At 64.1% G+C, this 57,671-nt stretch carries 48 protein-coding genes (1 of these 48 running past the window's edge); 30 read left to right on the top strand and 18 right to left on the bottom strand.

What is annotated here, in order from left to right:
- Positions 1 to 101, bottom strand: the beginning of a protein-coding gene (locus tag BM019_RS29350) for an acetyl-CoA C-acetyltransferase (protein ID WP_009042011.1). 1,177 nt of this gene lie to the left of the window's left edge; only the first 101 of its 1,278 coding nucleotides appear in the window; its start codon is at positions 99 to 101; the stop codon falls past the left edge of the window.
- 119 nt (positions 102 to 220) lie between these two features.
- Between BM019_RS29350 and BM019_RS29345 the strand changes: the two genes are divergently transcribed.
- Together BM019_RS29345 and BM019_RS29340 are read left to right on the top strand one after the other, a co-directional pair.
- A complete protein-coding gene (locus BM019_RS29345) occupies positions 221 to 1,573 on the top strand; it encodes a 3-oxoacyl-ACP reductase (RefSeq protein ID WP_092422447.1) in 1,353 nt (450 codons plus the stop codon).
- Between the two features lie 2 nt (positions 1,574 to 1,575).
- A complete protein-coding gene (locus tag BM019_RS29340) occupies positions 1,576 to 2,430 on the top strand; it encodes a MaoC family dehydratase (RefSeq protein WP_092422444.1) in 855 nt (284 codons plus the stop codon).
- Positions 2,431 to 2,437: 7 nt separating this feature from the next.
- Here BM019_RS29340 and BM019_RS29335 read toward each other — a convergent pair whose 3' ends face one another.
- Positions 2,438 to 2,887: a DMT family transporter gene (locus BM019_RS29335; protein WP_007928728.1), complete on the bottom strand. Its 450-nt coding sequence runs from the start codon at positions 2,885 to 2,887 to the stop codon at positions 2,438 to 2,440.
- A 373-nt stretch (positions 2,888 to 3,260) separates the two neighbouring features.
- Here BM019_RS29335 and BM019_RS29330 point away from each other — a divergent pair, with 373 nt between their 5' ends.
- The 4 genes from BM019_RS29330 to BM019_RS29315 all read left to right on the top strand — a co-directional run bounded on the left by BM019_RS29330 (position 3,261) and on the right by BM019_RS29315 (position 8,097).
- A complete protein-coding gene (locus BM019_RS29330; RefSeq protein ID WP_092422441.1) occupies positions 3,261 to 4,913 on the top strand; it encodes a collagen-like triple helix repeat-containing protein in 1,653 nt (550 codons plus the stop codon).
- Between the two features lie 198 nt (positions 4,914 to 5,111).
- A complete protein-coding gene (locus BM019_RS29325; protein ID WP_092422438.1) occupies positions 5,112 to 6,782 on the top strand; it encodes a ShlB/FhaC/HecB family hemolysin secretion/activation protein in 1,671 nt (556 codons plus the stop codon).
- Positions 6,783 to 7,031: 249 nt separating this feature from the next.
- On the top strand, positions 7,032 to 7,517 hold the full coding sequence (locus tag BM019_RS29320; protein ID WP_092422435.1) for an Hcp family type VI secretion system effector: 486 nt from the start codon (positions 7,032 to 7,034) through the stop codon (positions 7,515 to 7,517).
- Positions 7,518 to 7,602: 85 nt separating this feature from the next.
- Positions 7,603 to 8,097: a DUF4225 domain-containing protein gene (locus BM019_RS29315; protein ID WP_092422432.1), complete on the top strand. Its 495-nt coding sequence runs from the start codon at positions 7,603 to 7,605 to the stop codon at positions 8,095 to 8,097.
- Between the two features lie 110 nt (positions 8,098 to 8,207).
- Here the strand turns inward: BM019_RS29315 and BM019_RS29310 are convergent, their stop codons facing one another.
- On the bottom strand, positions 8,208 to 8,621 hold the full coding sequence (locus BM019_RS29310; RefSeq protein ID WP_009042004.1) for a response regulator: 414 nt from the start codon (positions 8,619 to 8,621) through the stop codon (positions 8,208 to 8,210).
- Between the two features lie 74 nt (positions 8,622 to 8,695).
- Positions 8,696 to 8,911, bottom strand: coding sequence for a Flp family type IVb pilin (locus tag BM019_RS29305; RefSeq protein WP_092422429.1), 216 nt, complete (start codon positions 8,909 to 8,911; stop codon positions 8,696 to 8,698).
- 322 nt (positions 8,912 to 9,233) lie between these two features.
- Here BM019_RS29305 and cpaB point away from each other — a divergent pair, with 322 nt between their 5' ends.
- The 6 genes from cpaB to BM019_RS29275 are packed head-to-tail and all read left to right on the top strand — an operon-like array spanning position 9,234 to position 14,610.
- Positions 9,234 to 10,169: a Flp pilus assembly protein CpaB gene (gene cpaB / locus BM019_RS29300; RefSeq protein WP_092422426.1), complete on the top strand. Its 936-nt coding sequence runs from the start codon at positions 9,234 to 9,236 to the stop codon at positions 10,167 to 10,169.
- A 20-nt stretch (positions 10,170 to 10,189) separates the two neighbouring features.
- Complete coding sequence (locus tag BM019_RS29295) at positions 10,190 to 10,357, top strand: hypothetical protein (protein ID WP_239691117.1); 168 nt, start codon at positions 10,190 to 10,192, stop codon at positions 10,355 to 10,357.
- Positions 10,354 to 11,544 carry a CpaE/TadZ family protein gene (locus BM019_RS29290; protein WP_092422420.1) on the top strand — a complete coding sequence of 397 codons (1,191 nt, stop codon included), beginning with the start codon at positions 10,354 to 10,356 and terminating at the stop codon, positions 11,542 to 11,544. Before BM019_RS29295 ends, BM019_RS29290 begins: the two co-directional genes overlap by 4 nt.
- Complete coding sequence (locus tag BM019_RS29285; protein ID WP_009041999.1) at positions 11,541 to 12,815, top strand: TadA family conjugal transfer-associated ATPase; 1,275 nt, start codon at positions 11,541 to 11,543, stop codon at positions 12,813 to 12,815. Before BM019_RS29290 ends, BM019_RS29285 begins: the two co-directional genes overlap by 4 nt.
- An 18-nt stretch (positions 12,816 to 12,833) precedes the next feature.
- Positions 12,834 to 13,718, top strand: a complete 885-nt coding sequence (locus BM019_RS29280) for a type II secretion system F family protein (RefSeq protein WP_092422417.1) — start codon at positions 12,834 to 12,836, stop codon at positions 13,716 to 13,718.
- Position 13,719: 1 nt separating this feature from the next.
- Positions 13,720 to 14,610, top strand: a complete 891-nt coding sequence (locus tag BM019_RS29275; RefSeq protein WP_092422414.1) for a type II secretion system F family protein — start codon at positions 13,720 to 13,722, stop codon at positions 14,608 to 14,610.
- A gap of 97 nt (positions 14,611 to 14,707) precedes the next feature.
- On the opposite strand, the gene BM019_RS29270 is transcribed toward BM019_RS29275, so the two are convergent.
- Both BM019_RS29270 and BM019_RS29265 read right to left on the bottom strand, forming a co-directional pair.
- Positions 14,708 to 15,499 carry a response regulator transcription factor gene (locus BM019_RS29270; RefSeq protein WP_062826219.1) on the bottom strand — a complete coding sequence of 264 codons (792 nt, stop codon included), beginning with the start codon at positions 15,497 to 15,499 and terminating at the stop codon, positions 14,708 to 14,710.
- Between the two features lie 94 nt (positions 15,500 to 15,593).
- Positions 15,594 to 16,091: a prepilin peptidase gene (locus tag BM019_RS29265; protein WP_092422411.1), complete on the bottom strand. Its 498-nt coding sequence runs from the start codon at positions 16,089 to 16,091 to the stop codon at positions 15,594 to 15,596.
- Between the two features lie 75 nt (positions 16,092 to 16,166).
- On the opposite strand from BM019_RS29265, the gene BM019_RS29260 reads away from it, so the two are divergent.
- A complete protein-coding gene (locus tag BM019_RS29260) occupies positions 16,167 to 16,613 on the top strand; it encodes a TadE/TadG family type IV pilus assembly protein (protein WP_009041994.1) in 447 nt (148 codons plus the stop codon).
- The gene (locus BM019_RS29255; protein ID WP_092422408.1) at positions 16,610 to 19,378 is read left to right on the top strand and encodes a PAS domain-containing sensor histidine kinase; all 2,769 of its coding nucleotides are present in this window, start codon (positions 16,610 to 16,612) and stop codon (positions 19,376 to 19,378) included. Before BM019_RS29260 ends, BM019_RS29255 begins: the two co-directional genes overlap by 4 nt.
- Here the strand turns inward: BM019_RS29255 and BM019_RS29250 are convergent.
- The 6 genes from BM019_RS29250 to pbpC form a co-directional block, all read right to left on the bottom strand.
- Positions 19,363 to 21,303 carry a TadG family pilus assembly protein gene (locus BM019_RS29250; RefSeq protein WP_092422405.1) on the bottom strand — a complete coding sequence of 647 codons (1,941 nt, stop codon included), beginning with the start codon at positions 21,301 to 21,303 and terminating at the stop codon, positions 19,363 to 19,365. The genes BM019_RS29255 and BM019_RS29250 overlap by 16 nt on opposite strands.
- A 167-nt stretch (positions 21,304 to 21,470) precedes the next feature.
- Positions 21,471 to 22,028: a DUF4136 domain-containing protein gene (locus BM019_RS29245; protein WP_092422401.1), complete on the bottom strand. Its 558-nt coding sequence runs from the start codon at positions 22,026 to 22,028 to the stop codon at positions 21,471 to 21,473.
- 122 nt (positions 22,029 to 22,150) lie between these two features.
- A complete protein-coding gene (locus tag BM019_RS29240; RefSeq protein ID WP_009041991.1) occupies positions 22,151 to 22,762 on the bottom strand; it encodes a DUF4136 domain-containing protein in 612 nt (203 codons plus the stop codon).
- A gap of 12 nt (positions 22,763 to 22,774) precedes the next feature.
- A complete protein-coding gene (locus BM019_RS29235) occupies positions 22,775 to 23,524 on the bottom strand; it encodes a methyltransferase (protein ID WP_007928683.1) in 750 nt (249 codons plus the stop codon).
- A complete protein-coding gene (locus tag BM019_RS29230) occupies positions 23,524 to 23,826 on the bottom strand; it encodes a MazG-like family protein (protein ID WP_092422399.1) in 303 nt (100 codons plus the stop codon). Before BM019_RS29230 ends, BM019_RS29235 begins: the two co-directional genes overlap by 1 nt.
- Positions 23,827 to 23,892: 66 nt before the next feature.
- Positions 23,893 to 26,205: a peptidoglycan glycosyltransferase PbpC gene (pbpC, locus tag BM019_RS29225; protein WP_259697122.1), complete on the bottom strand. Its 2,313-nt coding sequence runs from the start codon at positions 26,203 to 26,205 to the stop codon at positions 23,893 to 23,895.
- A gap of 217 nt (positions 26,206 to 26,422) precedes the next feature.
- On the opposite strand from pbpC, the gene BM019_RS29220 reads away from it, so the two are divergent.
- A complete protein-coding gene (locus BM019_RS29220; RefSeq protein ID WP_007921634.1) occupies positions 26,423 to 26,716 on the top strand; it encodes a hypothetical protein in 294 nt (97 codons plus the stop codon).
- An 80-nt stretch (positions 26,717 to 26,796) separates the two neighbouring features.
- On the opposite strand, the gene BM019_RS29215 is transcribed toward BM019_RS29220, so the two are convergent.
- Positions 26,797 to 31,701 (bottom strand): alpha-2-macroglobulin family protein, encoded by a 4,905-nt coding sequence (locus BM019_RS29215; protein WP_092422393.1) that lies wholly within the window; start codon positions 31,699 to 31,701, stop codon positions 26,797 to 26,799.
- 178 nt (positions 31,702 to 31,879) lie between these two features.
- Between BM019_RS29215 and BM019_RS29210 the strand changes: the two genes are divergently transcribed.
- Positions 31,880 to 33,226: an MATE family efflux transporter gene (locus tag BM019_RS29210; protein ID WP_092422390.1), complete on the top strand. Its 1,347-nt coding sequence runs from the start codon at positions 31,880 to 31,882 to the stop codon at positions 33,224 to 33,226.
- A gap of 62 nt (positions 33,227 to 33,288) precedes the next feature.
- Here BM019_RS29210 and speA read toward each other — a convergent pair whose 3' ends face one another.
- From speA to BM019_RS29190, 4 genes are all read right to left on the bottom strand, one after another.
- Entirely contained in the window at positions 33,289 to 35,202 is a 1,914-nt protein-coding gene (gene speA / locus BM019_RS29205; protein ID WP_092422387.1) for an arginine decarboxylase, read from the bottom strand.
- A gap of 223 nt (positions 35,203 to 35,425) precedes the next feature.
- Positions 35,426 to 35,797, bottom strand: coding sequence for a translation initiation factor Sui1 (locus tag BM019_RS29200; RefSeq protein ID WP_007921638.1), 372 nt, complete (start codon positions 35,795 to 35,797; stop codon positions 35,426 to 35,428).
- 299 nt (positions 35,798 to 36,096) lie between these two features.
- A complete protein-coding gene (locus BM019_RS29195) occupies positions 36,097 to 36,633 on the bottom strand; it encodes an NUDIX hydrolase (RefSeq protein WP_007921639.1) in 537 nt (178 codons plus the stop codon).
- Between the two features lie 3 nt (positions 36,634 to 36,636).
- Complete coding sequence (locus BM019_RS29190) at positions 36,637 to 37,704, bottom strand: DUF2333 family protein (protein WP_009041985.1); 1,068 nt, start codon at positions 37,702 to 37,704, stop codon at positions 36,637 to 36,639.
- A gap of 292 nt (positions 37,705 to 37,996) precedes the next feature.
- On the opposite strand from BM019_RS29190, the gene BM019_RS29185 reads away from it, so the two are divergent.
- The 14 genes from BM019_RS29185 to BM019_RS29120 all read left to right on the top strand — a co-directional run bounded on the left by BM019_RS29185 (position 37,997) and on the right by BM019_RS29120 (position 56,820).
- On the top strand, positions 37,997 to 39,661 hold the full coding sequence (locus BM019_RS29185) for a response regulator (RefSeq protein ID WP_092422383.1): 1,665 nt from the start codon (positions 37,997 to 37,999) through the stop codon (positions 39,659 to 39,661).
- A gap of 52 nt (positions 39,662 to 39,713) precedes the next feature.
- Complete coding sequence (locus BM019_RS29180) at positions 39,714 to 41,678, top strand: methyl-accepting chemotaxis protein (RefSeq protein ID WP_092422380.1); 1,965 nt, start codon at positions 39,714 to 39,716, stop codon at positions 41,676 to 41,678.
- Positions 41,679 to 41,903: 225 nt separating this feature from the next.
- Complete coding sequence (locus BM019_RS29175; protein WP_092422377.1) at positions 41,904 to 43,697, top strand: protein-disulfide reductase DsbD; 1,794 nt, start codon at positions 41,904 to 41,906, stop codon at positions 43,695 to 43,697.
- 144 nt (positions 43,698 to 43,841) lie between these two features.
- The gene (aroQ, locus tag BM019_RS29170; protein ID WP_007921644.1) at positions 43,842 to 44,297 is read left to right on the top strand and encodes a type II 3-dehydroquinate dehydratase; all 456 of its coding nucleotides are present in this window, start codon (positions 43,842 to 43,844) and stop codon (positions 44,295 to 44,297) included.
- A 24-nt stretch (positions 44,298 to 44,321) separates the two neighbouring features.
- Positions 44,322 to 44,783: an acetyl-CoA carboxylase biotin carboxyl carrier protein gene (gene accB / locus BM019_RS29165; RefSeq protein WP_009041981.1), complete on the top strand. Its 462-nt coding sequence runs from the start codon at positions 44,322 to 44,324 to the stop codon at positions 44,781 to 44,783.
- A gap of 17 nt (positions 44,784 to 44,800) precedes the next feature.
- Complete coding sequence (gene accC / locus BM019_RS29160) at positions 44,801 to 46,156, top strand: acetyl-CoA carboxylase biotin carboxylase subunit (protein WP_007921646.1); 1,356 nt, start codon at positions 44,801 to 44,803, stop codon at positions 46,154 to 46,156.
- A gap of 287 nt (positions 46,157 to 46,443) precedes the next feature.
- Positions 46,444 to 47,322: a 50S ribosomal protein L11 methyltransferase gene (gene prmA, locus BM019_RS29155; protein WP_092422374.1), complete on the top strand. Its 879-nt coding sequence runs from the start codon at positions 46,444 to 46,446 to the stop codon at positions 47,320 to 47,322.
- Between the two features lie 30 nt (positions 47,323 to 47,352).
- Complete coding sequence (locus BM019_RS29150) at positions 47,353 to 48,591, top strand: DUF3426 domain-containing protein (RefSeq protein ID WP_092422371.1); 1,239 nt, start codon at positions 47,353 to 47,355, stop codon at positions 48,589 to 48,591.
- Positions 48,592 to 48,787: 196 nt separating this feature from the next.
- The gene (gene dusB / locus BM019_RS29145; protein ID WP_007921649.1) at positions 48,788 to 49,801 is read left to right on the top strand and encodes a tRNA dihydrouridine synthase DusB; all 1,014 of its coding nucleotides are present in this window, start codon (positions 48,788 to 48,790) and stop codon (positions 49,799 to 49,801) included.
- Positions 49,798 to 50,118, top strand: a complete 321-nt coding sequence (gene fis / locus BM019_RS29140; RefSeq protein WP_007921650.1) for a DNA-binding transcriptional regulator Fis — start codon at positions 49,798 to 49,800, stop codon at positions 50,116 to 50,118. Before dusB ends, fis begins: the two co-directional genes overlap by 4 nt.
- 81 nt (positions 50,119 to 50,199) lie before the next feature.
- Positions 50,200 to 51,807 carry a bifunctional phosphoribosylaminoimidazolecarboxamide formyltransferase/IMP cyclohydrolase gene (purH, locus tag BM019_RS29135; protein ID WP_053259483.1) on the top strand — a complete coding sequence of 536 codons (1,608 nt, stop codon included), beginning with the start codon at positions 50,200 to 50,202 and terminating at the stop codon, positions 51,805 to 51,807.
- A 178-nt stretch (positions 51,808 to 51,985) separates the two neighbouring features.
- Complete coding sequence (purD, locus tag BM019_RS29130) at positions 51,986 to 53,281, top strand: phosphoribosylamine--glycine ligase (RefSeq protein ID WP_085533690.1); 1,296 nt, start codon at positions 51,986 to 51,988, stop codon at positions 53,279 to 53,281.
- 99 nt (positions 53,282 to 53,380) lie between these two features.
- Positions 53,381 to 56,164, top strand: a complete 2,784-nt coding sequence (locus tag BM019_RS29125; RefSeq protein WP_009041975.1) for a hybrid sensor histidine kinase/response regulator — start codon at positions 53,381 to 53,383, stop codon at positions 56,162 to 56,164.
- Between the two features lie 62 nt (positions 56,165 to 56,226).
- Positions 56,227 to 56,820: a MarC family protein gene (locus BM019_RS29120; RefSeq protein WP_007923493.1), complete on the top strand. Its 594-nt coding sequence runs from the start codon at positions 56,227 to 56,229 to the stop codon at positions 56,818 to 56,820.
- 89 nt (positions 56,821 to 56,909) lie between these two features.
- Here BM019_RS29120 and BM019_RS29115 read toward each other — a convergent pair whose 3' ends face one another.
- Positions 56,910 to 57,170 carry a hypothetical protein gene (locus tag BM019_RS29115; RefSeq protein ID WP_009041974.1) on the bottom strand — a complete coding sequence of 87 codons (261 nt, stop codon included), beginning with the start codon at positions 57,168 to 57,170 and terminating at the stop codon, positions 56,910 to 56,912.
- Positions 57,171 to 57,671: the final 501 nt, after the last annotated feature.

The following is a 57,671-nucleotide window of genomic DNA, read 5'->3' as shown; positions in this document are numbered from 1 at the left end:
GTCAGCATGGCCTGGTTGCTCGCCGTGGCGTAAGGCCCGTTGGAACGGGCAAAGGGGATGCGGTTGCCGCCGATAATCGCAACACGACGCAGCTGAGTCATGGAAAGCTCCCTATTCTGTAAGTGGCACAACCGACAAGCGTAGGTTGTATCTCATGGATCGAACGACCAAAGGCCCTTCGTGGTCCACACTTTGAACCCCGGTTCCTGGAGCGTGTTCCATGTCAGATCGTTACATCGACTTCGCCAACTCGTCCATCGGCCACCGCCTGGTCGGGGCCCTTGGCCTGCCGTCGCCGGTGCGTCTGGAGCGCTGGCAGGCCGGCCGCATGCGTCCGGTCGAGGGTGCGCTGCTGATCGGCGGCGGCCCGCTGACCCAGCAGGTCGGCGCCATCGCCCCGCGGCTGACCGAGAGCATCTACAGCTACGGCACCGATCCGACCCTCGCCACCGCCTGGATTCCCGGCCACGGCCCCAGGCTCAAGGCCGTGGTGTTCGACGCCAGCAACCTCCTGCAGACCGACCAGCTCAAGCAACTGCGCGAATTTTTCCAGCCGCTGATGAAGAACCTCGAACCCAGCGCGCACCTGGTGATTCTCGGCCGCGCCCCGGAAACCCTCGGCGATCCATTCGCCGCCAGCGCCCAACGCGCCCTGGAGGGCTTCAGCCGTTCGCTGGCCAAGGAGTTGCGCGGTGGCGCCACCCTGCAATTGCTCTATGTCGGCGAGGGTGCCGAAAGCCAGCTGGAAGGCGCGCTGCGCTTCTTCCTCTCGCCGAAAAGCGCTTACATCTCCGGCCAGGCGATCCGCCTGAACCCCTGCGCGACCCAGGTCCAGGACTGGACCCGGCCCCTGGCCGGCACGCGGGCACTGGTCACTGGCGCGGCGCGCGGCATCGGCGCCTCGATCGCCGAAACCCTGGCCCGGGATGGCGCCCAGGTGGTGCTGCTGGACGTGCCCGCCGCCAAGACCGACCTCGAAGCCCTGGCCGCGCGCCTCGGTGGCCACGCGATCACCCTGGATATCTGCGCCGAGGACGCCGCGACCCGGCTGGTGGAACAGTTGCCGGACGGCATCGACATCGTGGTGCACAACGCCGGCATCACCCGCGACAAGACCCTGGCCAACATGACCCCGGAATTCTGGGACGCGGTGCTGGCGGTCAACCTCAATGCCCCGCAGGTACTGACCAAGGCCCTGCTGGACAGTGGCACCCTGCACGACAATGGCCGGCTGATCCTGCTGGCGTCCATCAGCGGTATCGCCGGCAATCGCGGGCAGACCAACTATGCGGCGAGCAAGGCCGGGCTGATCGGCCTGGCCCAGTCCTGGGCCCCGCTGTTGCAAGAGCGCGGCATCAGCATCAACGCCGTGGCCCCGGGCTTTATCGAAACCCAGATGACCGCGCACATTCCGTTCGCCCTGCGCGAGGCCGGGCGGCGCATGAGTTCGCTGGGGCAAGGCGGCCTGCCGCAGGACGTCGCCGAAGCCGTGGCCTGGCTCGCCCAGCCGGGCAGTGGCGCGGTCAGCGGACAAGCGCTGCGAGTCTGTGGGCAAAGCGTATTGGGAGCGTGAACATGAGCCTGCAATGGCATGAGCTGGATACCCCACCGAACCTGCCCGAGCTGTACTGGAAGGCCGCGATCCGCCGCAAGATCACCGGCACCGAGCTGCCTGAGTATGGCCTGCGCCGCCAGGTGAGCGTGCAACCGGCGAAGCTTGCGGCCTATCGCCAGGTCTGCGGCTTTACCGAGAACGGCCTGCTGCCGCCGACCTATCCCCATGTGCTGGCGTTCGCCCTGCAGATGCAATTACTGACCGCCAGCGACTTCCCCTTTCCGCTGCTGGGGCTGATCCATCTGGCCAACCGCATTCGCGTGCTACGGCCCATGGGTGGGGTCGGCAACTTGAGCATCGGGGTGCGTGCGGACAACGTGCAGCCCCATGCCAAAGGCGCGGTTTTCGATCTGTTGACCTACGTCGACGACGCCCTGGGACCGCTGTGGGAAGCACAAAGCCGGATGCTCTGTCGGGGTGTGCAACTGCCGGGCGAAGCACCGGCCGAAGAGCCGTCGGCCGAGGCCAGCCTCAGCGAGCTGACGCGCTGGCAAGCCCCCGCCGACATCGGCCGGCGTTACGCCCGGGTATCCGGCGACTACAACCCGATTCACCTGAGCGCCATCAGCGCCCGAATGTTCGGTTTCCCCCAGGCCATCGCCCACGGCCTGTGGAACAAGGCGCGGACCCTGGCGGCATTGAGCGAACATTTGCCGGCGGCCCCTGTCGAGATTGCCGTGGACTTCAGAAAACCAGTGCGCCTGCCCAGCGAGGTGTGCCTGCTGGCAAGCGCCGCGGGCTCGAGCGGTGACCTGCGCCTGACCGGCGCGGGCGACCTGGAACACATGAGCGGGCACTGGCAGCCGCTGGCCTGAGCCCGCCTCAACCGCGACGAATCAGGAACACGCCCGCCAGGATCAGCACCAGCCCGGCAATCTTGCCGAGGCTGATGGGGGCCTCGCGAAACCCCGCCCAGCCGAAATGGTCCAGCGCCAGGGCCATGCCCAACTGCCCGGCGAGTACCAGGGCCATGAACAGCATTGCGCCGATCCGTGGCCCGGCGAAGGCCGCGGTGGCAATGAAAAACGCCCCCAGCAGACCGCCGCACCAGTGCCACCAGGTCAGGCTTTTCAAGGCCGTCAGGCCGGGCACTTCGCGCTGGGCCATGGCCAGGACCAGCAAGGCCACGGTGCCGACAAAAAACGAGATCAGCGCCGCCGCCAGCACGCTGGAAACCTGCTTGGCCAATTGGCCGTTGATTCCCGCTTGCAGGGGTAAAAAAGCACCGGCAATCACCGGCAGGCAAAGCAGCCACCAGACAGGGGCAGGCATAAAGTTTCTCCAGAAAAAAAGCCAGGCTGCGGATTATAAGGCAAGTTGACGCCAAATCCGTGGCGGTGCCGCCAGGCAATTAATTGTATATATATAACTTTCGTTTAAGCGCCCTAAGAGTTTTCACTTAAAAACACAACATACTGATTAATAACATCTTTTAAAAAACATATGCGCTTACCACACCTTTGGTATTAGTCCCTCCGCAGGAGCAAAAACAGCCGATATATAAGTTGTTAATACCAAGTTGAGAATGGTGAAAAAAAGCACTTGGACCTTTTATAGCGACTACGGACGAAAACATCTCCAGCAACAGAACTGGGGAGTTATCGAAGACAACAAAACGTTGTAACAGGTGCAAGGAATCTCACTCATGAAAACTCAAGTCTGGTTGAAAACAAGCACAGCGCTGGCCCTGATCCTGGCCCTCGGCCTGACCGGTTGCAGCAGCGGCGGTGGCGGCCACAAGAGCAGCTCCGGCAGCTCCTCGCCCGACAGCGCGGCAGGTACCGACAGTGGCTCTGGCGGCTCCGGCGATGGTTCGGGCGGTGCCGGCGGCACCGGTGGCGGCACCGCGGGCACAGTCGGGACCGGCGGAATCGATGGCGGCACTGATGGTACAGGCGGGATCGGCGGCGGGACCGGTGGAACCGGCGGCGGCACTGCAGGGACGGGTGGCACTGGCGGGACCGGAGGCACGGGTGGCGGTACCGGTGGAGGGGGCGGCACCGACCCGACCAACCCAACGGATCCGACCGACCCGACAACCCCCACCACTACCCCGTTGGTCACCTCGACCCTGGTGTCCGACCTCGGCACCACCATCAGCGGCGTCGGCGACGGTGTCAGCACCCTCAGCAGCGCGCTGGCTCCGCTTCCGGTAGTCGGTGGGGTCCTGCAAAGCGCGGTGAACACTTCCGGCAATGTGGTCGACACCGTAGGCGATGGCCTGACCAACGGCCTCGGCCAACTGGGCAGCGATCCACAGGCCTTGAGCAAGACCACGGCCATAGTCGGCAACGTAGTGTCGGACGTCGGCGATGGCGTCTCGGACATCAGCGGCAAGCTGGCCACCAGCACCAGCAGCATTCCCCTGGTGGGCGGCGTGGTCACCAAAGTGGCGCCGGTACTCGACGGCGTCGGCGACAAGGTCAGCATGCTCGGCGACACCCTCACCACCGTGACCAGTAGCGGCCCCCTGGGGACAGTGACAGACAAGGTCGGCAACAACCTGCTGGTGCCGGTCGTCACCCTGGCAGAAGGCCTGACCGGCAAGGTGGTCAGCACCACCGGCCTGAGCGCTCCGGTCGGCGGCCTGATCGACAAGGTGGCAACGACCGTCGACGGCCTGGGCGACAAAGTCACCGCCACGGGCAGTGGCAACACGCTGACCAATACCCTGGGCGGCACCCTGAACAATGTCGCCACCACTATCGGCAATACCAGCAGCCTGACGACCGCCCCGAGCACCGGCGGGGGAACCATTGGCGGCGCCGGCCTGCTGGAAACCGTCGGCGGTGCGGTGGTCAACCTGGGTACCGGCTTGAATGCCGGCAACACCAGCACCCTGGTCAGCGCCACAGGAGTAAGCACAGCCTCGGTCGGCAATGTCGTAGCCTCGGTGGGCGGAGCCCTGGGCGGCACGGGTGTGGCCAATGTCGGCGCCACTGCGCCACTGGCCGGTGTCGGCGCCACGGTCGGCGCAGCGTTGAACCCGGTCACCACGACCGTCACCGGCCTGACCCAGCAAGTAGGCGCCACGACCGGCACCGGCACCCCCATCGCCGGTCTGCTCACCCAGGTAGGCGGCGCCGTCAGCGGTGCGGGTACCACGATCACGGCAAGCGCCCCTAACCCTGTGGTGACTGCCGTGGGCCAGACCGTTAACACCCTGGGGGCCACGGTCACCTCGGTCGGGACCCTGGTCGACGGTGGCACTGCCAGCGGCAGCGGGACCACGGGCACCACCGGCGTGCTGGGCGGTGTACTCGGTGGCTTGACCGGAACCCTGGGCGGCACCCGATAAGCGTTTTGCACCTGGCCGATTCGACGGCCCTACCTACAGCGCCTACGCTTGGTTGGAGACGAGGGATTCGATTGAGTCTCTCGTCTTTTTCTTGCCTGGAGCATGACGGTTGCAGTCCTTGATCAAGGCCAAGACCCTGACAAGCGCCGCCGATTGAAGTACCTCTCGCGTTGCTGCGACTTGACCATGGAGTGTCCTATGCGCGCTTTGGCTCCCTTGCTGTTAGTCTCGCTTTGCTCATACGTCCACGCCGAAAACCTTCCCAGCTTTCTCAATAGCAACGAAACCATCCGCAACCTGCCGGTACCCAACCTGCCGGCCGACGCCTACCGACCCACGACCCCGGCGCCCAAACTGGCGCCCCCCACGGAACCCCAGGCCCAGCCCCTGATGATGGGCACCACAGTCAACGTCAGCACCGTGCAGATCGAGGGCGGCACCCTCTATCCGCTGAGCGAGCTGGCAGAGATCTACAAGCCGCTGATCGGCCATGAGAGCACCCTGGGGCAACTGATCGAAGCCACCCGGGAAATCACCCGCCGCTACCAGCAGGACGGCTACCTGTTGTCCTATGCGTTCCTGCCGCAACAGAGCTTCGACCAGGGCACCGTGCGCGTGGTCCTGGTGGAGGGCTACATCAAGGACTATCAACTGCAGGGCGATATCGGCCCGGTCTCGGCCTATCTCGACAAACTGGTGGCAAAACTCAAGGCCGAACGGCCGCTGACCCGCAAGACCTTCGAGCACTACACCACCCTGATGAGCCGCATTCCCGGGGTCACCCTGCAAGCCCAGGTGCCGCCACCGGGAACCACCGACGGCGCGGCCTACCTGATTGCCCAGGCCAGCCGCAAACCGTTCACCAGCAGCCTCAGCACCACCGACGACAACCGCAATGGCCTGCAAGCACTGCTGGCGGTCAGCAGCAACTCGCAGACCTCCATGGGCGAGCAGGTAACCCTCAGCGGCCTGTTCCCGCCGGGGGACGATCACGAGCGCTACTACCGCCTGGACTACAACCAGTTTCTCAATGACGAAGGCACCCAGCTGAGCCTGTACGGCACGCGCTACCGCGCCGCCCCGGGGACCAATGTGCGGCTCGACAACGGCCTCGAACTCAAACCCCACCGGGAGAACGACCGCTACTCCATAGGCTTGAGCCACCCGGTCATCGCCGCGCCCAACGAGCTGCTGATCCTGGGTTCGCGCCTGTATGCGGTCAACGACAAGACCCGCTATCAAGTGGTCGGTTATCCGCAGAGCGTCGAACTGAAAACCGACATTCGCGCCCTGGCCTTCGAGGGCGACTGGCGCAAGGCCAACGCACGCCAACTAAGGATTCTCAGTGCCGGGGTGTACCAGGGGCTGGACGCCCTGGGCGCGAAGACCAACGACAACCTGTACGACCTGGACTTCTTCCGCGTGCGCCTGTCCGGCGTGCAGAGCGACAAGTTCTTCGACAACTGGCAAGGGGTGCTGTCGGCGGCCCTGTACTGGAGCCGCGACAACCTGCCCGACAGCGAGCGCGCGGTGTTCGGCGGGCAGAACTTCGGCCGTGGCTACCCCGACGACCAGGCGTCCGGCGACAAGGGCTGGGGCGCGGCCTACGAGGTGAACTACAGCTTCAATCGCGAAGACCGCTGGCTGCGAATCCTCCAGCCGTACGTGGTGCTGGATCGCTCGCGGACCTGGTTCAACGAACTGCCGGTCAAGGGCAACGACCTGTCGTCGGCCGCCGTCGGCCTGCGCTTTGGCGACGCCAAGTACTACAACATCTCCCTCGAAGCGGCCAAGCCAATGTCCGATGAAGCACTGGACACCCACAACCGGCGTCCGCGCTACACCCTGAGTTTCAGCTACCAGCTGTAAGCCTCCCCACAAAACAGGCACAACAAAACGACCCGCTCGCAGGCGGGTCGTTTTGTCCGAGCAACAATCAGAATAAGCCCGGACGCTCTGGTTTCTCGACCTGCCCATAGACTTACCAGGCCAGATTCTTTACGGAGCCTCTGTCGGATTCAAGTTCGAATATTTCGCATAGATTTTCGGAAATGCCTTACAACACACCTGCTCCGCCCTGCAATAGGATTGTTCGGCTGACTAAAAGGAGTGTCACGTATGGCTAACCACGGTTACATGACCATCACCGGCAAGACGCAAGGACTCATTTCTGCAGGTTGTTCAACCCAAGACTCTATTGGTAATAAGTGTCAGGCAGGACATACCGACGAAATCATGGTGCTGTCTTACAGTCACAACATGGTTAATATCGGGAACATTAATAAACCAACACACAGCCCAATCATAGTAACCAAAAACATTGATAAGTCCTCCCCACTCATCGCTCAAGCCCTCTCAAGCAGAGAGGAAGTAAACTGCACTATCAGCTTTTACCGAGTATCGTCTTTTGGCATGCAGGAAAAATTCTACTCCGTTTCGATCAGTGGTGGAGTTATTGCCGACCTGACACTTGAAGTGCCCCACGCCCTATTGCAGAACGACGCTGAACCGCAAGAGCATGTCGCCATTCGTTATAGGGAAATCACCTGGACCCACCACTCTGCCGGGACCAGTGGACACAGTACTTGGGGAAACAACGAATGAGGCTAATAGATGACAATTGCACGCCCAGCAGTTGTGATTACTGGCTGGTCAGTGAGCGAATTTTGAAGCCGATGTGGCCTATGGAATGATTGACTTGAGTTCGTCAGCCTACGGTATAGGTAGAATGGTATTAAAACTCGATGCTTGGCGTTTGTTTAGGTACGTGAATACGGACTATGTTAGAGGGTATCAACAAGCTACGCGAGGAGGCTTTATCTTCGATAGATTGATGGACAGTGCGACTGCAAAAACCATGTATACGCGTGCCATCCTTCTAATGAGTAATTTTATTTTCTACCCCATCTTCGTGCTGATAACGGTGCTTCTGTACTGGCCTTCCTACTGGGCATACTTCGCGTTTTCAGGTCGAAATTTTTCCCCATTTAAGTTCTGGGGAGTTGGTATCTATAACGTACTGTTCGGCTCTATTCACGTTTTTTTTGTGCAAGACAGCACGCTACCATTTGTGGGGCGCGTAGATAACTCCGTAATGGGCTGGCTATCCCTTGTCATGATATTTGTCTATGCGTTTACCCTTCCAGCTAATTGGGAACGAAAACGTTGGTTTTCACGAAAGTGAACTCACGCCGAATCAATACCCGACCAAGAGGGTATTTCAAAGAGGCACCCTAGTTATCCGCCTACAGGTCATCTTCTGGATTACGCAGTGGCCCTGGAAGAAAGGGAAACTCAAGGACTGACCAGGTGAATGCGTGGCTGCGGGAACAGCGTGTTCAGGGTTTCCAGCAGGCGCACGTGGTAGATGGGTTTGCGGAACAGGTCCAGCACTTGCAGGCGCAGCAGGTCGCTGACGTCATCCATGTCGGCATGACCCGAGGTGACGATCACCGGCAGGTGCTGGCGGGAGGTGTGGTCGCGCAGGCGCCTGATCAGCGACAGGCCACTCTCCTCCGGCATGCGCAGGTCGGTGATGACCAGCGCGATGTCCGGGTGTTGAGTGAGATGGGCCAGGGCAAGCTTGACCGAGGTCGCGGTGAAGCAGCAAAAGCCTTCACCTTCCAGCAATTCGGCGAGCTCGAGCAGAGCGTCCTCTTCATCGTCCACGAGAAGAAGCTGCTGGCGTGGAAACGAAGAGGAGCTCATGGGCAATACCTGAAAGTGATCGCGTACAGAGGATATCGACGCTTCGATAAAGCCTTGAGGGCCCGCATTACGACTTATTCTTCTTCGGTTCCTTCTAACGCCGATTGCAGAGTCTCAAAGGTACCGGTGATAGCGGTCGATATATCAGGTACGAATGCCGCGATGGCCACGGCCACCATACCGGCGATAAGTGCGTATTCGATCCCCGATGCCCCTTCGTTATTCTTCAGCAAACGCATGAGCCGGGAGGCCTGGAGGGTGATCCATTGGGTAGCGAGAATGAAGAACATCTGGTTTCTCCTCAATGCACTGAGTGTTGCAGCGTTGCAACATGATTCCCCTGTGCCACCACAGCATTGTCAACAAACTTCCAGCCAACAACTGTAAGAACGAATTAATCATTAAGTATTAGCTCGTTCCTTTGGCGTCAAAAAAAACGCGACATCGGACAGGGCACGGATGAGCCAAGTTATTTTCTCGACAGTAATGGCGTTTTGTTGCAGCTGTTCTACCTTCAAATAGCGAAATAGTTGCTTGTTCATAGCTGCCTGATTGCGAAATTGACTCATTGGATGTGCGAGTCGGTAATGCAGCGGGAAAGGGAGAGCCATCATGAACAGTCGTATCACTATGGGGTTGGCTGGGGTGTTTCTGGTGGGGGCTCTCATTGCCGGTTACTGGGGCCTGGCATTGAGTCGCCGTCCCGCAGCGCAACCTGTAGCGCAGCCTTCCGCCGTCGTGCAAACCGTCGCTGCTTCCGCCGAAGATGCGACACGCCAGCCCGTCGCGGTGCTGGTACGCGATATACCTCCGTTCGTTCCCATCAAGGCCGGCGATGTCACCCTGGAGCGGCTGCGCACCGCGCCCGCCGGCAGCCTCAAAAGTCTCGATCAAGTCATCGGACGCACGCCATGGCGGGCACTGCCGGCGGGGACCTGGCTGAGCGAGGAAAGCTTCGAAGCCGGGGGCAGCGTGGCCCGCATGATCCGTGCCGATGAGCGCGCCCTGGCCGTCGCGGTAGACGAAGTCATCGGCGCCAGCGGGCAACTGAGCCCTGGCGACTACGTCGATGTGCTGCTGTTCCTGCGCCAGGACAGCAACAACCTGCTGCCCTCGGCCCAGGTCGTGGTGCCGGCCCTGCGGGTGCTGGGCATTGGCGAGCAACTGGGCCTGACCAACGATGGCAAGCCGGGCTCGCCGCCCGCCAGTGCCGAGGAAAAGCTCAAACAGGATCAGCGTCGCCTGAACGCGCGCAGCGTGTTGCTGGCCGTCCCGGAACCCTTGCTGAGCCGCTTGATGCTCGCGGCTCAAGCCGGCGTGCTGCGCCTGGCGGTACGCAGCGCCGACGAGAAACGCCTGGCGCATTACTGGGCCGGCGAAAAAAGCGCGTCGAAGCATCTGCAAAACGCCGACAGATCCTTGATCCAGTTCAACCAGCTGGCCCTGTCCACCTCCCCTCCCTCCACCGGCAGAACCTTCGACGCCGCAGCGCGTCGCGCCCAGATAGAAGTCATACGCGGCATCGAAGCGAGTCAACAAACACCCTGATCATGCAAGGACACCTGTTCATGTCCAATGATTCCCGGTCCCTGTTCAAAGGCCTGATCCGGCCCCTGATGTCGAATGGTGCGCCTGTCGAGAGCGACGTATCGCTGCGCAACCACGACCCGGACGGGTACGCCTCGTACTCCCTGGAAAACCGCAACTTCAACAAACGCAGTGGGCTATCGCAATGAGTCAGAACCTGAGCCAGACCTTCCTCGCGATCACCCGCAACGGCACCGACCTGGAGTGGTTGCAAGGTGCCCTGGCGCCACTCGGGCAGGTGGTCAGCGCTGGCAGCGGCAGCCTCGACGAATTGCTGGCGCTGGTGGATGTGACATTCGCCAGCCTGGTCTTCGTCGGTCTCGATCGCGAGCATGTGGTCACCCAGTCGGCGTTGATCGAGGGCGCGCTGGAGGCCAAGCCGATGCTGGCCATCGTCGCCCTGGGCGACGGTATGGACAACCAACTGGTACTCAACGCCATGCGCGCCGGGGCCCGCGACTTCGTGGCCTACGGCTCGCGCTCCAGCGAGGTCGCCGGCCTGGTACGGCGCCTGAGCAAACGCCTGCCCCAGGTCACGCCGAGTACCCAGCTCGGCGGCCTGACCGTGCTCTACGGCACCCAGAGCGATGCCGATGGCGCCCTGCTCGCCAGCCATCTGGCGCTGGTGGTACAGAAGAGCGGCCAGCAGACGCTGTTGCTCGACCTGGGCCTGCCGCGCGGCGACAGCCTGGCGCTGCTGGGGCTGGAAAGCTCGTTCCACTTCGGCGATGCCTTGCGCCATCTGCGGCGCCTGGATGCGACCCTGATCGACAGTGCCTTCACCAGCACCGAAGCCGGGCTGCGGATCCTGGCCTATGCCGGCCATGACGAGCCGCTGGAACGCACCAGCGCCGCCGAGTTGTACATGCTGCTCAGCGCCCTGCGCCAGCACTTCCAGCACATCGTGGTGGATCTCACCGGACAACCGGACAGCGAAGCCCTGCGCACCTTCGTCGGCCATTGCGACAAGTTGCTCTGGTACACCGACCAGAGCGTGCTCGACTGCCGCCGCAACCTGGCGGTGCTCAATCTCTGGCGCGAAAAAGGCATGAAGCTGGAACACGCCCGCCTGCTGGTCGACCGCTACCTGCGCGGGGTCGCTCCGGATGCGGAAACCCTGGGCAAGACCTTTGCCCTGGAAGTGATCGCGGTCCTGGCCTATAGCCCCGAGGTACGCCTCAATGCGAAAAACCAGGGCGTCACGCTGTTCGAACTGGCCCCCCGCGAAGGCCTGACCCAAGCCCTGAAGACCCTCGGCGAGCGCCTGGCCAGACGCTCCCAAGGGCTGCCCACGGCGAAGCCCGGCTGGTTCGAGCGCCTGAGGGGAAGTCGATGAGCAGAGAAAAACTTTTCGGCGCCCAGTCCCACAGCCCGGTCGGCAACACCGATCACGAGGGCCTGAAACTGGTGCTGCATCGCTACGTCATCGACGCCATCGAGGAATCGGGAAAAAACCTGCTGGAAGGTTCGCGCCAGGCACTGGCGCGCTTCATTACCGACAAGGTGGCCGAGTACATCTCGCGCCTGCACCTGGCGATTTCCCGCTATGAAATGGAGCGCCTGGCCGAAGAGCTGGTGGACGAACTCACCGGTTTCGGCCCGCTGGAAGTCTTGCTGCGCGATCCGGCGGTGACCGAGATCCTGGTCAACGGCCCGCACCGGGTGTTCGTCGAGCGCGATGGCGTGCTGCACCAGAGCGACCTGCGTTTCATCGACGCGCACCATGTGGAGCGGGTCATGCAACGCATCCTCGCGCCCCTGGGCCGACGCCTCGACGAGTCCTCGCCCATGGTCGATGCACGGCTGCCCGACGGCAGCCGGGTCAACGCGATCATCCCGCCGATCGCCCTCGACGGCCCTTGCCTGTCGATCCGCAAATTCCGCAAGGACATGCTCAAGAGCAGCGACCTGATGGCCATGCAGACCATCGACCAGGCGATCTTCGAATTCGTCCAGGAGGCCGTGGGCAAGCGTTGCAACATCCTGATCAGCGGCGGCACCGGCACCGGCAAGACCACCCTGCTGAATATCCTCAGCCAGTTGATCAACCCTCACGAACGCCTGGTGACCATCGAGGACGTGGCCGAACTGCAACTGGGCCATCCCCATGTGGTGCGCCTGGAAACCCGCCCGCCGAACGCCGAAGGCCATGGCGAGGTCAAGGCCAGCGACCTGATCCGCAACGCCCTGCGCATGCGCCCGGACCGGATCATCCTCGGCGAGATCCGTGGCGTCGAAGTGCTCGATGTGCTGACGGCGATGAACACCGGCCACGACGGTTCCATGAGTACCGTGCACGCCAACAATGCCCAGGATGCCCTGCTGCGCCTGGAAACCCTGGTGGGCCTGACCGGGCGCCAGGTGGCCGAACGCACCCTGCGGCAGATGATCTGCGCGGCCCTGGACGTGGTGATTCAGCTGACGCGCCTGCCCGATGGCCGGCGCTGTGTCAGCGAGGTGGTGGAAGTGGTCGGCGTACGCGAAAACATCTACGTCACCAACACCCTGTTCCGTCTGAACCGACGTAGCGGTTTCGGCTTTCTGCGCGAAGCGGCCAACCCCGCTGGCGACAAGCTGCGACGCGACGCCGACCTGCCCGTCAACTGAGCCAGGGAGCGCCACCGCATGTTAGGTCCCGTGCTGCTTGCCCTCCTGTGCCTGACCCTGCTGGGGCTGTCGGGCTGGATGTTCTACAGCGGCCTGCGCCAGGCCCGCACCGCCCGGGTGCTCGACCGCCTGGCCCAGGGGCAACCGCAACCGAGCGTGGAAAAGACCTCGTGGAACCGGCTCGAAAGGGCCTTTCTGCGCGCGGGCCTCGGTCGTCCCACCGAACGCCTGGGGCTATGGCTGGTGGTCTGGGCCCTGGGTTGCATGCTCGGGTATGGGCTGGGTAAGTGGCCGGGGCTGCTCGCCCTGCTCGTCGCACCGCCCCTGCTGCTGCGCCTGTATATCAGCTGGCTGTACCGGCGGCGCCTCAAGCGCATGATCGAGCAGCTGCCGCCCTTGCTCGACCATGCCGTGCGCAGCCTCAAGTCGGGGCGCACCCTGGCCGACGCGGTGCTGGGCGGCATCGAGGCCGCCGACAATCCGTTGCAGCACGCCATGGGCCGGGTCCAGCGCAACGTGCTGCTGGGGGGCAACCTGCCGGATGCGGTGGCGGACTTCGCCGAATTGTACGAGCGCGATGAACTGCGCCTGTTCGCCCTGGGGCTCAAGGTCAACCACCGCTATGGCGGCAATGCCAGCGAGCTGCTGGAAAACCTGATCAAGCTGATCCGCGAGCGCGACCAGGCCTCCCGGCAACTGCGCGCGATGACCGGCGAAACCCGCATCACGGCGATGGTCCTCGCGGCCCTGCCGGTGTCATTGGCCGGCTATTTCCTGATAGCCAACCCGACCTACCTGATGAGCATGTGGAACCAGAGCGGTGGCCGGATGATGCTGCTGGCCGCCTTCGGCTTGCAGGTCATCGGCTGCGCGCTGCTGTGGCGCATGCTGCGGAGTGTTTGACATGACAGCCTTGCTGATCAGTGCACTGTTGTTTCTCGCAGCCATGCTGCTGGTGCTGGGCAACTGGCTGGAACAGCGTCGGCGAACTCGCCAGGTCACCGAGCGCCTGCAGGGGCACCTGGCGCGCGACAACACACTCGGCAACTGGCTGCACGTGCTGGGCGACAGCAAGGTCGGCCAGTACGCGGTCCGGCTCGACAATGAAACCCAGTTGCTGCTCAACCGCCTGGGCTGGCGCAGCGCGCGGCAACGCTCGCTGTTCGCCGCCTGCCAGATCGGCGCACCGATTCTCGCCCTGGGCCTGACCCTGGTGATCCAGGGGGTGTTTTTCCCGGCGGCGAAAAACCACTGGGTCGCCCCGGTGTTCGCCCTGAGCCTCGGCTACCTGTTGCCCAAGCGCCTGTTGGCCATGGCCGCCGGCAGGCGGCAGAAACAACTGGCGGTCGATATTTCCACCTTCATTCCCCTGGTGCGCATCCTGTTCGAGTCGGGCATGGCGGTGGAACAGGCCCTGCGGGTGTTGAGCAAGGACGCGCAGAAATTGCTGCCGGCTCTGACCCAGGAACTGCGCATGGTGCTGGCCCGGGTGGATTCCGGCCTGGAACTGGGGGACGAACTGAACAAGTCCGCGCGGCTGCTGGCCGTCGATGAATTCACCGACACCTGCGTGATCCTGCAACAGCTGATTTACCAGGGCGGTGGGGCGATGAAGTCGTTGCAGTCGCTCAAGCTGCTGCTCGATGACCGGCGCCTGACGCGCCTGCAGGAATACATCTCGAAGATGTCCGCGAAAATGTCCGTCGTGATGATGCTGTTTCTCTTCCCGGCGTTACTGATCGTCCTGGCCGGCCCTGGCGTCAGCGCCATTGCCCGGGCTTTCGCCCACCAATAGAAGGATGCAGCGGCCCGCACTGCGCGGCAAAAGCCGGCCGGCATGCGCAGCAAACCCTCGCTCGCTACTGCTGGGGTTTACTGCGTGGCGGGAGGCGTCAGTGGGCGGTCACGCGCTGGCGCAACCCCGAGTTGCTCGGTGCCAGCGCCAACGCCAGTTGGGTGCGGTTGTGCATATGGGTCAGGCGCAGCACCTGGGACACGTAGAGCTTCACGGTATTTTCCGTGATCCCCAGTTCACAGGCGATCTGGTAGTTGGTCTGCCCCTTGCCTACCAGGCGGGCCACATCCAGTTGCCGGGGCGACAGCTGATTGAAGATCGCCGGGACTTCGATCTGCTCCGCCTCGCCGCCGCCCTGGTCCGACGCCTGCGTCGTCGGTGGTGCGAGTGGCGCGCGACGTACTTTGTCCAGATCCTGGTAAAGGTCGTCGATGGATTCGGAAAGGAACTGCAGCTTCTGGTTCAGGTGCCCCAGCTGCAGGTTTTTCTGCCGCTCCTGCAACGTTTCCTCCTGGCGTTGCAGACCGGCCAGCAGCTCATCGAGGTCGATCGGTTTCTGGTAGTAATCGGCGATGCCGGCGCGCAAGGCCTTGATCACATCCTGCTTGTCGGCCTGGCCGGTGAGCATGATGGCCTCGAAAACCCGATGCTTGCCGGCGATACGCTGCAGTTCCTGCACCAATTGGATGCCATCGAGATCGGGCATGTGCAGGTCGCACAGTACCAGGCCGATTTCGGCATCTTCATTGAACTGCTGGATCGCCTGGCGGCTGGACTCACAAGGGACGCAGCGATAACCGCTGCTTTCAAGAAACTCGCAAAGCTCTTCGACTATCAACGGCTGGTCGTCGACCACGAGTACTTTGATGCGGGATATAAGCTTGTTCACGCGCAACTCCATGCCTGGCAAGCCCAAGACAAATGTTCCTGCCCTGCCGCGTCCACTTCGGGCAGGTACTAAATAAACGTAGACTACTTTCCGACTATGTACATAGAGATAGGCGGCATGAATAGCGGGCCCAAATCAGGGTCAGGGCCATGCCGACCAGGACGAAAGGGGCAAAGGCGTACTTTTGCCCCTGACGCGGATCGAGATACTGCAAGGACCTTGCCAGCGGTTGGTCGGCAGCGGGCAACAGCCTGGGCGCGAGCAACCACCACAGGCCGCTGGCCAACGCGGCACCGATGAAGGTACCCAGCAGGTGCAGGGGGTCGGACGCCAGCCCCAGGGCCGCCAGGAGCTTCACGTCGCCGCCGCCCATCCGGCCCAGCACATAGCCCGGCACGGTCAGCAGCAAGGCCAGCAACAGCGCCCTGCCCCCCTCCACCGCGTCGGCGCCCAGCCAGGTGTTGCCGGCCCACAGCAAGTACCCCAGCGCCAGCAGCGCGACACCCAGGGTCAAGCCGTTGGCGAGATGACGCTGGCGGATATCCTGCACCGCGCACAGCCCCAGCCAAGCCAATAGAATCCAATGCTGCATCGGTTAAAAAACATCCCTTCTGGCTGAATGATTCTATGCTGACATGACCTACTAGCAGTCAGGGTAGACGCCGCCGTGAAAGCCGACCTGCCAAAAAAACAAAAAGGTGCCGTGGCCATCGAGTTCGCCATGGTCTTCATCATTTTTTTCGCCGTGTTTTATGCCCTGGTCAGCTACAGCGTGCCGCTTCTGATGGTGCAGTCCTTCAATAAGGCCACTGCCGAAGCGGTGCGGCGCAGCGTCGCCCTGGACCCCGCCACGCCCGGCTATGACGCCGCCCTGATAGCGCGCGCGAAGAACACCTTGCGCGAGCAACTGACCTGGATTCCACAGGCCTTCAACTTCAATGCCAACAACGCCAGCGATGCCACCGTGACTTACGCGGGTGGCCTGCTCACGGTCCGTGTCCACTACTCCACCGACAAGCTCAGACAGGTCATCCCCTTCCTGGTGCTGCCGGGCCTGGGCAGCGTGCCCGCCCTGCCCGCGAACCTCAGCGCCCAGTCGAGTCTGCAATTTTGAGCTCGGGCGACAAACTCCTCGGGCGTTTTCTCGGCCGGACGACGCCCCAGGCGCTTCCTCCCGCGCCGCCCCTGGCCACGCCCGGGGTCGGCCTGCTGGTGCACCTGGACCACAACGCCCAGGTGCTGCAAATGACCGGCCCGTTGCGCCACGCCCTGGCCCAGCCGCCGGCCGCCGAAGGGCCGGCGCCGCTGCTGGACTACCTGCTGGCGCACAGCGCGCTGAGTGTCGAAGGCAGCCCTGGCGACTGGCAGGGACATGTGCTCGACCTGGACTTCCATGGCGCCGGCGGGCAAACCCTGCACCTGCGCGGCTGGGTGCAACCGTCCACCCAAGGCTGGCTCCTGCACCTGCTGGACATCGGCGACCTGTTGCTGGAACGCCAGCAGGCGCAGCAACGCCAGGACTGCCAGCAGTTCGCCGCGCAGATCAGCGAACAGCTGCGCCTGTGCAGCCTTTTTCGCCTGCCCGAGGTGCTGCATGAGCAACTCCATGCCCTGGCCCGGCACTGGCATATCCCCTGCCTCGCCCTGGCACTGCTCGACGACCTGGAACAGGGCTGGTACATCCACGGCCTGTATCAGGCCGCCGATGCACCGCAGCTGTGGCACAAGGGCCAGGTCCTGGGCACCGGGCTGGACAGCCTGAACGGCAATGCTCCGCAGTCGCTGATCTTCACTCAAGGCCTTGGCGAGCATCCGCGCCTGCAACATGCGTTCGGCAGCAGCGAGGGCTTTGTCGTGCCCTTTCGCGACGATCACGGTGTCGCGGCCTGGCTGCTCTGCGGCTTCTACCCGGTACGCCAGCAGGCACCGCAGTTGAGCGAACGGGACTGGCTGCAATTGAGTGCCGCCCTGGCCGGGCCCTTGCTCGGACGTTTGCGCGAACAGCAGCACCATCACCAGTTGGAGCGCCTTGAGGCCTTGCAAGGTTTGCTCGGCACCGGTTGGTGGGAGTTGTTCGCGCAGGACAACGAGATCCAGCTGGCGCCGCAGCTGGCCCTCAACCTGCTGCTGGAACCCCAGACCCGGCGCTTGTCGCTGCAGGCCTGGCTGGCCCTGATCCACCCCGCCGATCGCCAGGAGCTGAGCAGCCGCCTGCAGGAGTTGCGACAGGGTAAACCGCTGCTGCTCTGCGTACGGTTGCAGCGAGCCGACCCGCACCTGCCGGCCATCTGGTACCGCCTGCAGGGGCAAGCCCTGGGCATTGGCCAGAACCAGCGCTTCGTCGGCTTCATGCTGGACATCAGCGACATCAAGAACCAGGAGCAGCAGGCGGCCGCAGCCCACGCCCGGCTGGACAATCTGATCGCCCATTCGCCGGCGGTGATCTATGTCCAGCGCTATGTCGAGGGTGCGCTGCAGCCGACGTTTTTCAGCGACAGCCTGCAGCCGTTGCTCGGCTGGACCCTGAACGACTGCAAGGACGGCGCACTGGCGGAACGGGTGCATGCCGACGACCGCGACCGCTACTTCGAGCGCAACCGGCAACTGCTGCGCGAAGGCGCGGTGCGCAGCCGCTACCGCCTGCTCGACAGCCGTGGCGAATACCACTGGGTGCTCGACGAGGCCAGGCTACTGCGCGACGACCTGGGCATGCCGGTCGAAGCCGTCGGCCTGTGGCTGGACGTCACCGACGCCACCCTGGCCGCCGAGCAGATACGACTCAGCGAGGAGCGTTACCGGATCCTGGTGGAAGACTCCCCGGCGATGATCTGCCGCTACCTGCCCGACCTGACCCTGACCTTCGGTAACCGGCCCCTGGCGACCTACCTGGAATGCCCGCCCGAACAACTGGCCGGAGCCAACCTCGGCGACTGGCTATCCGCCGAACAACACGCCGCCTTCGTGCAACGCATCCGCCAGCTGACCCCGGAATTTCCGGTCAGCACCGCGGAAATCAACCTGCAACTGCCGGGGCGCGAACATGCCTGGTGGGTCTGGTCCGACCGCGGGGTGTTCGACGAGCAAGGACGCCTGCGGGAGATCCAGGCCGTCGGCCGCGACAACACCGAAGTCCGGCGCTCCCAGCTGCAACTCATGCAAAGCGCGAAGATGGCCACCCTGGGCGAAATGGCCACCGGGCTGGCCCATGAAATCAACCAGCCGCTGAATGTGATGCGCATGGCCATCGTCAACGTGCTCAAGCGCCTGAACAACGGCGACGTGCAACTCGACTACCTGCAGGACAAGCTCAAGCGCATCGATGCCCAGGTCCAGCGGGCCGGCCGGGTGGTGGACCATATGCGGGTGTTTGGCCGCAGCTCGGAGATCGAGCAACAACCTTTCGATCCGGCCCAGGCGGTGGAAGGCTGCCTGTCGCTGCTGGCCGACGGCATGCGCGGCAAAGGCGTTGAATTGCGTGTCGCATCAATCGACTTCAAGGTGCAGGTGCGGGGCCATGTCGATCAGCTTGAGCAAGTCTTGATCAACCTGCTGGTCAATGCCCGGGATGCGCTGCTCGGCCGGCGTGAGCAGGATCCGGACTTGCGGCCCTGGATCGCCATACGCGCCGAACATGACGCGCAGCGGGTGCGGCTGCTGGTCGAAGACAATGCCGGCGGCATCGACCCGCGTCTGCTGGGGCGCATCTTCGAGCCCTTCTTTACCACCAAGCCGGTCGGCGTGGGCACCGGCCTGGGGCTCTCGGTGAGCTACGGCATAGTCGAGAACATGGGCGGGCGCCTGAGCGTGAGTAATACCGGCGAAGGCGCCTGTTTCTGCATCGAACTGCCGTTGGTACAGAGCGATCAGATCACCAGATAGGCCCGGCCGGTCTGGCCGCAGGTGAGGTTGGCGCCCACCTCGACCTTGCCCAGGTCGATGCCCAACACCGCCAGGACATTGTTCAGCAATGGGTCCAGCAACGGGCCGAGCAAGGCGCCGATAGCCGTGGCCAGCAGGCCGACTACGGTGTTCAACGCCGACAGCAAGGTATTGAGTACCACCCCGAGCAGGTTGCCGATGCTGGGCGAATGCGGAGTCAGAGTGATGCCGGTCAACGACGCGCGCAGGCTGCTGACCACATTGGAGGCGGTCACGCTGTGCCAATCGTCGTCCGCCAGTTCCTGCTTCATTTTCGGCGGATTGACGAAGGTGAAATTCGGCTCGTGGGTACCGGCGATCCACGTGTCAGCACCCGGCACGTCGATCATCAACTCGCTGCCGCCGCCGGCAAACGGAGTACGCGGCCCACAGAGGCCAGACAGCCGCTGGCAGGTCCTCGCGCCAATATCCACCAGCGGTAACGGGCTCACGCTGACCTGAGCGGTCGAAGACGCCCAGTTGCTGGCGTCCACCCGACCGACCTTGAGCTTGACCGCGGAGGTGGTGGTGTCGACGGAAAGGCTGTTGTCGCTGTCGCTGACGCAGGTATAGCCGGTGACATGACTGTCGCCGGCCGCCACTTCAAGGCTGACATCCAGGTTCGCGCCGTTCGGCAGGATCAGCAGGTCAGTCTCTACGCAGGAGCCGCCGAACACACAATTGGAATTGAGGCTGAGAACCGTATTGAGCGTACCCACCAACGGCATCAGCAGGGCATTCACCGCCTGCAGCACGCTGTTGATCAGCGAGAGATCCACCGTCAGCAACGCCCGCACCTGAGCGGTACGCACATAGATGCGATTGGGCCCCAGCGGGTCGGCGGCGGCCAGTTCCGGGTTGCCGATGGCGAACTCCGGAGGTGAAACAATCTTGATCCGGGTGGTGACGCCCGCCAGCCCCAATACACTCACCGGCAGCTCGACCGCCGCGGCGCTCTGGCTGCTGGCCAGTTGCAGGAACGCCTCGACCAGGCTCAGCAACTGGACGTTGGCATCCAGCCCGGCGTCCGCGGTGCCGGTCTGCAATTTCAACAGGTCACCCAGTTTCACCGGAACCGTATTGATGGCTGCGGCCTTGATGCTGCCCAGGGCCGTCAGGACTTCGGCGGTGGCGCCGTTCTTCTGGGCCACGCTGATGCTGGTCTGGAGCAGTTGGGTGACATCGGTATCGACGTCGAGCAGTTCGCTGTAGTTTCCGGCGCTCACATTCAGGTCGATGGCCAGCTGCTTCAGGTAACCGAGCAGGCTGATGTCGGTATCGACCAGGCCTTGCCAACCGAGCAGGCTGACATTGATCGCGCTACCCGCCAGGCCGCTGAGGGTGCCATTCAACAGGTTGAGATCGACCAGCGCGCTGCGAATCGTCAATTGCGCCAGCGGTGGCTTGGGTTGGGCGGCTACCGCCGTGGCGCTCAACGAAGTCATGTCGCTGAGAGGCTTGTCGGAAAACAGATTGGCTACGCCGAGGGCGATGCTGGTGGGCACCGCTTCACTGACCACCACTCGGATAGCGCTGGCCTGGCTGGCGTTGGGGCTGAAGGTGCGCAGGTTGTCGGCACCGGTCTGCAGCGAGCCACAGGTGGCTGTCAGCGGTCTGCCGTCTCCCACCACAAAGCCGTTGCGCGCCGCGCTTTCTCTGGCGAATACCGCCGCGCTGCCCCCTGCCAGGCAATTACCGCCCCGAGCCACCGCCTCCAGCGCGGCGTTATCGGCCACCCGCTGCAACTTTCGCTGTTCCAGGTAGAGGCTTCCACTGTCGACCACCACCAGCGTGCACAACACCGCCGTGGCCAACGCCAACGCCCCTATCAGACCAATAGCGCCACGCTGCCGAGCCGGTCCGGAAAACTGCGTGCGGGAAAACATGGAGCACTCCTTTGCCGGCGCACCGCCGGGCGCAATCTCCGCTGGGTGAAAGGAGTGTAGTCAAGGCTGGAATACAACGCTGGCGACTTGCCAGCGCTGTGTTTGGGCAGGGTGCCGTGTGGGGCAAGGGCCCATGCAGCCCTCGCCCCGTGATGGAATGCCGCGACTTACCTGGGCGGGTAGTTCGCCAGGATCCGGCCGACGGTCTCCCTGATCGCCGTGCTGCGATCGGCGGGGTTTGGCGTGCTGCTGAGTATCTGCTCGTCGCTGCCGCGCCACACCAGCTTGCCGTCCTTGCCATCGAGCAGGTCGATCTGGATGGTGGCGACCTTGTAGGTGATGTTGCGGGTTTCGTTGTACATCGGCGCGCCCCAGTAGCCGTTCCACGGGCCACCCCAGCCGCCGCCGTAATTGGTGGTGACCTGTTGCTGGCGGTTCTCGACGATCAGGTAGGTCTGGACGTTGAGATCGGCCTTGCTGCCCGCCGCGGCCGGACGCAGGCCGCGCTGGTCAAGCTGATCGCTGACGGCCTGGCGGATGCGCTGCTCGGTGAGGTCGCTCTTGATCCGTGGATCGTCGGGGCGGTATTGCAGGGCGGGTTCCTTGAAGCTCCAGCTGCGATAGGCCGCGAAGTCGCGGCTGGCGTCGAAGTCATGGTTGACCTGGTTGGCGGCGCAGGCGCTGAGCAGCGCGGCCAGGGCCAGTAAAGCAAGAGGGCGGAACATGATGTTTCTCCAGAAGAGCAAATGCACCTGAAGGGATGTCGCTAGGGTCTGTACGAAAGTCGGCGAGCGAAGGTCAGGCAAGCCTGCTTTAACCCAGCCCAGCGTGCAGCTTCGTATGGAGCCTAACTAGGAGGATACGCCGCCATGGCCCTTTCCACAGCCTCGCGCAACGCATCGGCGCGCTCGCTCAGGCTGCCCTGGCTCGAGGTTTCCGCGCTGGCGCTCCACACCGGCTGGCCACTGCGGCCGTCGAACAGGTTGACCCGTACCACCACGACTTCCACCTCGTAGGTACGCACCACCGGCACTGTGTTGTACATGCCGTAGCCGGGGCCGTAGCGGTTGTAGCCATAACCGCCGTAACCATAGCCGTAGTCGTCCTGGACCTGGCGCAGGCGCTTTTCCAGGTGCAGGTCGGCGCTGACCCACAGGTCCGCCGGACGGTTGTCGTGCAACGGACGCAGGCCGCGCTGGTCGAGGGCGTTGCTGACCGCCTCGGCGACCTGCGCCGAATCGGCCCAGGCCGAGCCATTGGGCAGGCGCCCGTTGCGCCAGGCCCAACTGCGATAGCGGCCATAGTCGCGCTGGGGCGCGGGGTAGGCGCTGCGGTCGAAGGTCCCGGCCGCCTGCGGGGGCGCCGGCGGCAGTGGATTGGAACTGGCGACATAGGGGTTGGGGCTCTGGCAGGCCGCCAGCCCCAGGCACAGCACAAGCAAACCAGCGTGGCGTTTCATTTCGAGCTCCGCTCAGACCGGACGACAAATCCAGTGCAGGTAACGCCCAAGCCCGGCAAAGCTTGGGTGACGACGATGGGCCAACTCCATTTCCAACAGATCCAGCAACTCGGCGCGGGCCTGGAACTCCACCGGCATGTAGTCATGGAAAACCCGTACCCCGCTCTGGGTTTCGACCCGCCACAAGCCGTCGAGTTGCGCCGCCAGTTCCCGCGGATCGAGGGGCTGTTGCGGGGTCAGGCTCTGCTTCTCGCCGGCCATGTCGTTCTTGCGCATCTTGCGGAAGTGGCCCTTGAGCAGGTTGCGATAGATCAGCGCATCGCGGTTGTAGAACGCCAGCGACAGCCAGCCGTCCTGGGTGGTCAGTTGATGCAGCACCGGCAGGATCGCGTGGGGCTCGGCCAGCCATTCCAGCACCGCATGGCACAGTACCAGGTCATAGGGCTCGGTGAGCTGGCCCAGCAGGTCCTGCCAGGGCGCCTGGATAAAGGTCGCCTGCTGGCCGGCCTCGGCGAAGCGCTGGCGGGCGCCTTCGAGCATCGGTTCGGCCGGCTCGGCCAGGGTCACCTGATGGCCACGCTGGGCCAGCCACAGCGACATATGCCCCAGCCCGGCGCCGATATCCAGTACCCGCAGCGGCCGATCCGGCAAGGCTTCGGCCAGGTCGGCCTGGAGCACCGCCAGGCGGATCGCGCCCTTGGCGCCGCCGTAGATTTTTTCGGCAAAACGGGTCGCCAGCTGGTCGAAATGACGGTCGCTCATCAGCCGAACCGCCGTTCGCTGTCGGCCAGCTTGCTGCGCACCACCTGCTCCAGGTCCAGGCCCAGCTCGCTGCACAGCAGCAACAGGTAGAGCACGATGTCACCGACTTCCTGGCCGGCGTGGACCAGCTTGTCGGCCGGCAGTTGCCGCGACTGGTCTTCGCTCAGCCACTGGAAGATTTCCACCAGCTCGGCCATCTCCACGCTGGCGGCCATGGCGAGATTCTTCGGGCTGTGAAATTGCCGCCAGTCATTGCGGTCGCGAATGGCATGCAGGCGTTGGGTCAGTTCGTCTAGGTTCATCGGGGTCTCCTGAAGGCGTATAGCTTCGGGGGGATGGCGGATGAAGGCAAGGCCCGCACCGCCCCCTCAATCGATAACGCTGAACTCGACCCGCGCCGTCTGCCCGCCTTCGTCCAGCACGCTGAGTTGATAAGGCCCCAACCGTTCGAAGCTGGCGTTGATGCTGTCCTGGTTGGCACTCTCGCCCAGCGGCTCGCCGTTGACGAACCACCAGCGCCGGCCACTGCCGCCCAAGGCCGACAGCTTGAGCCGCAGCAGTTCCTGGCTGGCCGCCGGGCGGCGCAAGCGATCGCCCTCGCGCACGCCGACGATGGACAACGGCGCGGCTGCCGCCAGGGCCGGCCCCGGGCACTCCGGGTCGTTGGCCGGCAGGCGCGCTTCACGCCGTTCGATGCGCGGCAGCCAGGGCTCCAGCGGCGCCGGCCACAGGGCAATATCCCGCGCCTGCGCCCCCGGGCACTTGGCGTCGACCCGCAGGCCCTTGGCATTGACCCAGACTTTTTCCAGCAGGCCGACGCCCAAGGGTTGATCCGCGGCCTGCAAGGTCGGCGGCGTGGTGCCGTCCAGGGTCCAGGCGAAACGCTGGCGACGGCAGTTCGGATCGCTGCGGCTCATGGGCTGGCCCAGGGGCCAACAGATCGCCGCCACCCCGACGTTCATCGGCACCGGCTGCACCGGTGCGCTGATGCCGCGCTGGCTGTCGCGGTTGATCAGCACATCGTGCACTTGCAGCATCAACGGCGCCGCCGAAGCCAGGCCGAACTGGCCCGGCACCGGGGTGCCGTCCGGGCGGCCGATCCAGATGCCGATCAGGTAGCGCGGCCCGACGCCAATCGCCCAGGCGTCGCGAAAGCCATAACTGGTGCCGGTCTTCCAGGCCAGCACCGGGCGCTGCACCAGCTCAGCCCGCGGGTCGCGGTCCGGGCGCGCCTGGCCGCTGAGAATGCGCCGCACGATCCACGCCGAACCGGGGGACAGCAGCGGCCGCTCGCGCAACTCATCGTCCGGTTGCAGGCGCAGGCTCGCGCTCTTGCCGCCACGGGCGAAGGCGCTGTAGCCGCTGACCAGATCCTCCAGGCGGCTGCCGGCGCCGCCGAGAATCAGCGCCAGGTTCGGTTCCGCCAGCGCCGGCAGGGTCAAAGGCATGCCGCCGATGCGCATCTCGGCGGCAAACCGTTTCGGCCCGTAGGCTTCCAGCAGTTGCACCGCCGGCAGGTTCAGCGAGGTGGCCAGGGCGGTGCTGGCCGACACCGCGCCGCTGAAGCCCATGGAGAAGTTGCCCGGCCGGTAGTCGCCATACCGCCGTGGCACGTCCTGCAGCAGCGATTCGGAATGGATCAGCCCGGCATCCAGCGCCATGCCATAAAGGAAGGGCTTGAGGGTCGAACCCGGCGAGCGCATGGCGCTGATCATGTCCACATGGCCGAAGCGCCGCGCGTCGTTGATATCCACCGAGCCCAGGTAGGCACGCACGGCCATGGTCTGCGCCTCGACCACCAGGATCGCCGCCGAGGTGTGCTCCGGCAGGCGCGCGCGCCAGCCCAAAAGCAGGTCTTCCAGGCGCCGTTGCAGGTTGGCGTCCAGGGTGGTGCGGATCAGCGGCGGGCTGTCCGGGCGATTCAGCCGGCGCGCCAGCAGGGGCGCCAGGCTCGGCTCCAGCCGCGGCGCCAGCAACAGGGGTTCCTGCAAGGCTTCGTCTACCGCCGACTGCGGCCAGACCTGGAACTGCGCCAGGCGCTGCAACACCTTGTCCCGGGCTGCCTGTGCCCGCGCGGCATGCCGGTCCGGGCGCAGCCGGCTCGGCGCCTGGGGCAGTACCGCCAGCAGCGCCGCTTCGGCGTGGGTCAGGTGCTGCGGCGACTTGCCCAGGTAAGCCCAGCTGGCCGCGGCCACCCCTTGCAGGGTGCCGCCGAACGGCGCGCGGTTGAGGTAGAGCGTGAGGATCTGCTGCTTGCTCAGGTGCCATTCCAGCTGCGCGGTGCGCCACAGCTGGCGCAGCTTGCCGTGCCAGGTTCGCGAGTGGGGATCGAGCAGGCGCGCCACCTGCATCGACAGGGTGCTGCCGCCGGACAATACCCGCCCGCCCGTGAGGTTCTGCCAGGCGGCACGCGCCAGCGCCATCGGGTTGACCCCGGGATGGCTGTAGAACCAGCGGTCTTCGTAGGTCAGCAGCGCGTCCAGGTAATAGGGCGAGACTTCGTCGGTGCGCACCGGATAACGCCAGACGCCATTGGCATCGGCAAAGCGCCACAGCGGCGTGCCATCCTCGGCCAGCACCACCCGCGCCAGGTCATCCTTGGGCAGCGGCAGCGGCCAGATGCGGTCGGCCAACCAAAGCCCGGCCCACAGCAGCAACAGGCCGCCCAGCACGGTCCGCAGGATGCGCCAGCCTCGGCGACCGCTTGGTTGCGGCGATGGCAAGCCGGGCGACTGTGCCAGGCCAAATATTCGCCACCAAAAACTGCGCAGGCGCGATGCAACTAATCGAAAAATCAAACCTGCGAACCTCTATGCTTGGAACGGAACTCGCCAGCGCGATTGATGGCCAAAGGCTCAGGTCTGGCAAGCACGCCAACTTTTTCATCAGGATGCACGCATGCAGGTAGAAAGCTTTTTTGAATGGCTCGGCCAGGCGCTGGGCTCGGTCATACGGTTTATCGTCGATGGCCTCAGCGGTCTGTTCAACGCCCTGACCAACGCTGGCGGCAACTTTATCGACGGCTTGTCGCGGGCGCTGGGCATGGACACCTCGATCATCAGCATCATCACCCTGATCGTCGGGTTGATGCTGCTGTACTCGGCGGTCCGCGCCTTCATGCGCGCCTCGATCGTCATGGGCATCATCTGGCTGCTGCTGGGGTTGTGGCTGCTGAGCTGGGTGGTGCACTGACCGATAGACGACCGCTGCGCGATCGTATCGCGAGCAAGCTCGCTCCTACATAAGGAACGCGCTTGCCGCGATCACCCTTCTCAACGCCCCTTGATCACCATCTCCGGCAGGGTTTCACCCACGGCCTGCCAGTTCGGCCGGTACATCGACTCCACTTGCGGCGGCGGCACACGGTAAGTGCCGGGCGTGACCGCGCGTGCCAGGTACAGCAGGTGCGTGACGCTGTCGTAGCCGTCCAGGTTCAGCGCCGCCACATAGCGGTCATCGCGGAACTCCTGGTGCTTGAGGCTGGCGTTCTGCATCGACTCGCGCCACTCCTTGACCTGGCTGCTGGCGTTTTCCAGGCTGGCGGCGCTCTGCGCCAGGTTCTGGTTTTCCAGTTCCAGGCCGGCCGGCAGCAGGTCCACTACCAGGGCATCCGGTACCCGTTGCTTGGCGCTGACCGCCAGGTGCACCAGCACCAGGTCGCCGCTGCCCAGGGCCCGCAGGTTCAGTGGCTGGCCGTTCATCCCCAGGTATTCGCGCCGAATGCTCAGGTTCTCGCCACCGGCCAGCGGCGCCTGCTGTGGATAACCGGAAATGGTCAGTTGCTGGTACACCGGCTCGCTGCCCTGATTGCTGATCGACAACGGCGACGCCAGCAACGCACCTTCCAGCTTCAGGCCGGGCTGGCTGTTGTTCAGCTCGCGGCTTTCGGTGCCACTGCTCAGTTGCGCGGTCCAGTTGGCTTCCGGCTTGCCCAGCAGGCCACGACCGGCGAGGAACAGCGAGTTGCGCTCCTGGGTCGACAGGTACGGGCTGGCCGCCAGTTGGTCGGACAACTCGAACAGCCGCTCCTCGCGCTTGCCCTTGGCCAGGTCGTGCTCTTCCAGCAGCGCCAGGATCAGCGCCTGATCCCGTAGCGGGCTACCGTAGTCGGCCAGCCAGTCCTTGCTGTTGCGCGAAGCCGCGAGGCCCGCGGTCAAGGCCTGCTCGGCCCGTGGCTGATCGCCCATTTTCTGCAAGGCGATGGCCAACTGCACCAATGGCAGGCCGGAGCGCGCATCGGTACGCCGTTCGAACAGGCTGCGCAGCGCGCCCAGCGGCGCCTGTTGGCTGCGTGCCAATACCAGCCCGGCGTAGGCCTGTACGGCAAAGCGCGTGTGCTCGGCGTTTTCGCTGTAGTTGACCTCGATCAGGTTGCGCTCCTGCAGGTAACGCAGCAGGCGTTCATTGGCCTTCTTCAGCGCCTCGGCCGGCACCGCGAAACCCTGGTCGCGGGCCCGCAGCAGGAAGTCGGTGACATAGGCGGTCAGCCAGTATTCCTCCTCGCCATCCGCGCCCCACAGGCCGAAGCTGCCGTTGTAGCGCTGCATACCCAGCAGGCGTTCGATGCCCAGCTCGATCTTGCGCTTGCGCTCGGCATCCGGCTCGCCTTCCAGGCCCAGGCGTTTCAGGCTGACGGCATCGGCGTACAGCGCCGGGTACAGGCCGCTGGTGGTCTGTTCCAGGCAGCCGTAGGGGTAGGCCTTGAGTGCGCGGATCTGCTCGCCGAGGTTCAGCGGCGGCCGGCTCGACAGGCTCAACAGTGCTTCACGCCCGGCCGGCTCGAACGCCGCCAGCTCGCCTTCCGGCAGGCTCCAGGGCTGATCCTTGAGTACCGCGCGGTAATGCCTGAGCAACGCCGGGTAAGCCGGTCGCACCCCCAGGGTCCATTCGCGACTGAACGGTGGCAGGCTCTCGCCCGGAAGGTCCAGGCCATTGACCAGCACCTTGACCTTGCCCTGGCCGAAGCCGCCCAGCGCCCGCACCGGAATCCGCAACGTGGTGCGCTGGCCCTGGGTCAGTTGCACGCTCTGACGGGTTTCGTTGACCAGCGCCAGCTGGCCTTCGGCGCTCAGTTGCACATCGAGTTTCTGCGCCTTGCCCGACAGGTTGGACAGGTCCAGCGCCAGGGTGGTCTGGTCGCCGCCGGCGAGGAAACGCGGCGCCGACAGTTCGGCGATCAGCGGCGCGGCGATCACCGTCTTGCCTTCGGCCATGCCGTAGCGCTCGTCGGTCCAGGCCTGGGCCATCAGGCGCAGTTCACCGTTGAAGTCGGGGATGTCGACGCTGACTTCGCCTTCACCCTGCTCGTTCAGGGTCACCGGCGCGCTTTGCAGGGCGACTATGGTGACGCTGGTGTCCGGACGCTTGCCGCCCTTGGCCAGCGCCGCGTCGCCACCGAAGGCCAGGCTGGCCAGGCGGCCCTGGCCGGCTTCGATCAACTGGCCGTAGATATCCAGCTGGTCGGCGCCATAGGCCTTGCGCCCGAACAGGCTGGAGTACGGGTCCGGGGTCGGGTATTCGGTGATGTTGAGGATGCCCACGTCCACCGCCGCCAGCAGCACATGGGCCTGTTTCGGCACGCTGCCATCGGCGTTCCTGGCCTGGATCTTCACCTTGAGCGGCTGTTTGGGGCGCATTTTTTCCGGCGCCGTCAGGGTCAGGCCGAGCTTGCGCTGGGTGCGATCCAGGGGCAGGTGCAACACGCCCACCGCGCGTTTCGGGGTGATGTTGGCCTTGCGCTCGCCGGGGCGGATCACCAGCGCACTGACGTACAGGTCGTGGCGCGCCCATTTCGGATCGAGCTTGACCGCATAGCTCTTGCCTTCGGCCGGTACGTCGATTTCCTGCCACCACAACGGACCGTCGCTGGACTCCACCAGCAAGTAACCCTTGCCGGCGGCCGGCGGGGTCACCGTGACATTGGCGGTGTCGTCGTCGCCATACAGCGGTTTGTCCAGCGCCAGCTTGACCTGGTCGGGGCGCACCGCGCCGCCTTCGGCGTTGTCTTGGGAGCGATAGCCGGCCCAGAAACGCAGGCTGCTGACCAGCCCGGTCTGCGGGTCTTCGACTTCGACGCGATAAGGGCCCCACTCCACCGGGAAGCTGACCTTCGCGGTAGTGCCGGCCTTGATGCTCAGGACCTGTTCGTCCTGGGTGAGGAATTTCTCGTTGAAGTGATAACTCCAGCCGTCGCTTTCCGAGTAGTTCCAGTAGTAGTCGCGGCGCTCGCGCACCAGGCGCACCTTGAGGTTGTCCGCCGCCAGCTTCTGGCCTTCATTGTTGGCCACCAGCAGTTCGAACTCGGCCGGGCCATCGCCGTCGGTTTCCGCGCCGTCGAACAGCGCGCGCAGCCCCGGCAACCTGTCCGCCGGCCATACCGGCAGCACCACCCGCCGGGTGATCGGGCGACCGCCCGACTCCTGCAGGCTACCCTGGACGATCAGTTGCAGCGGCGAACGGGCCTCGGCCCATTTGCTTTCCAGGGCGATCAGTTCTTCGCCGTTTTCATCCAGCGTCGACTCCTCTATTTCCAGGTCCTGGCTCAGCTCTTCTTCGGTGACCGAGCCGAACTGGTAGCCCGGCAAGGCCTTGACCGCCTCGCGCAGCGGCCGCACATAGATCTGGCCGCTCAGGCGATTGCCGGCGGCCGGGGCGCCATACAGGTAACGGCCATTGACGCTGATCTCGACGGTCTCGTCCGGTTTGAGCGGTGTGTCGCTGCCCTTGAGTTCCAGCGCCAGGCGCTCGGGCAGGAAGTCTTCCACGAGGAATTCGTACAGTTGCGGCTTGCCGTCGCCGAGGTCGAACACCAGTTGCCAGCGCCCGGTCGGCGCTTCGCCGGCCAGTTGCAACTGGTACTGATAAAGCCCCGAGGCATCGGCGTCCCAGACGAACTTGCGGCTGACCTGCTCATCCGGCCGGCGCACTTCGACGCTCACCGGCTGCGGCTTGACCGCATTGCCGTCCTTGTCCCGCAGCAGCGCATTGAGCAGCACGGTTTCACCCGGGCGATACAGGTCGCGGGGGCCGAACACGAAGAACTGCAACGGATGGGGCTGGGGGCCGCCGATATTGAATTCGGCCAGGTCCAGGGCGGCACCGTTCAAGCGCAGCAGGCTGGTCTGCTCGCCCTGGTGGGCCAGCAGCACTTCGGCTTTCTTCGGCAGCGGCAACTCGGCATGGCCGCCCTTCTCGGTCTTGCCCTGACCGAGCACGCGACCTTCGCCGTCCAGCAGCTCCAGGCTGACGCCGTCCAGCGCCTTGCCGCCTTCCAGGGCCTGGGTGAAGACATCCAGGCGGTTCTGGTAACGGTGCACCGACAGACCGATGTCGCTGAGGGTGAACAGGGTCGCCGGTTGCGAATAGTTGTAGGTGCCCGAGGCACGCATCACCGCCAGGTACACGCCCGGCTGTTGCAGCGGCTTGAGCCCGGCGATCGGCAGCAGCAGGGTTTCCCGGGTATTGCGCGCCGGGTTGAGGTCGAAGCGGCCGCCATACACCAGGTCGGCCATCGGCAGCAGTTCACGGGACTCGTAACTGTGCAGGCTGTTATTGCGCCCCCATTGGGCGAGGAACATCGGCAGCGATTCGGGCTTGATGCGGAAGAACTCGACATCGACCTTGTCGACGTTCAGCGCGATCACCGGCAGGCCTTCGGCGAGGCGGGTCGGCAACAGGGTGCCGCGGCTGGCGAACCCGACCGTGGCCTGCAGGTCACGGGTTTCCAGGCGACTGACGTATTCGGCGGCCAGGGTCGCGTCGTTCACCCCGCGCAGCCCGGCGTCGACGGTCAACACCAGTTTGCGCTGCGGCTCCAGGTGGCGCAGGCGCAGCTCCATGAAGTTGTCCGACAGCTCCCAGGCGCCGTCGACCTTGCCGCTCTTGCTGTCCACCAGGTGCAGCTTGTCGGCGAACTTCTGCTGCGGGTCCAGGGGCACCGAGAAACTCACCGACAGGGTGCTGGCCCCGTCGAGCTGCACCTCGGACACGTCCACCACGTTCAACTCGCGACCGGCGTAGCGTTGCTTGAGCACAGCGACATCCTGCACGGGCCGGGCCTTGGCCGCGGGCGCCGCCGCTGTCGGAGCCGAAGGAGTCGCCGCCTTGTCGGAGGTCGAGGAATCGCAAGCGCTCAGCAAGGCCAGCGCACAGGCCAGGAACAATCCTTTGTTAAGCATGGGGCACTCATTGGCAGGAGTATCGAAGGGTTGAACTATATCTCACCGCCGTCCGGCTGGCTGTGGCGCAGCGCACATTGATCGACAGGGGGCGGCTTCTTGGTAGGATTCGGGCCGTGATCGGGATGGCATGGCCGGGCGGGCAAGCGGCTACAATGCCCGCTCTCAAGGAGCCTGCATGTCCAGCCTGATTTCTGCCTGGCGCCACCGTCCGACCCATGCTCGGGTGTGGGCGCTGGCCGCGCCGATGATTCTTTCCAATATTTCCGTGCCGCTGGTGGCGCTGGTCGACAGCACCGTCATCGGCCATTTGCCCCACGCCCATCAGCTCGGCGCGGTGGCGGTCGGCGCCAGCCTCTATACCTTCCTGGCCTGGGCCATGGGCTTTCTGCGCATGGGCGCCACTGGCTTTGCCGCCCAGGCCGCCGGGCGCGCCGACGGTGCGGCGCTGCGGCAGATCCTGGTGCAAGGCCTGCTGCTGGCCATGGGGCTGGCCCTGCTGCTGAGCGCCATAGGCGTGCCGTTGAGCGGCGCGGCCTTGCAGCTGATGCAGCCTTCGGCCGAGCTGGACGAAATGACCCGCACCTTCTTCCATACCCGCTTGCTCGGGCTGCCGGCGGCGCTGGCCAGCATGGCCCTGGTCGGCTGGTTCCTCGGTACCCAGAACGCCCGGGCGCCGCTGGCGATCCTGCTGAGCACCAACCTGATCAACATCGCCCTCAACCTGTGGTTCGTGCTGGGCCTGGACTGGGGCGTGGCCGGCTCGGCCAGGGCCTCGGTGATCGCCGAATGGACCGGCGCGCTGATCGGCCTGGTCATGACCCGCCCGGCCCTGCGCGCCTATCCGGGGCGGATTGCCTGGGCGGCGTTGCAGCGCTGGGCCAGCTGGCGACCGTTGCTGGCGGTCAACCGCGACATCTTCATCCGCAGCCTGGCGCTGCAATCGGTGTTCTTCCTGATCACCGTGCAAGGCGCGCGCCTGGGGGACGCGACCGTGGCCGCCAACGCGCTGCTGCTCAACGGCCTGCTGCTGACCGCCCACGCCCTGGACGGCCTGGCCCACGCGGTGGAAGCCCTGTGCGGCCACGCCATCGGCGCCCGCGATCGCCTGGCGCTGCGCCGTTCGCTGGTGGTGGCCGGCGGCTGGTCGCTGCTGGCCAGCATCGGTTTTGCCGTGCTGTTCCTGTGCGCCGGGCACCTGTTCATCGAGATGCAGACCGATATCGCCGAAGTGCGGCAGACCGCCTTCACCTACCTGCCCTACCTCGCCGCCCTGCCGCTGATCGCGGTCTGGAGCTACCTGCTGGACGGCCTGTTCATCGGCGCCACCCGCGCCCGGGAAATGCGCAACGGCATGCTGCTCAGCGTGCTCATCACCCTGCCCTGCGCCTGGGCCTTGCAGGGCCTGGGCAACCACGGGTTGTGGCTGACCTTCCTGTTGTTCATGCTGGTGCGCAGCCTGACCCTGCTGGCCTTCGCCCTCGGGCTGCGCCGGCATGACGGCTGGTTCGCTCCGGCCCGCTGAGCCTTCTGGCGAGCGAAAAAAACCACCGCAAGCGGTGGTCTTTTTTTCGAACGGTCGACCTATCAGGAAGACAGGTACGACGAGCGGGTCAGGCCCAGACGCAGGGCGTCGAGGAACTGGGTACGCTCGCTGGCGCTGATCTTCGCGCTGGCCACCTTGTCGCGGTAATGAGTCATCAACTCCTCCGGCGACAAGTGCACGTAACGCAGCATGTCTTCGATGGTGTCGTGGGTCTCGATCCCGGCGTGGTACACGGTGCCGTTCGGGTTCTGGTAGATGTTCACCGAGTCGGTATCGCCGAACAGGTTGTGCATGTCGCCGAGGATCTCCTGGTAGGCACCGACCAGGAACACGCCCAGCAGATAGTCCTCACCCTCGTTCAGGCCATGCACCGGCAGGCTGGTCTCGATGCTCTGCTCGTCGACGTACTGGTTGATCTTGCCGTCGGAGTCGCAGGTCAGATCTTGCAGCACGGCGCGGCGCAGCGGCTCTTCGTCCAGGCGATGCAGCGGGATGATCGGCAGGACCTGGTCGATGGCCCAGGTGTCCGGCAGGCTCTGGAACACCGAGAAGTTGCAGATGTACTTGTCGGCCAGCTTGTCGTTGAGTTCGTCCAGCACCTGGCGATGCGAGCGCTGGCGCGCCTTCAGCGAGTTGTGCAGGCGCCGGCACACGGCGAAGTAGCACTGCTCGGCCAGGGCTTTCTCGGCCAGGGTCAGCTTGCCGTCGGCGTACTGGGCGGCCACGTCGCTCATGTAGTGGGTGGCGCGCCAGTAGGTTTCGGTGACCATTTCGATATCGGTCGGGCCCAGCAGGTCTACCAGCCATTGCACGGTTTCCGGCAGGCTTTCCTTGTTCTCGATCAGCGGCACGTCGTCGTTGTGTTTCTCGACGTCGGTCACCTGCACCACCAGCATGGCGTGGTGCGCGGTCAGCGAACGGCCGCTTTCGGAGAAGATGTGCGGATGCGGCAGGCTCTGCGCGTCGCAGAACTCCTTGAGCATGCCGACCACGACACCGGCGTAGTCATCCATGTCGTAGTTGATCGAACTGGCGTTGCGCGAGTGGGTACCGTCGTAGTCCACGCCCAGGCCACCGCCGACGTCGATGTGATCCACCGGCAGGCCGAGGTTGCGCAGCTCGCCGTAGTAACGGATGGCTTCCTTGAAGCCGTGCTGGTAGTCCGCCAGGTTGGCGATCTGCGAGCCCATGTGGAAGTGCAGCAGGCGGATGCCCTGGTCCAGGCCGGCGCCGCGGAAACGCTCGACCACCGACAGCAGCTGCGCCGCCGACAGGCCGAACTTGGATTTCTCGCCACCGGTGTCGGCCCACTTGCTCGACGCCAGGGACGACAGGCGCACGCGCAGGCCGACCTGCGGCTTGACCTTGAGCGAGGCGGCTTCTTCGATCACCAGGGCGACTTCGGACTCCTTCTCGATCACGATGAACACGTTGTGGCCCAGCTTCTGGCCCATCAGCGCCAGGCGGATGAACTCACGGTCCTTGTAACCGTTGCAGACGATGGTGCCGCCTTTCGGCGCCAGCGCCAGCACTGCCAGCAGCTCGGGCTTGGAGCCGGCTTCCAGGCCGATGGAGACGTTCTGGGTGGCGATGATGTTCTCGATCACCGCTTCCTGCTGGTTGACCTTGATCGGGTACAGCGCGGTGTACTTGCTCTGGTATTCCAGGCGCTCGATGTTGGCGTCGAAGGCACCGGTCAGCTGGCGCACGCGGTCCTGCAGGATATCCGGGAAGCGCACCAGCAGCGGCAGGGACAAGCCGCTCTTACGCAGCTCCTCGACTTGTTCGAACAGGTCGATGGGCGAGCTGTTCGGGCCGTTCGGACGAACTTCGACGCGACCGGCGTCATTGATCGCGAAATACCCGGCCCCCCAATGGCGAATCCCATAAACACTGCGGCTGTCCGCAACTGTCCATTGGCTGCCATCGTCTTTGCGTGTGCGTCGTACGGACATCGAAGTCCCCTATAAAGAAGTCATAGAGCGCCACCCCGGTCCGGGGCTGGCGCAGTCTAAAGAATGAAAATGACGATTAGCCTGCAACGAGGACGTAGACCTCGGTTACAGCGCTGAGTTTAGAAACCGGTCATGAACAGGCTCTGTGAAAACCATGAAGACGACGGCGAGCCTGAATCGGATCAGGGCTGCATCAAGTCAGGGGTGGTTTTCACAGAGGCTGCTAGCCGCCGGACTTCTTCGCCTTGAAACCGTGCTTGATCAGCTCTGCCAAGAGTAGCTCGACATGATCGCCCTGGATCTCGATGACACCGTCTTTCAACGCGCCACCGGTGCCACAACGTTTCTTCAACGTGGTCGCCAGTTCCTTGAGCGCGTCTTCGGCCAACGGCACGCCGGTGATGGTGGTCACCGTCTTGCCGCCACGGCCCTTGCTTTCGCGACGCACGCGAGCGATGCCGTCGCCGGCAGGGATAACGGTTTGTTTGCAGATGCAGGCTGCCACCGGCTGGCTACAGTCCGGGCAATGTCGACCTGCGTCGGTGGAAAATACCAGGCCACCAAGGGCGGCGAAGGATGCGGCTTTTTTGGCCACCGGCAATCCTCTTGGGAGGACAAAGACTGGTCGAAGCACATGGCCTGTGCCATCGACCGCGAAGCCCCACTCAGGCAGGGGCAGCGCTACTGGACCGGTACATCTTCGTAGGAGCGAGCTTGCTCGCGAAGAACACAAGGATAACGGGGGCTATCTGAGAGCATGCGTTATCGTTAACGTCCATCGCGAGCAAGCTCGCTCCTACAAAAAGCAGTGCCGGCTCAGCTTGAAAAAGGTCGCGCAGTGTAACGGCAAAAAGCCGACTTGCTAAGAGCCTAACCGCGCCAATTTATACAACTTTAGCGACGCCGCGCCAGATAGCGCTGCAAGGCCGCCAGGGAGTCCGGGCAATAGGGCTTTTCGGTGATTTCCCGCATCACTTCGTCGATCGCAATGAAGCGCGCTTCCAGCACCTCTTCCGGCTGCAGGCGCAGAGGCCCGTCCCAGACCGCCGAAAAGGCCGAACACCAGAGACGATTGTCGGTGTCTTCGAAAAAGAAATGGTCATGGGCGGTCAATTCCACCCCGCTCACGCCCAATTCTTCCTCCAGCTCCCGGGCCGCCGACTCGGCGTAGCTTTCGACGGCCAGCACCATGCCGCCCGCGGCCACGTCCCAGTAACCGGGATAAATGGCCTTGCTCAAGGTGCGCCGATGCACGCACAGCTCGCCGGCGGAATTGAACAGCAGGATATAGGTACCGCGCCCGATCAGGCCGCGCTCGCGCAACTCCGAGCGTGCCAGCGTGCCCAGCAACTGGTCTTCGCCATCGACCCAGGCGACTTGTTCGGCATCGGAGGCCGCGCGATGCGCGGCCTCATTGGAGGTAACCACCATGAATCAACCCTGATTGAGCAATTGACGCAAGTCGATGACAGCCGCGTTGGCCCGGGAAATATAGTTGGCCATGACCAGCGAGTGGTTGGCCAGCACGCCGAAGCCGCTGCCGTTGAGAATCATCGGGCTCCAGATCGGCTCCTGGGACGCTTCCAGTTCACGGATGATCTGGCGCACGCTGACGGTGGCGTTCTTCTTGGCCAGCACGTCGGCGAAGTCGACCTCGATGGCGCGCAGCAGGTGCGACAGGGCCCAGGCCTGGCCGCGCGCTTCATAGAACACGTTGTCGATCTGCATCCAAGGGGTTTCCACCACCTCTTCGTCGACCTGCGGCGACTGGCCCGGCGCCGGAGTTTCGGTTTTCAGCGCGGTGTTGAGCTTGACCCGGCCGACGCTGGCCGACAGGCGCTGGGACAACGAACCCAGGCGGGTCCCGACATCACCCAGCCAGTTGTTCAGGTTGTCGGCACGGGCGTAGAACAGCGCGCTCTTCTGCTCCGGATCGGACAGGCGCGCCTGGTAGCGGCTCAGGGAGTTGATGCCTTCCTGGTACTCGGACTCGCTGGACGGCAGCACCCAGCTCTTGTTGTCGAAGTTGAAGCGCGGCTCGGCCTTGGCCAGGTCGGCGTCCTCGGCGGACTGCGACTGGGAACGGGCGAAGTCCTTGCGCAGGGCGCGGGTCAGGTCGCGGACCTGCACCAGCACGCCGTATTCCCAGCTCGGCATGTTGTCCATCCACAGGCCCGGCGGGAAACGGTCGTTGGAGATATAGCCGCCCGGCTTGTTCAGCAGGGTGCCGGCCACGGTCTTGAGGGTTTCCACCGTGGTGTAGCCCACGACCATCTGCTTGCCTTCCTTCTCGGCGGCAATTTGCGCGCCTTGCTGGACGGGGAACAGCGACGGTTCCTGGCTCCAGTACCAGCCCAGGGCACCGGCCACCAGCAGGTACAAGGCTACCAGGGTGCCCAGGGCGCGGCTGAACAGCAGGCCACCAAAGTAGCTGCGTGTCGCCGACTTGGGTTCGGCAGCACGATCCGGCGCGCTGCCCGCGCGGTTCTTCCAGTCCAGCATGGCTATATCCTTTCAATCACTTGGGTTCATCGGTTCGACCACAACCCTACTCCATCGTGCCTCGAACCGAACGGATTAAAAATCATCCGCCGCGCAAGGCGCCACATGCCGGGTGTACATCGAGCGGCCACTATAAATGAAGCACAGTTCAGAACCTATGCGACCAGTCGGTCGGGAACTGAATAAGGTCGCTTTGCAGATTGTTGACGTACGACACTCGTACAACCCATAAGAGGTGCTAGCATAGAGCCACCAGTCGATCTCAGCATGCACCCTAACTAGTAGTCAGGATATGACCGAGCCAGAAGACCCCAGCCGTGAGCGCCTCAAGCACCACTTTGCCCAGCGGGTCATTCACCAGGCTCGTCAGATCCTCGAGATATGGCAGCGCCTGCAGCGCAGCGAATGGTCGACCGCCGACATGTCCGAACTCAGCGAGGCCAACCTGCGCCTGCTGCGTTTCGCCGAACGTTTCGAACAGCCCGAACATACCCAGCTGGCGCGCAGCATCAGCGACTCGCTGGAAGCGGTGGACGCCAACCGCGGGCGCCTGAGCAGCGGCCTGATCACCGACCTCAACCGCCTGATGCAACGCCTGTCGCGCACCGGCCTGCGCCATGGCGACCAGCTGGAACAGACCTTCCTGCCGCCCCTGCGCAAACCGATCTACGTGATGCTGCAAGACCACGATCGCGGCGAGCGCCTGGCCAAGCAGCTGGAATTCTTCGGCCTCAGCGCCCAGTCCCTGGACAGCATCGCCGCGTTTCGCGCCTCGATGGTCGAGCGCCTGCCGGCGGCGATCGTCATCGACGTCGACTTCTGCGGCAACGGCATGGGCCTGCAACTGGCCGCCGAAGCCCAGGAAGGCCTGGAGCAGAAGCTGCCCCTGCTGTTCTTCAGCCTCCACGAAACCGACACCCCGACCCGCCTGGCCGCCGTGCGCGCCGGCGGCCAGGAGTTCCTCACCGGCACCCTGGAAGCTTCGAGCCTGCTGGAGAAGATCGAGATCCTCACCTGCGTCGCCCAGTACGAACCTTACAAAGTGCTGATCATCGACGACTCCCGCGCCCAGGCCCTGCACACCGAGCGCCTGCTCAACAGCGCCGGGATCATCACCCGGACGCTGATCGAGCCGATCCAGGCGATGGCCGAACTGGCCGACTTCCAGCCGGACCTGATCATTCTCGACATGTACATGCCGGCCTGTACTGGCACCGAGCTGGCCAAGGTGATCCGCCATAACGACCGCTATGTCAGCGTGCCGATCATCTACCTGTCGGCCGAAGACGACCTGGACAAGCAACTGGACGCCATGAGCGAAGGCGGCGACGACTTCCTGACCAAGCCGATCAAGCCGCGCCACCTGATCACCACCGTGCGCAACCGCGCCGCCCGCGCGCGCAACCTCAAGGCGCGCATGGTCCGCGACAGCCTGACCGGGCTGTACAACCACACCCATATCCTGCAACTGCTCGAAGACTGCAGCTTCCGCGCGCGCCGCGAGAACAAGCCGCTGAGCTTCGCCATGCTCGACATCGACCACTTCAAGCGGGTCAACGACAGCCATGGCCACCCCATGGGCGACCGGGTGATCAAGAGCCTGGCGCTGTTTCTCAAGCAACGCCTGCGCAAGACCGACTTCATCGGTCGCTACGGCGGCGAAGAATTCGCCATCGTCATGCCCGACACCGACCTGGAAGCGGCCTGCAAGGTGCTGGATGAAATCCGCCAGCGCTTTGCCGAAATCCATTACCCGGCCCAGCCCCAGGACCTGTGGTGCACCTTCAGCGCCGGAGTGGTCGAACTGCGGGAAGACTCCGACAGCCTGATGATGGCCAGCCAGGCCGACGAAGCGCTCTATCGCGCCAAGGACAGCGGACGCAACCGCGTCCAGGCGGCGCGCCATCAAAGCGCCACTTTTTCACCGGAATCCACCGATTCGGTCATAATCTTGTAATACAAACGCAATAAATTCAGGCGCTTACCATTCAAGTCGTTGGTAGGACGCGATGCGCCTGAAGCTGCTGACCAATCTCAATACCCTGCTATTAGTTGCCGTTTGCCTGGCCCTGGGCGCCACGCTCTGGTGGTCGCAACGCGCCCTCGAGCGCCCCTACCTATTGATGGAGCGCTACCTGGGGCTGTCCCAGCAGTTCCAGAACCAGGTGGCGCGCAACATCGAGGACTACCTGGCCAGCGGCGACGCCCTGCGCCTGAGCAGCGCCAGCCAGGCCATCGAAACCCAGCAGGACCAGCTCGACGAACTGCCCGCGGAACTGGCGCAAAGCCTGCGCCCGAGCCTGTCGGGCCTGGCCGAGTTCAGCAAGACCGACCTGCTGGCCGCCGGCAAACTGGCCGGCGATCCGCAAGCGCTGTTGCTGCAGGCCGAGCGCGAGCTGGGGGCCAGCCTCGAACAACTGAGCCAATACGCGACCGGGGCGGCCAGCAATCCGAGCGCCGCGACCTACCTGCCGTTGCTGCTGACCGCCTCCCAGCACCTGGGCAAGCTGTCCCTGGCTCGCGACAAACTGGTGAGCAGCGGCCGCAGCGAACTGGCCGCCGATGTCGAGCGCGAAGTGAGCAACATGCGCGCCCAGGCCGAGCAGCTGGAAACCCTGCCGTTGCTGGGTGTCGCCGCCAGCAATGCGTCGAATACCGATGACTTCGCGGCCATGATGGGCCTGGAGAACACCGAGAAGGCCGCCGCCGAAGACGCCGGCATTGGCCTCAAGCGCGAACTCAACAGCCTGCTCGGCCGCTACCCCGCCGAGCTGAACCGCACCCGCGAACAGATCCAGAAACGCGCCGACCTCAGCGCCGCCACCCACCTGAAAATCACCGCCGTGCAGCAGGCCATCGCCGAACTGGAACCGGTGGTGCGCGCCCAGCACGGGCAGATCCAGGGCGAAGTGCGGCTGATGCAGGGTTTGATGATCGGCCTGATCCTGCTGATCGCCCTGCTGATCGACACCTTGCAGCGTCGGCTGGCACGGGTCCTGACCAACCTGGCGCCGGCCCTGTCGACCTGGGCCGAAGGCGATTTCAGCCGCGACATCCAGCTGGGCCGGACCAACCGCGAACTGCACGACATCGAAGCATCCCTGAACCGCCTGCGCGCCTACCTGGTGGACCTGGTGGGCACCATCCGGCAGAACGCCGAACAGGTCGCCGGCAGCAGCCGCGCCCTGGCGGAACTGAGCAGTGGCCTGCACGGCGGGGCCGAGCGCCAGGCCGGCGACACCGCGCAGATCCGCGACGCCCTCGGCGAGCTGGAAGCGACCATCCAGCAAGTCGCCGGCGATGCCAGCCAGGCCGCCGATGCCAGCCGCAGCGCCGGAATGGCAGTGGAACAGGGGCAGAAAGTGATCGGCCTGAGCCTGACCGGGTTGCATGCCCTGGTCGGCGAGGTACAGGGCAACGCACAGATGATCGAACAGCTGGCCGAGGAGTCGGCGACCATCGGCGGCGTGCTCACGGTGATCCGCTCCATTGCCGACCAGACCAACCTGCTGGCCCTGAATGCCGCCATCGAAGCCGCGCGGGCCGGAGAAATGGGCCGCGGTTTTGCCGTGGTCGCCGAAGAGGTGCGCTCCCTGGCCCAACGCACGGCGGGTGCCACCGCCGAGATCCAGACCCTGATCGCCGGCCTGCAGGCCGCCGCCCGGCAATCGGTGGAAGGCATGCGCGCCCAGGTCGAACATGCCGAAGCCACCGCCAGCCAGGCCCAGGCCGCCGACGGTGCGCTGGATGAAATCGTCGGGGCGATCCAGACCATTTCCGACACCGCCATCCGCATCGCCGATGTCACGGCCCAGCAAAGCGGCGCCGTCAGCGAAATCCGCGACCACAGCGAGCGCATTCATCAGTTGGGTGGGGATAACCTGCAACGCATCGGCGAAGGCCGCGAACAAGGCGAGAACCTGCTGGCCCTCGGCGGCCAGCTGCACACCGCCGTCCAGGCCTTCCGCGTCTAACCCGGTAGCCCTGTAGCCCTGTAGCCCTGTAGCCCTGTAGCCCTGTAGCCCTGTAGCCGCTGCCGAGCCTGCGAGGCTGCGATCGAGGACGCAGTCCTCGCAAAACCGACCTATGCAGTTTGCCTGAAGGAACGCAATCGCAGACTCGGCAGCGGCTACGGGGCGCATACGCATACCCCGTCGCTCTCCGCTATCATGCGCACACCTTCGATTCGCGAGATTGCCATGCGTCGCCTGCTTTGCCTGATGCTGTTTCTGCTTGCCCTGCCGGCGACCGCCGCCGGGTTGCTGGACAGCCGCCCCAGTTCGACCCTGGGCTCGATCAACAACAGCGCCGACTTCCTGCCGGTGCGCGAAGCGTTCCAACTGAGCCTGCTGCAAAGCACGCCGCAGTCGATCAAGCTGCGCTTCGTCGCCACCGAGGGTTACTACCTCTATCGCCACCGCTTCCAGTTCCGCGCCGAGCCCGCCGACATCCCCCTGGGGACCGCCCAACTGCCCAAGGGCGAACAGAAACACGATGAGTTTTTCGGCGACGTCGAGGTCTACCACGGCATTGTCGATGTCGAACTGCCGCGCAGCGCCACGGACCAACGAGGCTTCACCCTGGCCGTGACCTACCAGGGCTGCGCCGACAAGGGCCTGTGTTATCCACCGGAAACCGAGCGTTTGCAGATCGATGGCGCGGCCTCTTCGGCCAATGCCTCAAGTGCCGGCAGCCCCGCTACCGACAATGGGAAAACCGGCTGGAGCTGGCGCGAACTGGCGCTGTTCTTCCTGGCCGGCATCGGCCTGACCTTCACCCCCTGCGTCCTGCCGATGCTGCCGATCCTGTCCGGCGTGGTCCTCAAGGGCCAGGTCGGCGGCTGGCGCGGCTTCAATCTGTCGCTCGCCTACGTGTTGCCGATGGCCGCCTGTTTCGCCCTGCTCGGCGCCTTGATGGGGCTGTTCGGCGCCCAGCTCAATTTGCAGGCACGCCTGCAATCGGCCTGGGTGCTGGTGCCCTTTGCGTTGTTCTTCGTCGTGTTCGCCCTGGCGATGTTCGATGTCTTCGAACTCAAGCTGCCGCGCTTTATCAGCCAGCGCCTGGAACGCATCGCCGGGCGTACCGAAGGTGGCTCGCTGTGGGGCGCGGCAATTCTCGGGGTGGTGTCCAGCCTGCTGGTATCGCCCTGCGTTTCGGCGCCGCTGGCAGGCGCCCTGCTGTATATCAGCGCCAGCGGCGACGCCCTGGGCGGCGCCCTGAAACTGTTCGCCCTGGGCCTGGGCATGGGCGCGCCGCTGTTGCTGGTGGCCACCGGCGGCGCGGCCTGGCTGCCGAAAAGCGGGCCATGGCTGGTCTACGTGAAAAACGCCATTGGCGTGCTGTTGCTCGGCCTGGCGATCGGCCTGCTGAGCCGGGTCTTGCCGGGCCAGGTCAGCCTGTTGCTGATTGGCGCGCTGGCGGCCGGTGTCGGCCTGTTTCTCGGTGCCCTGGAGTTTGTCTACAAGGCACCGCGCGCGCGCCTGGCGCAGCTGTGCGGGCTGTTCCTACTGTTTTATGCCCTGGCCTGCTGGTACGGCGCGTTCAGCGGCCAGACCGATCCGTTCAGCCCGCTCGCCCGCCCACCGGTCGCGGCCACCAGCAACAGCCCCGAGCAAACCAGCGCCGGCCAGTGGCAGACCGTCACCACCCCCGGTGAGCTGGAGCAGGCCCTGGCCGATGCCCGGAATGCCGGTACCCCGCTGCTCCTCGACTGGTACGCCGACTGGTGCATCAGTTGCAAAGTCATCGAACGCGAGGTGCTCAACGACCGCCAGGTCGTCGAACGCCTGCGGGGCTACCGCCTGGTGCGCTTCGATATCACCGCCAGCAACCGCGAACAGCGCGCCCTGCTGGACCGCTACCAACTGTTCGGCCCGCCGGCGCTGATGTTCTTCGGCAAAGATGGCGTCGAACGTGCCGATGTGCGTGTGGTCGGCGAAATCAGCGCCGCGGACTTCGCTGAACGCATTGCTGCAGCAAATGACCGGATTTAGCCAGTTGGTCACATATTTTAGGTAAACATCGGTCATCGTGCTGCCTATTGCAGAGAACTGGACAGTCACAAAGGCTTTGCGGCATAGTCGCCGGGTTCTGATAACCGCACATTCCAATCACTGCGCAATAACAAGGAACGGCAGATGGCGACCCTACTGGTTCTTCACGGACCCAACCTGAACCTGCTCGGCACCCGTGAACCGGGGGTCTACGGTGCAGTCACCCTGGCTGAGATCAACCAGGACCTGGAACGCCGGGCTCGCGAGGCCGGCCACCATTTGCTCTACCTGCAAAGCAACGCCGAGTACGAATTGATCGACCGCATCCACGCCGCCCGCGATGAAGGCGTGGACTTCATTCTGATCAATCCAGCAGCTTTTACGCATACAAGCGTCGCATTACGTGACGCGCTGCTGGCGGTGAGCATCCCATTCATCGAAGTGCATTTGTCTAACGTGCACAAACGCGAACCTTTCCGCCATCACTCCTACTTCTCCGACGTTGCGGTGGGAGTGATCTGCGGCCTTGGCGCCAGCGGTTACCGACTGGCCCTGGAGGCCGCACTAGAGCAGCTTGAACAACAAGCTAAACGCCCCTGACCGACCCTTGGGAGTTGATGATTCATGGATATCCGTAAAGTTAAGAAACTGATCGAACTGCTGGAAGAGTCCGGCATCGACGAGCTGGAGATCAAGGAAGGCGAAGAGTCCGTACGCATCAGCCGTCACAGCAAGACTCCAGCCCAGCAGTACTACGCACCGGCACCGATGGCTGCTCCGGTTGCCGCGCCTGCCGCTGCCGCTCCGGCCGCCGCTACCGCACCAGCAGCGCCAGCTGCCCCAGCGCTGAACGGCACCGTTGCCCGTTCGCCGATGGTCGGCACCTTCTACCGCAAATCCTCGCCAACCTCGCCAGCCTTCGTTGAAGTCGGCCAGAGCGTGAAGAAAGGCGACACCCTGTGCATCGTCGAAGCCATGAAGATGATGAACCACATCGAAGCTGAAACCAGCGGTGTGATCGAATCCATCCTCGTCGAAGACGGCCAGCCGGTTGAGTACGACCAACCGCTGTTCACCATCGTTTGAACCGCGGAGAGCCAACGATGTCTGCGAAGTTGGAAAAAGTTCTGATCGCCAACCGCGGTGAAATCGCCCTGCGGATTCTGCGTGCCTGCAAAGAGATGGGTATCAAGACCGTCGCCGTTTACTCCAAGGCCGACAAGGAACTGATGCACCTGGGCCTGGCGGACGAATCCGTCTGCATCGGCCCGGCCTCCGCCGCTCACTCCTACCTGCACATTCCGGCGATCATCGCGGCCGCCGAAGTGACCGGCGCCACCGCCATTCACCCAGGCTACGGCTTCCTTGCGGAAAACGCCGACTTCGCCGAGCAGGTCGAGAACTCCGGCTTCGCCTTCATCGGCCCGAAAGCCGAGACCATTCGCCTGATGGGCGACAAGGTATCGGCCAAGCACGCCATGATCGCTGCCGGCGTACCTACGGTTCCCGGTTCCGACGGCCCGCTGCCGGAAGACGAAGAAACCGCGTTGCGCATCGGCCGTGAAGTCGGCTACCCGGTGATCATCAAGGCCGCTGGCGGCGGCGGCGGTCGCGGCATGCGCGTGGTGCATAAAGAAGAAGACCTGATCTCCTCGGCCAAGCTGACCCGCTCCGAAGCGGGCGCGGCGTTCGGCAACCCGATGGTCTACCTGGAGAAGTTCCTGACCAACCCACGTCACGTGGAAGTCCAGGTGCTGTCCGACGGCCAGGGCAACGCGATCCACCTGGGCGACCGCGACTGCTCCCTGCAGCGTCGTCACCAGAAGGTGCTTGAAGAAGCGCCGGCTCCGGGCATCGACGAAACTGCGCGCCAGGAAGTCTTCGCTCGCTGCGTCAAGGCGTGCATCGACATCGGCTACCGCGGCGCCGGTACCTTCGAGTTCCTGTACGAGAACGGCCGCTTCTACTTCATCGAGATGAACACTCGCGTGCAGGTAGAGCACCCGGTATCGGAAATGGTCACTGGCGTCGACATCGTCAAGGAGATGCTGAGCATCGCCGCTGGCAACAAACTGTCGATCTCCCAGAAGGACGTGGTCATTCGTGGCCACGCCCTGGAATGCCGGATCAACGCCGAAGACCCGAAAACCTTCATGCCAAGCCCAGGCACGGTCAAGCATTTCCATGCTCCGGGCGGCAATGGCGTACGCGTCGACTCGCACCTGTACAGCGGTTACGCGGTTCCACCGAACTACGACTCGTTGATCGGCAAGCTGATCACTTACGGGGCAACCCGTGAAGAAGCCATGGCGCGCATGCGCAATGCGCTGGACGAAATCGTGGTCGACGGGATCAAGACCAACATTCCGCTGCACCGCGACCTGACCCGTGACGAAGGCTTCTGCAAAGGGGGCGTGAACATTCACTACCTGGAGCACAAGCTGGCCGGTCAACACTGATCGACACCGCACCAGACCGACAAGGCCGCTTTCGAGCGGCCTTGTCGTTTCTGCCCCTCTTGCAGGAGCGAGCCTGCTCGCGATAGGGCCATCAGCGACAGCGCGCATTTTCCTGGTGTCATGCGGCGCCCTTGCAGGCATCGCGAGCAAGCTCGCGCCTACAGAGAGGCGGTGCGGGCAAGTGGAAATGGCGCCTGGCGTGTCGTCTTCTGCGCCTCGCTCGCGTAAACTTGCGCGCTTCTCGCAGCCCGCTAGGCTGCACATTACATATTTCAAAGGTGCCCGCCATGCCTTGGCTGCAAGTCCGTCTCGCCATCAGCCCAGAACAAGCCGAAACCTACGAAGACGCTTTTCTCGAAGTCGGCGCCGTTTCGGTGACTTTCATGGACGCCGAGGATCAACCGATCTTCGAACCGGAACTCAATACCACCCCGCTGTGGAATCACACTCACCTGCTGGCCCTGTTCGAAGACGGCACCGAGGCCGCCAGCGTGCTGGCCCACCTTGAGCTGCTGACCGGCAGCCCGCTGCCCGAACATCACAGCGAAGTGATCGAAGACCAGGACTGGGAACGCAGCTGGATGGACAACTTCCAGCCGATGCGTTTCGGCCAGCGCCTGTGGATCGTCCCGAGCTGGCACGCCGCTCCCGAGCCGGACGCGGTCAACCTGCTGCTCGATCCGGGCCTGGCCTTCGGCACCGGCACGCACCCGACCACCGCCCTGTGCCTGGAATGGCTCGACGGTCAGGACCTGAAAGGCTGCAACGTGCTGGACTTCGGTTGCGGCTCCGGGATCCTGGCGATCGCCGCCCTGCTGCTGGGCGCCAAACAGGCGGTGGGCACCGACATCGACGTGCAGGCCCTGGAAGCCTCCCGCGACAACGCCGGGCGCAACAACATCGCCGAAGCGCTGTTCCCGCTCTATCTGCCGCAAGACCTGCCGCAGGTCCAGGCGGACGTGCTGGTCGCCAACATCCTCGCCGGCCCGCTGGTTGCCCTGGCGCCGCAGTTGTCCAACCTGGTCAAGAGCGGCGGACGCCTGGCGCTGTCGGGCATCCTCGCCGAACAGGGTGAAGAAGTCGCTGCCGCCTACGCCCAGGACTTCGATCTGGACCCGATCGCCAACCTCGATGGCTGGGTACGCATCACCGGCCGTCGGCGCTAGAATGGCCGCCTGTATAAACCGGATCGCCGCATGACCGACAGTTTCGTCACCCAGTGTCCGCATTGCCAAACCAGCTTCCGCGTCAGCCATGCTCAGTTGAGCGTGGCCCGGGGCGTGGTGCGCTGCGGCTCGTGCCTGCAGGTGTTCAACGCTGCACGGCAGTTGCTTGAGCAACGCGCTGGCAAGGACGCTGTCGTCACACCTCCCGCACCGGCCGCCCCTGCTGAACCGCTGACCCCGCCGCCACCGCGCGCCATCAGCCAGAAGCAGTGGAGCGCCACCGAGCTCGACCTGGACAGCCTCGACCTGGACGAGGAACTGGCCAAGCTCGAACAGCGGGAAATCCAGCCGACCAAGGCCTTCGGCCAGGAGCGCAGCTCCAGGGAAGACACTCTCAGCGCCCGCCGCGACCAGCCGGATGCCGAAGAGGAACACTGGCCCGACAGCCTGTTCAGCCAGCCACCAGGCACCAGCGGCGACCCGGACGAAAAACCTGAGCAGCCGCCCGTCGATGCCGGCCGCTCCGGGCGTACCGAACCGTCGCTGTCCTTCAACCTGGACGATCTGGAAGACGAACCCAAGGCGCCCTCCCTACTCCTGGACGACGACCTGGAGCCCATGCCAGCGCACGGTTCCCTGAAGGCCGACGAGCCCGATGAAATCGAGCCGCCAGCCAGCCCGGCGCCACGCAACAAACGTGGGCGCGCCGAGCCCGAGGCGCCGGACGCCGTGCTGCTGGACCTGGAAGACGACCCGATCCAGCTGGACTGGCAAAAGCGCCGCTCGCCCTGGGGCCGCCGCCTGCTCTGGAGCCTGTTGATCCTGCTGGCCGCCGCCGGCCTGGCGGGCCAGTACATCGCCTATCACTTCGACGAACTGGCGCGCCAGGACCAGTACCGCCCCTGGTTCCAGCAGTTTTGCCCGGAACTGGGCTGCACGGTGCCCTCGAAGGTCGATATCGGCCGCATCAAGAGCAGCAATCTGGTGGTGCGCAGCCACCCGGACTTCAGCGGCGCCCTGGTGGTGGATGCGATCATCTACAACCGCGCGCCGTTCTCCCAGCCCTTCCCGCTGCTGGAACTGCGTTTCGCCGACCTCAACGGCCATCTGATCGCCAGTCGTCGCTTCAAGCCCGGCGAATACGTCAAGGGTGAGCTCGAAGGGGTGTCGGAGATGCCGCCGCAGACACCGATCCATATCGCGCTGGACATCCTCGATCCGGGCCCCAAGGCCGTCAACTACAGCCTGAGCTTCCACTCGCCCGAGTAAGGCGCGCCATCCGAGCAAAGACCGCTCTGGATTGACGGCGGTTTTCTGACTGCTGCCCAGCGGACCAAACCGTTGGCAATAACAGAATAACTGTTCAGATTTTATCCAATTCAGCCTTTATCCAGTCATCGAGAGCGGGTATCATGCCAACCCTTTTTCGAACTCTCATGATCCGGCCCCACAACAGGGAAGTCCTATGTCGGCGGTACGCATCGGCCCATATACATTGCACAACGGCTTGATTCTCGCCCCCATGGCGGGCGTCACCGACCAGCCCTTTCGTCAGCTTTGCAAGCGGCTGGGTGCAGGCCTTGTAGTCTCGGAAATGGTCACCAGCGACATGAGTTTGTGGAACAGTCGCAAATCGCGCCTGCGCATGATCCACGAGGGCGATCCCGAGCCGCGCTCGGTACAGATCGCCGGTGGCGATGCACAGATGCTGGCGGATGCCGCCCGCGCCAACGTCGAGTTGGGCGCACAGATTATTGATATCAACATGGGTTGCCCGGCGAAGAAGGTCTGCAACAAGGCCGCCGGCTCCGCGTTACTGAAAGATGAAGATCTGGTGAACGAGATCCTGCAGGCCGTGGTGGCTGCAGTCGATGTGCCGGTCACCCTGAAGATCCGTACCGGCTGGGACCGGGCGAACAAGAACGGCCTGACGGTGGCGAAGATCGCCGAACAGGCAGGCATCACGGCATTGGCGGTCCATGGCCGGACCCGGGCCGACCTGTACACGGGCGTTGCCGAGTACGACACCATCGCTGCGATCAAGCAGGCGGTGTCGATCCCGGTCTTCGCCAACGGCGATATCGACTCGCCCGAGAAAGCCCGCTACGTCCTCGACGCTACCGGTGCCGACGGGCTGTTGATTGGCCGGGCCGCTCAGGGGCGGCCATGGATTTTTCGTGAGATCGAACATTTTCTGCGTACCGGTCAAACCCTGCCGGCACCTGAGCTGTTCGAGGTGGAACGTATTCTGCTTGAGCATCTGGCCGCGCTGCATGCCTTCTATGGCGATGTCATGGGCGTACGCATTGCTCGCAAGCATGTGGGCTGGTATCTCGCAACTCTGCCGGGTGCCAGGGAGTTTCGCGCCCACTTCAATCGTTTGGAAGATACGGAAGCACAGTGCGCCAACGTTCGTGAGTTCTTTGCCGAGCGTTACAAGAGCCTGGTGACAGGGGACGGAGAAGGGGTGGCCGCATGACGATGATGACCGAGACTTTAGTGAGTGGAACAGCACCCGTGAGCGACAACGTGAATTTGAAACAGCACCTCAATACGCCGAGCGAAGAAGGCCAGACCCTTCGCGGGAGTGTCGAGAAGGCGCTGCACAATTATTTCGCCCACCTTGAGGGCGCGGCCGTCACGGACGTGTACAACCTGGTGCTCTCCGAAGTCGAGGCTCCTTTGCTCGAAAGCGTGATGAACTACGTCAAGGGCAACCAGACCAAGGCCAGCGAGCTGCTCGGTCTGAACCGCGGCACCCTGCGCAAGAAACTCAAGCAGTACGATTTGCTGTAAGCATTCAATCAAACCAGAAAGGCGCCCGCGTAAAACCGGTCGCCTTTTTTGCTGACTCCTTTGCTTTTGATGGAAATTGAGATGACCGACCAGACTACCCGCCTGCCGATCCGCCGCGCCTTGATCAGTGTTTCCGACAAGACCGGGATCCTCGAATTCGCCAAGGAGCTGGAAGCCCTGGGCGTGGAGATCCTCTCCACCGGCGGGACCTTCAAACTGCTGCAGGACAACGGCGTGGCCGCAGTGGAAGTCGCGGATTACACCGGTTTCGCGGAAATGATGGACGGCCGGGTAAAGACCCTGCATCCGAAAATCCACGGCGGTATCCTCGGTCGTCGCGGTATCGACGACGCCATCATGAACGAGCACGGCATCAAGCCGATCGACCTGGTAGCGGTCAACCTCTACCCGTTCGAAGCCACCATCTCCAAGCCGGGCTGCGACCTGCCAACCGCCATCGAGAACATCGACATCGGCGGCCCGACCATGGTCCGCTCGGCGGCCAAGAACCACAAAGACGTGGCCATCGTGGTCAACGCCAGCGACTACGGCCAGGTGCTGGAAAGCCTCAAGGCCGGCGGCCTGACCTACGCCCAGCGTTTCGACCTGATGCTCAAGGCCTTCGAACACACCGCGGCCTATGACGGCATGATCGCCAACTACATGGGCACCGTGAACCAGGCGGCCGAAACCCTGACCACCGAAGGCCGCAGCGAATTCCCGCGCACCTTCAACAGTCAGTTCATCAAGGCCCAGGAAATGCGCTACGGCGAGAACCCGCACCAGAGCGCGGCGTTCTACGTGGAAGCCAAGCCTGCCGAAGTCGGCATCGCCACCGCCACCCAGCTGCAAGGCAAGGAACTGTCGTACAACAACGTGGCCGACACCGACGCCGCGCTGGAATGCGTGAAGAGCTTCGTCAAGCCAGCCTGCGTGATCGTCAAGCACGCCAACCCGTGCGGCGTGGCCGTGAGCCCGGACGCCGAAGGCGGTATCCGCCAGGCCTACGAACTGGCCTACGCCACCGACACCGAATCGGCCTTCGGCGGCATCATCGCCTTCAACCGCGAACTGGACGCCGAGACCGCCAAGGCCATCGTCGAGCGTCAGTTCGTTGAAGTGATCATTGCCCCAAGCGTCAGCGAAGAAGCTCGCGCCGTGGTGGCAGCCAAAGCCAACGTGCGCCTGCTGGCCTGCGGCGAGTGGTCGGCGGACCGCGTTCCGGCCTGGGACTACAAGCGCGTCAACGGTGGCCTGCTGGTGCAGAGCCGCGACATCGGCATGATCGGCGCCGACGACCTGAAAGTGGTGACCAAGCGCGCCCCGACCGAACAGGAAATCCACGACCTGATCTTCGCCTGGAAAGTGGCCAAGTTCGTCAAGTCCAACGCCATCGTCTACGCCAAGAACCGTCAGACCATCGGCGTCGGCGCCGGCCAGATGAGCCGCGTGAACTCCGCCCGTATCGCCGCGATCAAGGCTGAACACGCCGGCCTGCAAGTGCAGGGCGCGGTCATGGCGTCCGATGCATTCTTCCCGTTCCGCGACGGCATCGACAATGCGGCCAAGGTCGGCATCACCGCGGTGATCCAGCCAGGCGGCTCGATGCGCGACAACGAAGTGATCGCCGCCGCCGACGAAGCCGGAATCGCGATGGTATTCACCGGTATGCGCCACTTCCGCCACTAAGTATCAATGGGGCGCCACCCTCCCCTGTAGCCGCTGCCGAAGGCTGCGATAAGACCCGAAGGGTCTTCAGCGATCTGAAATCCTGCAACCGCTTCGCGGTTGATCGCAGCCTGGTGGCAGCGGCTACAACGTCAGGCTTGTGCGCTTCACCGAATTAGCGTCATCCGAGGTTTTTGAAATGAATGTACTGATCATTGGTAGCGGCGGTCGTGAACACGCCCTGGCCTGGAAAGTCGCTCAAGACCCACGGGTCGAGAAAGTCTTCGTTGCCCCGGGCAACGCCGGCACCGCCATCGAAGCCAAGTGCGAGAACGTGGCCATCGACGTATTGGCCCTCGAGCAGCTGGCCGACTTTGCCGAGAAGAACGTGTCCCTGACCATCGTCGGCCCAGAAGTACCGCTGGTGGCTGGCGTGGTCGACCTGTTCCGCTCCCGTGGCCTGGACTGCTTCGGTCCGACCGCTGGCGCGGCCCAGCTGGAAGGCTCGAAAGCCTTCACCAAGGATTTCCTGGCTCGCCACAAGATCCCGACCGCCGACTACCAGAACTTCACCGAGATCGAGCCGGCCCTGGCTTATCTGCGGGAAAAGGGCGCGCCGATCGTGATCAAGGCCGACGGCCTGGCCGCCGGTAAAGGCGTGATCGTCGCCATGACCCTGAGCGAGGCCGAAGACGCCGTGCGCGACATGCTGGCCGGCAATGCCTTCGGCGACGCCGGTTCGCGCGTGGTGATCGAAGAGTTCCTCGACGGCGAGGAAGCCAGCTTCATCGTCATGGTCGACGGCAAGAACGTGCTGCCCATGGCCACCAGCCAGGACCACAAACGCGTCGGCGACGGCGACAGCGGCCCGAATACCGGCGGCATGGGTGCCTACTCCCCTGCCCCGGTGGTCACCGCCGACGTGCACCAGCGCGTGATGGACCAGGTGATCTGGCCGACCGTGCGCGGCATGGCCGACGAAGGCAACGTCTACACCGGTTTCCTGTACGCCGGTCTGATGATCGACAAGGCCGGCAACCCGAAGGTCATCGAGTTCAACTGCCGCTTCGGCGATCCGGAAACCCAACCGGTGATGCTGCGCCTGCAATCGAGCCTGGTGCTGCTGGTCGAGGCCGCCCTGGCCCAGGCGCTGGACAAGGTCGAAGCGCAATGGGATCCACGTCCGAGCCTGGGCATCGTCCTGGCCGCCGGCGGCTATCCTGGTGACTACGCCAAAGGCGCGGTGATCGAAGGCCTGGACGCGGCCGCCAAACTGGAAGGCAAAGTCTTCCACGCCGGTACCGCGCTCAAGGATGGTCAGGTGGTAACCTCCGGCGGTCGCGTGCTCTGCGCCACTGCCCTGGGCGACAGCGTAAGTGCCGCGCAGCAGCAGGCTTACCAACTGGCAGCTAAGATCGATTGGCAAGGCTGCTTCTACCGCAAAGACATCGGTTACCGGGCCATTGCCCGCGAGCGTGGCGAAAGTCAGGAGTAATCCTGTCGTCCTGTCCGGCAGGGGCCCCAGGCCCTTGCCGGACGGCTCCAGCGCCGCGCATAGTTATAATCTGGCATCAACCTACGAAGGGATTTCGCCGTGCGCTGGCTCAGGACTGCCATAAGTTTCACCGTCACTCTGCTGACCCTGCTCTGCTTGATCCCGGCCCAGGCCGCACAAGGCAGTAACTGGGCCGTTTTGCTCGATGAACAGGCCGACCTGCAACTGAGCGATATCCGCTCCCCGCGCTACACCAATCAATTCAGCCCGATCGAACTGGAACGCATCACCGCCGCCGAACCCGGAGGCGCGTTATGGCTGCGTTTCAAACTGCAACCGGGCAAGCACGAACAACTGCTGCGGATCTTCGCGCCCGACCTGTCACGCCTGGACATGTATGTACTGGATGGCGACAACCTGGTCGAGCAACTGACCTCCGGCACCCAGCAGCCCCAGGCCGAACGGCCTTTGCCCAGCAGCGACTTCATGCTGCCGCTGCCGCAGAACCAGAAGACCCTCGACGTCTATCTGCGCCTGGTCTCCGACCATCAGTTGCGCCCTTACATCACCCTGCAACCGGCGGTCATGACCGCGGCCAATCAAGGCCAGAGCGTGCTGTACGGCCTGCTGTTCGGCTGCATGGGCATGCTGATGCTGCACAACCTGGTGCGCTACGCCTACACCCGCTCGCGCAGCAGTCTGTGGCTGGCGTCCTGCGAAGCCCTGGTGATGCTCAGCCTGGCGCTGATGCTCAACCTGTTCGGCCCCTGGCTGCCGGACTGGCACGCGATACAGACCCCTGGCGCCTACCTGGCGCTGTTGCTGACCACCCCTTGCGGGCTGATGTTCGTCTATCGCTTTTTTGCCCCGCTGGGCCCGCACCCGCTGAACAAGCTGCTGCTGGTCGACATGCTGATGGTCGGCCTGTGCAGCCTGTTGCTGCTGTTCGTCGATTCGCTCCCGCTGAACCTCATCACCTACGGCCTGGTGGCCCTGGTCGGCCTGAGCATGCTGTTCATCGCCGGTTATCACTGGCACAAAGGCTACCGCCCGGCGCGCTACTTCGTGGCCGGCATGGGCATCTTCAACATCGGCGCGCTGATCGTGCTGCCGGCGCTGCTGGGGCTGACCATGGTCGCGCCCCAGGGCCTGATCGTCACCCTGCTGGTGATCATGTGCCTGAGCGGGTGGGCGATGAGCATCGCCCTGGGCGAGCGCCAGCGCAGCATCACCGAGAACGAGTTCAGCGTCAGCCGCGACCTCGCCGCCAGCAACGCCGAGGTCAATGCCAAGGCCGAGTTCCTGGCCAAGATCAGCCACGAGATCCGCACACCGATGAACGGCGTGCTGGGCATGACCGAGCTGCTGCTGGGCACGCCACTGTCGGTCAAGCAACGCGACTACGTGCAGACCATCCACAGCGCCGGCAACGAGCTGCTGACCCTGATCAACGAGATCCTCGACATCTCCAAGCTCGAGTCCGGGCAGATCGAGCTGGATGACGTGCAGTTCGACCTCAATGCACTGATCGAGGACTGCCTGAGTATTTTCCGCGCCAAGGCCGAGCAGCAGAACGTCGAGCTGATCAGCTTCATCCAGCCGCAGGTGCCGCGCGTGATCAGCGGCGACCCGACGCGCTTGCGCCAGGCCATGCTCAGCCTGTTGGAAAACGCCCTGAAGAAGACCGACGAAGGCGAGGTCCTGGTGGTGGTCGCGCTGGACGAGCGCACCAGCAAACCGCGCCTGCGCATCGCCGTGCAGGACAGCGGCCAGCCAATGGAAGCCGAAGAGCGCGATGCCCTGCTGCATTCGGAACTGCACAGCAAGAACTTCCTCGCCAGCACCCGCCTGGGCGGCAATCTCGGCCTGGTCATCGCCCGCCAGCTGATCCTGCTGATGCATGGCGAGTTCGGGGTCAAGACCAGCGCCAACCAGGGCAGCACCCTGTGGCTGACCCTGCCGCTGGACCCTGAGCGCCTGGAGCACCCGACGTCCGACCTGGATGGCCCGCTGCAGGGCGCGCGGGTGCTGGTGGTGGACGACAACGACACCTGCCGCAAGGTCCTGGTGCAGCAATGCAGCGCCTGGGGCCTGAACGTCAGCGCCGTGCCTTCGGGCAAGGAAGCCCTGGCCCTGCTGCGCACCAAGGCGCACCTGCGCGACTACTTCGATGTGGTGCTGCTCGACCAGAACATGCCCGGCATGACCGGCATGCAACTGGCAGCCAAGATCAAGGAAGACCCGAGCCTGAACCACGACATCCTGCTGATCATGCTCACCGGCATCAGCAACGCGCCGAGCAAGGTCATCGCGCGCAACGCCGGGGTCAAGCGCATCCTCGCCAAACCCGTGGCCGGCTACACCCTCAAGACCACCCTGGCCGACGAGCTGACCCAGCGCAACAAGGGCCAACTGGTCCCCCATCAGCCCCATTCGCTGAGCGGGGTTCCAGTGCCGGTCAAGGTGCCGAGCGACTTCCGCATCCTGGTGGCCGAGGACAACAGCATCTCCACCAAGGTGATTCGCGGCATGCTCGGCAAGCTCAACCTGCAGCCCGATACCGCGAGCAACGGCGAAGAAGCCCTGCAAGCGATGAAGGCCCAGCGCTACGACCTGGTGCTGATGGACTGCGAAATGCCGATCCTCGACGGTTTCTCCGCCACCCAGCAGCTGCGGGCCTGGGAAGTCGGCAACCAGCGCGTGCGCACGCCGGTGGTGGCGCTGACCGCGCACATCCTCACCGAGCACAAGGAACGCGCGCGGCAGGCCGGCATGGACGGGCACATGGCCAAGCCGGTGGAGCTGTCGCAACTGCGCGAACTGATCGAACACTGGGTGGCGCAGCGCGATCAGCAGAACCGCACCACGGCGCAACCGTCCTGAGCCGACAGTCCGGCAAACGCCTGTTAAACTCCGCTCGCCCTCCCTCGCTGTGAGTTTGCGCCATGCTCCATGTGCTGTTCAGCGTGTACCTGAAGATGCTGGTGCTCTACAGCCCCTTCTTCGTCCTGTCCTGCTTCATCAGCCTGACTCGCGGCTACTCCAGCAAGGAGCGTCGGCGCCTGGCGTGGAACGTCGCCCTGGCGACCCTGGCCTCCAGCGTGCTGCTGTATCTGTTCGGACGGGTGATCTTCAATGTGTTCGGCATCACCGTGGACGCCTTCCGCATCGGCGCCGGTAGCGTGCTGTTCATCTCGGCGCTGGGCATGGCCCAGGGCAAGTCGGCGATCCAGACCGACAACGTGCAGCAGGACGTGACCATAGTGCCCTTGACCATCCCCCTCACCGTCGGCCCCGGCACCATCGGCGCCCTGCTGGTGATGGGCGTCAGCCAGCCGCACTGGGACGACAAACTCACCGCGATCCTCAGCATCGCCCTGGCCAGCTTCACGGTCGGCGTGGTGCTCTACCTGTCCAACCGCATCGAACGCATCCTCGGCGAGCAAGGCTTACAAATCGTCAGCCGACTGATGGGCCTGTTCGTCTGCGCCCTGGCGGCGCAGATCATCTTTACCGGGGTCAAGGGGTATCTGGGGTAGAGGCAGCTGCAAGCTTCAAGCTACAAGCGGCAAGAACAAGCAGGCTCACTGGGGACAGTAAGCCTGTGTTTTTTTCTGGGGTGGACTTTTTATGCCTGCAGTTGCCACTGCAAGGCATCCAGGGCGTCGCAGCCGTCTTGTAGCAACAAGTGCGCGGCGTTGACGAAGTGAATCAGATCCTGATCGCCCACACCTTTGACACTCAGGCAATTGAGGCTGTGCATCAGATCGCGCGAGGCCTTGATGCGCTGCACCGCCCCGCCATGCAGATCGGCTGCGGGCGCGTTGCGGTCGAGGTGGAAAATTGGGGTGGGGGTGAGATTGCTTTGTAGGGGGATGAAGTCGGTCATTGGGAAGCTCCATGGTTAGCATTTCTGCATTCATAGGCTCGCTTTCCGACCGGCTAAGATCGGCCGCCGATGCGTCGGCGACCGGGCAACTATGGCTTCGCAAAAAAACTGCGACAACCCTCAATGTGTTGCCATTCTTTCCCTCTGACGGCCCCCACGCTTCCTGTAGCCGCTGCCGAGCCCGCGAGGCTGCGATAGGACCGAAGGTCCTCCAGCGGTTTCAAGACCCTGCGTCCGCTTCGCGGCCGATCGCAGCCTCGCGGGCTCGGCAGCGGCTACAGGGTTAGCGCCGACCGGTAGGTCGCGCATGGCGCAGCTTTGGCTTTTGATCTACCCGCCTCATCGGGAGGCCGAGTGAAGGTGTTCATCAGGGGGATGGCGCGCAGCGCCCCTCGACGCAGTCGAGGACATCGTATGGAGGTCGAAGCGAAGCCGACCGGAGTCGATGCCCCCTGATGGACGCCGGAGCGAGGGAACCTGAGCGCAGCGAAGGCCGTACGC

This window comes from Pseudomonas sp. NFPP07 (genome assembly GCF_900115645.1).
Lineage (GTDB): Bacteria > Pseudomonadota > Gammaproteobacteria > Pseudomonadales > Pseudomonadaceae > Aquipseudomonas > Aquipseudomonas chlororaphis.
The sequence above is the reverse complement of the archived record's forward strand: the minus strand, read 5'-3'. Positions and strand labels throughout refer to the sequence as shown.

Coding starts and splice junctions, on each gene's coding strand:
- BM019_RS29215 (WP_092422393.1), bottom strand. CDS start 31,701: ATGCTTAACAAAGGATTGTTCCTGGCCTGTGCGCTGGCCTTGCTGAGC.
- BM019_RS29340 (WP_092422444.1), top strand. CDS start 1,576: ATGAGCCTGCAATGGCATGAGCTGGATACCCCACCGAACCTGCCCGAG.
- BM019_RS29290 (WP_092422420.1), top strand. CDS start 10,354: ATGAGTCAGAACCTGAGCCAGACCTTCCTCGCGATCACCCGCAACGGC.
- fis (WP_007921650.1), top strand. CDS start 49,798: ATGACGATGATGACCGAGACTTTAGTGAGTGGAACAGCACCCGTGAGC.
- BM019_RS29240 (WP_009041991.1), bottom strand. CDS start 22,762: ATGAAACGCCACGCTGGTTTGCTTGTGCTGTGCCTGGGGCTGGCGGCC.
- BM019_RS29345 (WP_092422447.1), top strand. CDS start 221: ATGTCAGATCGTTACATCGACTTCGCCAACTCGTCCATCGGCCACCGC.
- purD (WP_085533690.1), top strand. CDS start 51,986: ATGAATGTACTGATCATTGGTAGCGGCGGTCGTGAACACGCCCTGGCC.
- BM019_RS29330 (WP_092422441.1), top strand. CDS start 3,261: ATGAAAACTCAAGTCTGGTTGAAAACAAGCACAGCGCTGGCCCTGATC.
- BM019_RS29210 (WP_092422390.1), top strand. CDS start 31,880: ATGTCCAGCCTGATTTCTGCCTGGCGCCACCGTCCGACCCATGCTCGG.
- prmA (WP_092422374.1), top strand. CDS start 46,444: ATGCCTTGGCTGCAAGTCCGTCTCGCCATCAGCCCAGAACAAGCCGAA.
- BM019_RS29220 (WP_007921634.1), top strand. CDS start 26,423: ATGCAGGTAGAAAGCTTTTTTGAATGGCTCGGCCAGGCGCTGGGCTCG.
- accC (WP_007921646.1), top strand. CDS start 44,801: ATGTCTGCGAAGTTGGAAAAAGTTCTGATCGCCAACCGCGGTGAAATC.
- BM019_RS29335 (WP_007928728.1), bottom strand. CDS start 2,887: ATGCCTGCCCCTGTCTGGTGGCTGCTTTGCCTGCCGGTGATTGCCGGT.
- BM019_RS29120 (WP_007923493.1), top strand. CDS start 56,227: ATGCTCCATGTGCTGTTCAGCGTGTACCTGAAGATGCTGGTGCTCTAC.
- BM019_RS29305 (WP_092422429.1), bottom strand. CDS start 8,911: ATGTTCTTCATTCTCGCTACCCAATGGATCACCCTCCAGGCCTCCCGG.
- BM019_RS29230 (WP_092422399.1), bottom strand. CDS start 23,826: ATGAACCTAGACGAACTGACCCAACGCCTGCATGCCATTCGCGACCGC.
- BM019_RS29310 (WP_009042004.1), bottom strand. CDS start 8,621: ATGAGCTCCTCTTCGTTTCCACGCCAGCAGCTTCTTCTCGTGGACGAT.
- BM019_RS29285 (WP_009041999.1), top strand. CDS start 11,541: ATGAGCAGAGAAAAACTTTTCGGCGCCCAGTCCCACAGCCCGGTCGGC.
- BM019_RS29295 (WP_239691117.1), top strand. CDS start 10,190: ATGTCCAATGATTCCCGGTCCCTGTTCAAAGGCCTGATCCGGCCCCTG.
- aroQ (WP_007921644.1), top strand. CDS start 43,842: ATGGCGACCCTACTGGTTCTTCACGGACCCAACCTGAACCTGCTCGGC.
- BM019_RS29195 (WP_007921639.1), bottom strand. CDS start 36,633: ATGGTGGTTACCTCCAATGAGGCCGCGCATCGCGCGGCCTCCGATGCC.
- dusB (WP_007921649.1), top strand. CDS start 48,788: ATGTCGGCGGTACGCATCGGCCCATATACATTGCACAACGGCTTGATT.
- BM019_RS29280 (WP_092422417.1), top strand. CDS start 12,834: ATGTTAGGTCCCGTGCTGCTTGCCCTCCTGTGCCTGACCCTGCTGGGG.
- purH (WP_053259483.1), top strand. CDS start 50,200: ATGACCGACCAGACTACCCGCCTGCCGATCCGCCGCGCCTTGATCAGT.
- BM019_RS29150 (WP_092422371.1), top strand. CDS start 47,353: ATGACCGACAGTTTCGTCACCCAGTGTCCGCATTGCCAAACCAGCTTC.
- BM019_RS29115 (WP_009041974.1), bottom strand. CDS start 57,170: ATGACCGACTTCATCCCCCTACAAAGCAATCTCACCCCCACCCCAATT.
- BM019_RS29250 (WP_092422405.1), bottom strand. CDS start 21,303: ATGTTTTCCCGCACGCAGTTTTCCGGACCGGCTCGGCAGCGTGGCGCT.
- speA (WP_092422387.1), bottom strand. CDS start 35,202: ATGTCCGTACGACGCACACGCAAAGACGATGGCAGCCAATGGACAGTT.
- BM019_RS29325 (WP_092422438.1), top strand. CDS start 5,112: ATGCGCGCTTTGGCTCCCTTGCTGTTAGTCTCGCTTTGCTCATACGTC.
- BM019_RS29275 (WP_092422414.1), top strand. CDS start 13,720: ATGACAGCCTTGCTGATCAGTGCACTGTTGTTTCTCGCAGCCATGCTG.
- BM019_RS29175 (WP_092422377.1), top strand. CDS start 41,904: ATGCGTCGCCTGCTTTGCCTGATGCTGTTTCTGCTTGCCCTGCCGGCG.
- BM019_RS29245 (WP_092422401.1), bottom strand. CDS start 22,028: ATGTTCCGCCCTCTTGCTTTACTGGCCCTGGCCGCGCTGCTCAGCGCC.
- BM019_RS29265 (WP_092422411.1), bottom strand. CDS start 16,091: ATGCAGCATTGGATTCTATTGGCTTGGCTGGGGCTGTGCGCGGTGCAG.
- cpaB (WP_092422426.1), top strand. CDS start 9,234: ATGAACAGTCGTATCACTATGGGGTTGGCTGGGGTGTTTCTGGTGGGG.
- BM019_RS29180 (WP_092422380.1), top strand. CDS start 39,714: ATGCGCCTGAAGCTGCTGACCAATCTCAATACCCTGCTATTAGTTGCC.
- BM019_RS29185 (WP_092422383.1), top strand. CDS start 37,997: ATGACCGAGCCAGAAGACCCCAGCCGTGAGCGCCTCAAGCACCACTTT.
- accB (WP_009041981.1), top strand. CDS start 44,322: ATGGATATCCGTAAAGTTAAGAAACTGATCGAACTGCTGGAAGAGTCC.
- BM019_RS29320 (WP_092422435.1), top strand. CDS start 7,032: ATGGCTAACCACGGTTACATGACCATCACCGGCAAGACGCAAGGACTC.
- BM019_RS29315 (WP_092422432.1), top strand. CDS start 7,603: ATGATTGACTTGAGTTCGTCAGCCTACGGTATAGGTAGAATGGTATTA.
- BM019_RS29235 (WP_007928683.1), bottom strand. CDS start 23,524: ATGAGCGACCGTCATTTCGACCAGCTGGCGACCCGTTTTGCCGAAAAA.
- BM019_RS29190 (WP_009041985.1), bottom strand. CDS start 37,704: ATGCTGGACTGGAAGAACCGCGCGGGCAGCGCGCCGGATCGTGCTGCC.